The sequence below is a fragment of the Pseudomonadota bacterium genome (assembly GCA_038533575.1).
In the GTDB taxonomy this organism is placed as follows: domain Bacteria; phylum Pseudomonadota; class Alphaproteobacteria; order Rhodobacterales; family Rhodobacteraceae; genus Shimia_B.
Window position 1 is genome coordinate 1 of the sequence record JBCAYL010000002.1, and the last position, 55294, is coordinate 55294.

General features: G+C 63.3%; 58 protein-coding genes (1 of these 58 cut by a window edge). 17 read left to right on the forward strand and 41 right to left on the reverse strand.

Annotation, left to right across the window (positions count from 1 at the left end; all coding sequences use genetic code 11):
* The 4 genes from AAFM92_11960 to pip form a co-directional block, all read right to left on the reverse strand.
* A partial coding sequence (locus AAFM92_11960; GenBank protein MEL7301088.1) for an ABC transporter ATP-binding protein occupies nucleotides 1–1282 on the reverse strand: 1282 nt, incomplete at its 3' end.
* Between the two features lie 3 nt (nucleotides 1283–1285).
* Entirely contained in the window at nucleotides 1286–2485 is a 1200-nt protein-coding gene (locus tag AAFM92_11965; GenBank protein MEL7301089.1) for an ABC transporter permease, read from the reverse strand.
* Nucleotides 2482–3480, reverse strand: coding sequence for an ABC transporter permease (locus AAFM92_11970; GenBank protein ID MEL7301090.1), 999 nt, complete (start codon nucleotides 3478–3480; stop codon nucleotides 2482–2484). The genes AAFM92_11965 and AAFM92_11970 overlap by 4 nt, the downstream gene beginning before the upstream one ends.
* Nucleotides 3481–3576: 96 nt before the next feature.
* Nucleotides 3577–4566: a prolyl aminopeptidase gene (gene pip, locus AAFM92_11975; GenBank protein ID MEL7301091.1), complete on the reverse strand. Its 990-nt coding sequence runs from the start codon at nucleotides 4564–4566 to the stop codon at nucleotides 3577–3579.
* 65 nt (nucleotides 4567–4631) lie between these two features.
* Between pip and ubiG the strand changes: the two genes are divergently transcribed.
* Entirely contained in the window at nucleotides 4632–5375 is a 744-nt protein-coding gene (ubiG, locus tag AAFM92_11980; GenBank protein MEL7301092.1) for a bifunctional 2-polyprenyl-6-hydroxyphenol methylase/3-demethylubiquinol 3-O-methyltransferase UbiG, read from the forward strand.
* A 25-nt stretch (nucleotides 5376–5400) separates the two neighbouring features.
* Here the strand turns inward: ubiG and AAFM92_11985 are convergent, their stop codons facing one another.
* Genes AAFM92_11985 through AAFM92_12000 form a run of 4 tightly spaced genes read right to left on the reverse strand, consistent with a single transcriptional unit; the run spans nucleotide 5401 to nucleotide 7744 of the window.
* Nucleotides 5401–5868, reverse strand: a complete 468-nt coding sequence (locus AAFM92_11985) for a MarR family winged helix-turn-helix transcriptional regulator (GenBank protein ID MEL7301093.1) — start codon at nucleotides 5866–5868, stop codon at nucleotides 5401–5403.
* A gap of 9 nt (nucleotides 5869–5877) precedes the next feature.
* Complete coding sequence (locus AAFM92_11990; protein ID MEL7301094.1) at nucleotides 5878–6708, reverse strand: carbon-nitrogen hydrolase family protein; 831 nt, start codon at nucleotides 6706–6708, stop codon at nucleotides 5878–5880.
* A complete protein-coding gene (grxC, locus tag AAFM92_11995; GenBank protein ID MEL7301095.1) occupies nucleotides 6708–6965 on the reverse strand; it encodes a glutaredoxin 3 in 258 nt (85 codons plus the stop codon). The genes AAFM92_11990 and grxC overlap by 1 nt, the downstream gene beginning before the upstream one ends.
* Before the next feature lie 32 nt (nucleotides 6966–6997).
* Nucleotides 6998–7744, reverse strand: coding sequence for a double zinc ribbon domain-containing protein (locus AAFM92_12000; GenBank protein ID MEL7301096.1), 747 nt, complete (start codon nucleotides 7742–7744; stop codon nucleotides 6998–7000).
* Nucleotides 7745–7911: 167 nt separating this feature from the next.
* Between AAFM92_12000 and hemH the strand changes: the two genes are divergently transcribed.
* Nucleotides 7912–8985 (forward strand): ferrochelatase, encoded by a 1074-nt coding sequence (gene hemH / locus AAFM92_12005; protein MEL7301097.1) that lies wholly within the window; start codon nucleotides 7912–7914, stop codon nucleotides 8983–8985.
* 122 nt (nucleotides 8986–9107) lie between these two features.
* Here the strand turns inward: hemH and AAFM92_12010 are convergent, their stop codons facing one another.
* Both AAFM92_12010 and AAFM92_12015 read right to left on the reverse strand, forming a co-directional pair.
* On the reverse strand, nucleotides 9108–9296 hold the full coding sequence (locus AAFM92_12010) for a hypothetical protein (protein ID MEL7301098.1): 189 nt from the start codon (nucleotides 9294–9296) through the stop codon (nucleotides 9108–9110).
* Nucleotides 9297–9440: 144 nt separating this feature from the next.
* On the reverse strand, nucleotides 9441–10028 hold the full coding sequence (locus AAFM92_12015; GenBank protein MEL7301099.1) for a L,D-transpeptidase: 588 nt from the start codon (nucleotides 10026–10028) through the stop codon (nucleotides 9441–9443).
* Nucleotides 10029–10184: 156 nt separating this feature from the next.
* Between AAFM92_12015 and AAFM92_12020 the strand changes: the two genes are divergently transcribed.
* Nucleotides 10185–10721, forward strand: coding sequence for a CAP domain-containing protein (locus AAFM92_12020; protein MEL7301100.1), 537 nt, complete (start codon nucleotides 10185–10187; stop codon nucleotides 10719–10721).
* A gap of 10 nt (nucleotides 10722–10731) precedes the next feature.
* Here AAFM92_12020 and AAFM92_12025 read toward each other — a convergent pair whose 3' ends face one another.
* The 8 genes from AAFM92_12025 to AAFM92_12060 form a co-directional block, all read right to left on the reverse strand.
* On the reverse strand, nucleotides 10732–11223 hold the full coding sequence (locus tag AAFM92_12025; protein MEL7301101.1) for a L,D-transpeptidase family protein: 492 nt from the start codon (nucleotides 11221–11223) through the stop codon (nucleotides 10732–10734).
* Between the two features lie 66 nt (nucleotides 11224–11289).
* A complete protein-coding gene (locus AAFM92_12030; protein ID MEL7301102.1) occupies nucleotides 11290–12087 on the reverse strand; it encodes an ion transporter in 798 nt (265 codons plus the stop codon).
* Nucleotides 12088–12149: 62 nt separating this feature from the next.
* Nucleotides 12150–14006 (reverse strand): ABC transporter ATP-binding protein, encoded by a 1857-nt coding sequence (locus AAFM92_12035; GenBank protein MEL7301103.1) that lies wholly within the window; start codon nucleotides 14004–14006, stop codon nucleotides 12150–12152.
* Nucleotides 14003–15856 (reverse strand): ABC transporter ATP-binding protein, encoded by a 1854-nt coding sequence (locus AAFM92_12040; protein ID MEL7301104.1) that lies wholly within the window; start codon nucleotides 15854–15856, stop codon nucleotides 14003–14005. Before AAFM92_12040 ends, AAFM92_12035 begins: the two co-directional genes overlap by 4 nt.
* 44 nt (nucleotides 15857–15900) lie before the next feature.
* Complete coding sequence (locus AAFM92_12045) at nucleotides 15901–16479, reverse strand: LysE family translocator (protein ID MEL7301105.1); 579 nt, start codon at nucleotides 16477–16479, stop codon at nucleotides 15901–15903.
* Nucleotides 16476–17612, reverse strand: a complete 1137-nt coding sequence (locus AAFM92_12050) for a CCA tRNA nucleotidyltransferase (protein MEL7301106.1) — start codon at nucleotides 17610–17612, stop codon at nucleotides 16476–16478. The genes AAFM92_12045 and AAFM92_12050 overlap by 4 nt, the downstream gene beginning before the upstream one ends.
* On the reverse strand, nucleotides 17609–18208 hold the full coding sequence (locus AAFM92_12055) for a CoA pyrophosphatase (GenBank protein ID MEL7301107.1): 600 nt from the start codon (nucleotides 18206–18208) through the stop codon (nucleotides 17609–17611). Before AAFM92_12055 ends, AAFM92_12050 begins: the two co-directional genes overlap by 4 nt.
* Nucleotides 18198–19214 carry an Hsp33 family molecular chaperone HslO gene (locus tag AAFM92_12060; GenBank protein ID MEL7301108.1) on the reverse strand — a complete coding sequence of 339 codons (1017 nt, stop codon included), beginning with the start codon at nucleotides 19212–19214 and terminating at the stop codon, nucleotides 18198–18200. Before AAFM92_12060 ends, AAFM92_12055 begins: the two co-directional genes overlap by 11 nt.
* Nucleotides 19215–19299: 85 nt before the next feature.
* Here AAFM92_12060 and AAFM92_12065 point away from each other — a divergent pair, with 85 nt between their 5' ends.
* Nucleotides 19300–19776, forward strand: coding sequence for an NUDIX hydrolase (locus tag AAFM92_12065; protein ID MEL7301109.1), 477 nt, complete (start codon nucleotides 19300–19302; stop codon nucleotides 19774–19776).
* On the opposite strand, the gene AAFM92_12070 is transcribed toward AAFM92_12065, so the two are convergent.
* From AAFM92_12070 to AAFM92_12080, 3 genes are read right to left on the reverse strand one after another with little or no spacing between them, the layout of a single operon-like run.
* The gene (locus AAFM92_12070; GenBank protein ID MEL7301110.1) at nucleotides 19719–21002 is read right to left on the reverse strand and encodes a PP2C family protein-serine/threonine phosphatase; all 1284 of its coding nucleotides are present in this window, start codon (nucleotides 21000–21002) and stop codon (nucleotides 19719–19721) included. The genes AAFM92_12065 and AAFM92_12070 overlap by 58 nt on opposite strands.
* A gap of 54 nt (nucleotides 21003–21056) precedes the next feature.
* A complete protein-coding gene (gene ilvA, locus AAFM92_12075; GenBank protein ID MEL7301111.1) occupies nucleotides 21057–22304 on the reverse strand; it encodes a threonine ammonia-lyase IlvA in 1248 nt (415 codons plus the stop codon).
* A 40-nt stretch (nucleotides 22305–22344) separates the two neighbouring features.
* Nucleotides 22345–23133, reverse strand: a complete 789-nt coding sequence (locus AAFM92_12080; GenBank protein MEL7301112.1) for a hypothetical protein — start codon at nucleotides 23131–23133, stop codon at nucleotides 22345–22347.
* 117 nt (nucleotides 23134–23250) lie between these two features.
* On the opposite strand from AAFM92_12080, the gene AAFM92_12085 reads away from it, so the two are divergent.
* Nucleotides 23251–24483, forward strand: coding sequence for an argininosuccinate synthase (locus tag AAFM92_12085; protein ID MEL7301113.1), 1233 nt, complete (start codon nucleotides 23251–23253; stop codon nucleotides 24481–24483).
* 82 nt (nucleotides 24484–24565) lie between these two features.
* On the opposite strand, the gene AAFM92_12090 is transcribed toward AAFM92_12085, so the two are convergent.
* Nucleotides 24566–25264 (reverse strand): HAD family hydrolase, encoded by a 699-nt coding sequence (locus tag AAFM92_12090; GenBank protein ID MEL7301114.1) that lies wholly within the window; start codon nucleotides 25262–25264, stop codon nucleotides 24566–24568.
* Entirely contained in the window at nucleotides 25261–26157 is an 897-nt protein-coding gene (locus AAFM92_12095) for a D-amino acid aminotransferase (GenBank protein ID MEL7301115.1), read from the reverse strand. The genes AAFM92_12090 and AAFM92_12095 overlap by 4 nt, the downstream gene beginning before the upstream one ends.
* A gap of 126 nt (nucleotides 26158–26283) precedes the next feature.
* Here AAFM92_12095 and msrA point away from each other — a divergent pair, with 126 nt between their 5' ends.
* On the forward strand, nucleotides 26284–26949 hold the full coding sequence (gene msrA, locus AAFM92_12100) for a peptide-methionine (S)-S-oxide reductase MsrA (protein MEL7301116.1): 666 nt from the start codon (nucleotides 26284–26286) through the stop codon (nucleotides 26947–26949).
* A gap of 6 nt (nucleotides 26950–26955) precedes the next feature.
* Here msrA and AAFM92_12105 read toward each other — a convergent pair whose 3' ends face one another.
* Entirely contained in the window at nucleotides 26956–27837 is an 882-nt protein-coding gene (locus tag AAFM92_12105) for a ribokinase (GenBank protein ID MEL7301117.1), read from the reverse strand.
* Nucleotides 27838–27841: 4 nt separating this feature from the next.
* Nucleotides 27842–30097, reverse strand: coding sequence for an NADP-dependent malic enzyme (locus AAFM92_12110; protein ID MEL7301118.1), 2256 nt, complete (start codon nucleotides 30095–30097; stop codon nucleotides 27842–27844).
* Nucleotides 30098–30206: 109 nt separating this feature from the next.
* On the opposite strand from AAFM92_12110, the gene mutS reads away from it, so the two are divergent.
* Entirely contained in the window at nucleotides 30207–32831 is a 2625-nt protein-coding gene (gene mutS, locus AAFM92_12115; GenBank protein MEL7301119.1) for a DNA mismatch repair protein MutS, read from the forward strand.
* Between the two features lie 34 nt (nucleotides 32832–32865).
* On the opposite strand, the gene AAFM92_12120 is transcribed toward mutS, so the two are convergent.
* Together AAFM92_12120 and hrcA are read right to left on the reverse strand one after the other, a co-directional pair.
* On the reverse strand, nucleotides 32866–33444 hold the full coding sequence (locus AAFM92_12120; protein ID MEL7301120.1) for a nucleotide exchange factor GrpE: 579 nt from the start codon (nucleotides 33442–33444) through the stop codon (nucleotides 32866–32868).
* Nucleotides 33445–33453: 9 nt separating this feature from the next.
* Complete coding sequence (hrcA, locus tag AAFM92_12125; protein MEL7301121.1) at nucleotides 33454–34482, reverse strand: heat-inducible transcriptional repressor HrcA; 1029 nt, start codon at nucleotides 34480–34482, stop codon at nucleotides 33454–33456.
* 137 nt (nucleotides 34483–34619) lie between these two features.
* On the opposite strand from hrcA, the gene rph reads away from it, so the two are divergent.
* The 3 genes from rph to hemW are packed head-to-tail and all read left to right on the forward strand — an operon-like array spanning nucleotide 34620 to nucleotide 37080.
* Nucleotides 34620–35330 carry a ribonuclease PH gene (gene rph / locus AAFM92_12130; protein MEL7301122.1) on the forward strand — a complete coding sequence of 237 codons (711 nt, stop codon included), beginning with the start codon at nucleotides 34620–34622 and terminating at the stop codon, nucleotides 35328–35330.
* Between the two features lie 2 nt (nucleotides 35331–35332).
* A complete protein-coding gene (gene rdgB, locus AAFM92_12135) occupies nucleotides 35333–35947 on the forward strand; it encodes an RdgB/HAM1 family non-canonical purine NTP pyrophosphatase (protein MEL7301123.1) in 615 nt (204 codons plus the stop codon).
* Entirely contained in the window at nucleotides 35932–37080 is a 1149-nt protein-coding gene (gene hemW / locus AAFM92_12140; GenBank protein ID MEL7301124.1) for a radical SAM family heme chaperone HemW, read from the forward strand. The genes rdgB and hemW overlap by 16 nt, the downstream gene beginning before the upstream one ends.
* Here the strand turns inward: hemW and AAFM92_12145 are convergent.
* From AAFM92_12145 to rho, 6 genes are read right to left on the reverse strand one after another with little or no spacing between them, the layout of a single operon-like run.
* Entirely contained in the window at nucleotides 37077–37952 is an 876-nt protein-coding gene (locus AAFM92_12145) for a ParB/RepB/Spo0J family partition protein (GenBank protein MEL7301125.1), read from the reverse strand. The genes hemW and AAFM92_12145 overlap by 4 nt on opposite strands.
* Nucleotides 37939–38775, reverse strand: a complete 837-nt coding sequence (locus AAFM92_12150) for an AAA family ATPase (GenBank protein MEL7301126.1) — start codon at nucleotides 38773–38775, stop codon at nucleotides 37939–37941. The genes AAFM92_12145 and AAFM92_12150 overlap by 14 nt, the downstream gene beginning before the upstream one ends.
* Entirely contained in the window at nucleotides 38762–39364 is a 603-nt protein-coding gene (gene rsmG / locus AAFM92_12155) for a 16S rRNA (guanine(527)-N(7))-methyltransferase RsmG (protein MEL7301127.1), read from the reverse strand. Before rsmG ends, AAFM92_12150 begins: the two co-directional genes overlap by 14 nt.
* A complete protein-coding gene (mnmG, locus tag AAFM92_12160) occupies nucleotides 39354–41228 on the reverse strand; it encodes a tRNA uridine-5-carboxymethylaminomethyl(34) synthesis enzyme MnmG (protein MEL7301128.1) in 1875 nt (624 codons plus the stop codon). The genes rsmG and mnmG overlap by 11 nt, the downstream gene beginning before the upstream one ends.
* Before the next feature lie 2 nt (nucleotides 41229–41230).
* Nucleotides 41231–42526 carry a tRNA uridine-5-carboxymethylaminomethyl(34) synthesis GTPase MnmE gene (gene mnmE, locus AAFM92_12165; protein MEL7301129.1) on the reverse strand — a complete coding sequence of 432 codons (1296 nt, stop codon included), beginning with the start codon at nucleotides 42524–42526 and terminating at the stop codon, nucleotides 41231–41233.
* Nucleotides 42527–42531: 5 nt separating this feature from the next.
* A complete protein-coding gene (gene rho, locus AAFM92_12170; GenBank protein MEL7301130.1) occupies nucleotides 42532–43803 on the reverse strand; it encodes a transcription termination factor Rho in 1272 nt (423 codons plus the stop codon).
* A gap of 457 nt (nucleotides 43804–44260) precedes the next feature.
* On the opposite strand from rho, the gene AAFM92_12175 reads away from it, so the two are divergent.
* From AAFM92_12175 to dnaQ, 4 genes are read left to right on the forward strand one after another with little or no spacing between them, the layout of a single operon-like run.
* The gene (locus AAFM92_12175; protein ID MEL7301131.1) at nucleotides 44261–44869 is read left to right on the forward strand and encodes a Maf family protein; all 609 of its coding nucleotides are present in this window, start codon (nucleotides 44261–44263) and stop codon (nucleotides 44867–44869) included.
* Complete coding sequence (locus tag AAFM92_12180) at nucleotides 44866–45699, forward strand: shikimate dehydrogenase (GenBank protein MEL7301132.1); 834 nt, start codon at nucleotides 44866–44868, stop codon at nucleotides 45697–45699. Before AAFM92_12175 ends, AAFM92_12180 begins: the two co-directional genes overlap by 4 nt.
* Nucleotides 45696–46283, forward strand: a complete 588-nt coding sequence (gene coaE, locus AAFM92_12185; protein MEL7301133.1) for a dephospho-CoA kinase — start codon at nucleotides 45696–45698, stop codon at nucleotides 46281–46283. Before AAFM92_12180 ends, coaE begins: the two co-directional genes overlap by 4 nt.
* Nucleotides 46276–46953, forward strand: coding sequence for a DNA polymerase III subunit epsilon (gene dnaQ, locus AAFM92_12190; GenBank protein MEL7301134.1), 678 nt, complete (start codon nucleotides 46276–46278; stop codon nucleotides 46951–46953). Before coaE ends, dnaQ begins: the two co-directional genes overlap by 8 nt.
* 2 nt (nucleotides 46954–46955) lie before the next feature.
* On the opposite strand, the gene secB is transcribed toward dnaQ, so the two are convergent.
* Complete coding sequence (gene secB, locus AAFM92_12195; protein MEL7301135.1) at nucleotides 46956–47486, reverse strand: protein-export chaperone SecB; 531 nt, start codon at nucleotides 47484–47486, stop codon at nucleotides 46956–46958.
* 41 nt (nucleotides 47487–47527) lie between these two features.
* On the reverse strand, nucleotides 47528–47995 hold the full coding sequence (locus AAFM92_12200) for an FxsA family protein (GenBank protein MEL7301136.1): 468 nt from the start codon (nucleotides 47993–47995) through the stop codon (nucleotides 47528–47530).
* Between the two features lie 117 nt (nucleotides 47996–48112).
* Between AAFM92_12200 and AAFM92_12205 the strand changes: the two genes are divergently transcribed.
* Nucleotides 48113–48778, forward strand: coding sequence for a Tim44/TimA family putative adaptor protein (locus tag AAFM92_12205; protein MEL7301137.1), 666 nt, complete (start codon nucleotides 48113–48115; stop codon nucleotides 48776–48778).
* 390 nt (nucleotides 48779–49168) lie between these two features.
* The gene (locus tag AAFM92_12210) at nucleotides 49169–49438 is read left to right on the forward strand and encodes a Smr/MutS family protein (protein MEL7301138.1); all 270 of its coding nucleotides are present in this window, start codon (nucleotides 49169–49171) and stop codon (nucleotides 49436–49438) included.
* Here AAFM92_12210 and AAFM92_12215 read toward each other — a convergent pair.
* Genes AAFM92_12215 through hslV form a run of 4 tightly spaced genes read right to left on the reverse strand, consistent with a single transcriptional unit; the run spans nucleotide 49421 to nucleotide 53581 of the window.
* Nucleotides 49421–50638, reverse strand: a complete 1218-nt coding sequence (locus AAFM92_12215; protein MEL7301139.1) for an MFS transporter — start codon at nucleotides 50636–50638, stop codon at nucleotides 49421–49423. The genes AAFM92_12210 and AAFM92_12215 overlap by 18 nt on opposite strands.
* Before the next feature lie 39 nt (nucleotides 50639–50677).
* Nucleotides 50678–51976 (reverse strand): ATP-dependent protease ATPase subunit HslU, encoded by a 1299-nt coding sequence (hslU, locus tag AAFM92_12220; protein ID MEL7301140.1) that lies wholly within the window; start codon nucleotides 51974–51976, stop codon nucleotides 50678–50680.
* Nucleotides 51969–53033, reverse strand: a complete 1065-nt coding sequence (locus AAFM92_12225; GenBank protein ID MEL7301141.1) for a hypothetical protein — start codon at nucleotides 53031–53033, stop codon at nucleotides 51969–51971. Before AAFM92_12225 ends, hslU begins: the two co-directional genes overlap by 8 nt.
* Complete coding sequence (gene hslV / locus AAFM92_12230) at nucleotides 53030–53581, reverse strand: ATP-dependent protease subunit HslV (GenBank protein MEL7301142.1); 552 nt, start codon at nucleotides 53579–53581, stop codon at nucleotides 53030–53032. The genes AAFM92_12225 and hslV overlap by 4 nt, the downstream gene beginning before the upstream one ends.
* A gap of 227 nt (nucleotides 53582–53808) precedes the next feature.
* On the opposite strand from hslV, the gene AAFM92_12235 reads away from it, so the two are divergent.
* Entirely contained in the window at nucleotides 53809–54609 is an 801-nt protein-coding gene (locus tag AAFM92_12235) for a phosphotransferase (protein ID MEL7301143.1), read from the forward strand.
* On the opposite strand, the gene trxA is transcribed toward AAFM92_12235, so the two are convergent.
* Entirely contained in the window at nucleotides 54606–54926 is a 321-nt protein-coding gene (gene trxA, locus AAFM92_12240; GenBank protein MEL7301144.1) for a thioredoxin, read from the reverse strand. The two genes, AAFM92_12235 and trxA, sit on opposite strands and share 4 nt — an antisense overlap.
* Nucleotides 54927–54985: 59 nt before the next feature.
* Nucleotides 54986–55294, reverse strand: the 3' portion of a protein-coding gene (gene addA, locus AAFM92_12245; GenBank protein MEL7301145.1) for a double-strand break repair helicase AddA. 3000 nt of this gene lie beyond the right edge of the window; 309 of the gene's 3309 nt are visible here — the last part of the coding sequence; its start codon lies off the right edge, out of view — the gene reads right to left on this strand; the stop codon is at nucleotides 54986–54988.

Here is a 55294-nt window from a genome sequence, read left to right on the forward strand (position 1 = left end):
GCTCGATCAGCTCGTGGCCGAGGGGATCCTCAAGTTGCTGGCCAAGTTGCAGGATGAGCTCAAGCTCGATCTGGTCGAGCAACTCCTCGACGCGCTTGCGCCGTGCCGCACCCTTCAGACCGAGATAGAATTCCACCGGCCGCCCGATGATCTCTCCGATCGTCTTGCGCGGGTTGAGGGCCGTGTCGGCCATCTGGTAGATCATCTGCGCCTGGCGAAGCTGGTCCTTGCCGCGCTTGCGGTAATCGGCGGGCATGGGCGCGCCGTCGAACTCGATGACGCCGGATTTCGGCGGCAGAAGGCCGGTGATGCAGCGCGCGGTCGTGGATTTGCCGGAGCCCGATTCGCCCACCACGGCCACCGTGCGGCCCTCGTGGATGTCGAAGCTCACATCGTGGAGCACCGTGACCGTGCCATAGGCCGCCGTCACGTTCTGGACCGAGATGACCGGCGTCGCATCGGCCGCCGGCGCGGGCTTTTGCGGGCGCTGGAAGCTGCGGACGGCCCAGAGCGACTTCGTGTAGTCCTCCTTGGGCGCGCTGAGCATGGTGCGCGTATCAGCCTCCTCGACCTCGTCGCCCTTGAGCAGAACTTTGATCTTGTCGGCCATCTGCGCCACCACGGCCAGATCGTGGGTGATGTAGATTGCGGCCGTGTCGAACTGCTCCACGATGTCGCGAATGGAGGCCAGCACCTCGATCTGCGTGGTCACGTCGAGCGCCGTCGTGGGCTCGTCGAAGATGATGAGATCGGGCCGGCAGGACATGGCCATGGCCGTCATCGCGCGCTGCAGCTGCCCGCCCGAGACCTGGTGCGGATAGCGAAAGCCGATCTCGTCCGGGTTGGGAAGCCGGAGCTTGCGATAGAGCTCCATCCCGTCCTTCTCGCTCTCGGATTTCGACATCACGCGGTGCTGCGTGGGGCCCTCAGTATGCTGGTCGAGGATCCGGTGCGCCGGGTTGAACGACGCCGCCGCCGACTGCGCCACGTAGGCAATGCGCTTGCCGAGGAGGGCGCGCTTCTTCGCGGCGGAGGCGGTGACGAGATCGATCCCGTCGAATTCCACGGTGCCGCCGGAAATGCGGCAACCGTCTCGCGTGAAGCCCATGGAGGCGAGGCCCACTGTGGATTTCCCCGCGCCCGATTCGCCGATGAGGCCGAGCACCTCGCCCTTGTTGAGGTCGAGATCGACGCCGTTGACGATCTGCGTCCAGGTCTCGTCGGAGCGGCCCTCGATGGTGAGGCCGCGGACCTTCAGCAGCTGTTCGTTGGATTGCGCCACCGGCTACTCCTTCAGCCCCGAAGACTTGTAGAGCATCCAGTCCACCACGAAGTTCACCGCCACCGTCAGGAGCGCAATGGCGCCCGCGGCGAGGAGCGGCGCCGTGGCCACCTGCGGCGCGAAGGCCGCGAAGTTGATGAACTGTGCGAGATCGCGGACCATCGTGCCCCAGTCCGCCAGCGGCGGCTGGATGCCCACGCCAAGGAAGCTCAGCGAGGCGATGGTGAGAAAGACAAAGCAGAAGCGCAGCCCAAATTCGGCCAATAGCGGCGCCGTGGCATTAGGAAGGATCTCCTTGAAGATCAGGTAGCTCAGCCCCTCGCCCCGAAGCTTGGCCGCCTCGATATAGTCCATCACCACGATGTTGAGCCCCACCGCCCGCGCCAGACGGAAGACGCGCGTAGAATCGATCACCGCGATGATGATGACCATAAAATACGTCCGGTTGATGCCGAACTCGTTGGCCCAGACCGTGGCAATCGTCATCAGGAGCAGCGCGAAGATCAGCGCCGGGATCGCCATGAGGACATCCACCGCGCGGCTGATCACCTGGTCGAGCCAGCCTTGCAGCACTGCCGCGAGGAACCCGAGCGAGCCCCCGATGAAGAACGCCAGCAGCGTCGTCACGAAGGCGATGCCCACCGTGTTCTGCGCGCCGTAGATGAGACGAGAAAGGATATCGCGCCCGATCTGGTCGGTGCCGAGGGGGAATTCCGGATCGCCGCCCACGGCCGGGTTGCCCCCGGGCACGACATTGGCGCTGGCGAGCACCTCCTCCTGCCCGTAGGGAGCGATCACGCCCGCGAAGATCGACACGATGGCGTAGATCAGGATCATCAGGATCCCGAAGGCCGCCGTCACAGGCATGGTCCGAAAGAGCTTCTTGGTGCCTTCTGTGCCTACGTGCCGCCCGAGAAGCCGGAAAAGCCACGCCGCCACCGCGAAGATCACGAAGCCATGGACGGCGTTGCGAAAGAAGAAATAGCTGTCCACCGGCGTCCGCTCCGCCGTGAGCGCGAGGTAGTAGGTGTAAAGCAGGTAGAGGATGATCAGCGCGCCGATCACGTAGCCCCACGCCACGCTCAGACCCATGTCGCGCCAGCGTGGCGCGTTGCCCGTCACTTGCTGCGCCGCCAGCCGCCCGGCCCAGGCCAGCGGGATCGCGGCCAGCATGACCGCGATGATCAGAAGCCAGCCGCTCATTTCGGGTGCCTCAGTCGTGGATTGGAGATGATGCTCAGGATGTCGGCCATCAGGTTGAGCAGGATGTACGCCGCCGCGAAGATGAGGCAGCAGGCCTGCACCACAGGGATGTCCCGGTTCTTCACGCTATCGACGAAGAGCTGCCCGATGCCGGGATAGACAAAGACGACCTCGACGACCACGACGCCCGTGATCAGGTAGGCGAGGTTAAGCGCGATCACGTTGATGATAGGCGCCAGCGCATTGGGAAGCGCATGGCGCACGATCACCCGCATGGGCCGCATCCCCTTGAGCCGCGCCATCTCGATATAGGGCGAGGCGAGCAGGTTGATGATCGCGGCCCGCGTCATGCGCATCATGTGCGCGGTCACCACGAGCGTCAGCGTGAGAGCGGGCAGAAGCGTCGCGTTGAGCCGCTGCCCGAAGGTCATGTCCGTGTTCACCACCGAAAGCGAGGGCAGCATCGGGTTCATCACCGCGAGGACGAGGATGAGCACGTAGGCGAGGAAGAATTCTGGCGAGGAGATCGACGTCAGCGTGGAGATGTTGGCCACGCGGTCGAAGATCGAATTCCGGAAGAGCGCCGCGAGCACCCCGATCGTGAGTGAGAGCGGCACCGCGATGGCAGCCGTCACGCCCGCGAGGAACATGGTGTTCTGGAAGCGGGGGCCGAGCATCTCGGCCACGGTGCCCAGGCCGGTGCCCGCCGCGCCGCCTGCGAATTCGGCGAACTGCGCCTGGCTATAGGCCGTGCCGAAATCGAGCCGCACGGCATCCACGAGCCACGTCAGGTAGCGCTCGAGATAGGGTCTGTTCAGGCCCAGATCTTCGCGAAACGCCGTCACCGCCTCCGGCGTCGCGCCCTGGCCGAGAATGGCCTGAGCGAAATCCCCCGGAAGGGCATTCACCGACACGAAGATGACGATTGAAACGACAAACAGCGTCAGCACCCCGAGTGCCAATCGCTGCAGGATGATGGTTCCTACAGACCCCAAATCCCAGATTTTCCCTGCGAATTATTGTTGGCGCCAACGATAACGGCTGCGAGGCGTCTGTAAAGCACTCTGTGAGAGCCGGGCAGGCAGGCAGGCTCAGAGCTCCAGCGCCTCCGGAGACAGCGCGTAGCGATCCATCACCTGCACGAGCGCCGCCGAGATCCCGGGCTCCGAGAGCGCGTGCCCCGCGCGCGGGATCATCTGGAGCTTGCCCTTGGGCCAGGCCGCCGCGAGCGCATGGGCCGCGCTTGGCGGGCAGATCATATCATAGCGTCCCTGCACGATGTGGCCGGGGATGTGGACCAGCTTGTCCATCCGGTTGAGGATCTGCTGGTCCTCGCTCAGGAAGCCCAGGTTCTTGAAGTAATGATTTTCCAGCCGGGCAAAGGCGCGGGCATATTCCGCGGGGCTTTCACCCGTGGCGCCATCCGAGGCCATGGAGGCCAGCGCATTTTCCCAGGCCGACCAGGCCCGGGCAAAGCGGGTCTCGAGCATGACATCGCCCGAGAAGAGCCGCCGGTTGTAGGCCTCGATGAAATCGTCGCGCTCATCCTCCGGGATGAGCCGGGTGAACTTCTCCCAGACATCCGGCCAGAATTTCCCCGCGCCGCCGCCGTAGAACCAGTCGAGCTCCGCCTGCGTCATCAGGAAGACCCCGCGCAGCACGAGCGCCGCGGCGCGCACCGGGTGGGTTTGGGCGTAGATCAGCGAGAGCGTCGCGCCCCAGGAGCCGCCGAAGACGATCCAGCGATTGATGCCGAGTGTCTCCCGGATCAGCTCGATATCCTGCACGAGGTGCCACGTGGTATTGGCCTCCACGCTCGCATGGGGCCGCGAGCGCCCGCAGCCGCGCTGATCGAAGAGCACCACGCGATATTTGGATGGATCGAAATACCGCCGCATGGCGGGGCTGCACCCGCCGCCCGGCCCACCATGGAGGACGACAACGGGAATCCCGTCGGGCTTGCCGCATTGCTCGACATAGACACGGTGACCATCACCCACGTCCAGCACGCGCTGGTCGAAGGGGTCACGGGGCGGGTAGAGGTATTGCACCGCGCGCTTATGGCCTGCCTCTTTGTCCATCATCACCCTATATAGCGCGCAAAGGCCCGAAGGCCTGCACACCAAAGAGACGAACGGAGCACGGAATGCAAGCGAGCCCCAGCACGGTCGATGCCGGAGAAATCGCAAAATTCGAGGCGATTGCCGCCGATTGGTGGGACCTCGAGGGCATGTTCAAGCCGCTGCACATGCTCAATCCAACGCGGCTCGACTACATTACCGGCCAGATCGCGGCGGAATACGGCCGGGATCTGAGGGAAGCGCGCCCCTTCGACGGGCTGCGCATTCTCGATATCGGCTGCGGTGGCGGGCTTCTCTGCGAGCCGATGGCGCGACTGGGGGCCGAGGTCGTGGGCGCGGACGCCGCTGAAAAGAACATCGCCGTGGCCCGCATCCATGCCGAGCAGACCGGGCTCGAGATCGATTACCGCCCCACCACTGCCGAGAGCCTCGCCGCGGCGGGCGAGGCCTTCGATGTCGTCCTCAACATGGAAGTCATCGAGCACGTGGCTGATCCGCAGGCCTTCCTCGATGCCTGCGCCGCCCTCGTGCGGCCCGGCGGGCTCCACCTCTGCTCGACGCTCAACAGGACGCGAAAGAGCTACGCGCTCGCGATCATCGGGGCCGAGCACATCATGAAGTGGCTACCCAAGGGCACCCATGACTGGAGCAAGTTCGTCACGCCCGAAGAGCTTTTCGAGATGCTGGAGGACGCGGGGCTCGCACCCGTGGACCGCACCGGTATGGTCTTCGATCCCCTGCGCTGGAGCTGGTCGCTCTCGGCCACGGACCTCTCGGTGAACTACATCACGACGGCCCGGAAAGGCTGAAAAGCCGGATCGCCAAGCCCCTGAGCTAGGCGCGAGGCGCGACTGTCTCTTCCTCGGCTTCCGTGAGGCCGCGGCGCATCTCCCGCAGCACTGGCAGGAGCCTGCGCACTTCCTCGGTGCCAGCATGGCCCACCGCCTCGCTGATGATGGGCCCGATGGCCGACATGGCGCTGTCGCGCGCCGCACGGCCCGCGGGGCTGATCGCCACCATCTTGCGCCGTGCATCCTCCCAATCGGGGCGGATATGGACGAAACCCGCCCATTCGAGCCGCGCGAGCGTGTTCGTCATCGCGCCCCGCGTGACGTGGAATGTCTTGGCCAACTGCGCGGGCGTCCGCTCTCCTTGCGCGCGCGCCAGATGATTGAGAACGGAGAAGTGGCTGAGCTCCATCCCCTTGGGCAGCGCCTTCGTCACGCGGTTGCGCACCATCTGGTCGATCACGAGGATCTCGGAGAAGACGGCCACGGGAAGCGGATCGGTCTTGGTCGACATGCACGTAGGCTAAGGCCCGTGGAACGTCCTGTCATGGGTGAGCGCCGCGATTTTACGACGCGCGGCGGCAACCTGCCCCAGGTCCAGATCGACGAAAGCGAGGCCGGGCGCCTCACCCATGTCGAGGAGCACCTCGCCCCAGGGGGCTACCGCCAGGCCATGCCCGTGAGTGGCGCGGGGGCCGGATTTGCTCTCGCCATGCACGCCCGTCTGCGCAGGCGCGAGGACAAACGCGCCCGTTTCGATGGCTCGCGCGCGCAATAACACCTCCCAATGGGCACGGCCCGTGGGCCGCGAAAACGCGGACGGGACCGTGAGGATATCCGCCCCCGCCTGCGCCAGTGCGCGGTAAAGATGGGGAAAGCGCAAATCATAGCAGATACTCAGCCCGACCTTGCCCCACGGCGTCTCGGGCAGAACGGCTTCCATGCCCGGGCGATAGGCGGCGCTCTCGGTGTAGGTTTCTTCCGCGCTGAGCGCGACGTCGAACATGTGGATCTTGTCGTAGCGCGCCTGCACCACGCCGACGGCGTCGATGAGGAAGGAGCGGTTCGCGAGGCGGCCTTCAGGATCGCCGGATTTCAGCGCGAGCGAGCCGATGAGGACCCAGAGCCCGTGTTCCGCCGCCGCCTCCTGCACCGCCCTCAGGGTCGGGTCGTCGGCCTCTTCGTGCAGAAGCGCATCCTGTTCGGCCCTTGGCGCGCCGAGGCAATTCGACACTTCGGGCGTGAGCAGCATATCCGCGCCGCCCGCCTTGGCCTCCGCCACCGCCGCCACCATCGCCGCGGTGTTGGCGGCGACATCGGGCGTCGAGGTCATCTGCAGAAGCGCGGCGCGCATCAGCCCTTTAGCAGAGCGTCGAGCTTGCCCCGGGTCTCGAGGTCGTAGAGATCATCGCAGCCGCCCACATGGGTCTCGCCCACGAAGATCTGCGGCACCGTGCGCCCGCCATTGGCGCGCTGCATCATCTCCGCGCGCTTCTCAGGCTCACGGCCCACATCGATCTCGGTGAAGCTCACGCCCTTGGAGCTGAGCAGGCGCTTGGCGGAGTGGCAGAAGCCGCAAAGCTTCGTGGTGTAGATTTCGACGGGTTGCATGGGCAGAGTCCTTGTCCTCTTTGCCCCTGCATCTAGAGCGCCCGCGCGGCCCGCGCTAGTGTCAGGACGTCCACCCGCCGCGCGCCGGCTTCGTGCGCGGCCTCGGCAGCCGCGGTTAGCGTGGCGCCGGAGGTCATCACGTCATCAATCAGGAGCACGGCACGCCCCACCAGAGAGCGACCCTTCGAAGCCGGGCGGATCGCGTCGGCGAGGATCTCGTAGCGGCTCGCATAGCTCTGCTTGTGAAGCGCGCGCGTGCGCCGCACGCGGCGAAGCGCATCGAGCGAAGTGGGCCGCTCCACCTCTCGCCCCACGGCCCGCGCGAGAAGCGCGGCCTGATTGTAGCGGCGCTGGAGCAAGCGCGTCCAATGGAGCGGCACGGGGACAAGAACCGTATCCTCGAAGATCACATCGCACGCACGCCCCGCCATCCAGTGCCCCGCGGCGCGGAAGATGTCGGCCCGCTCCTGGCGCTTCAGCGTCATCACGAGTTGCCGCGCGCGCCCGTCATAGGCCAGCGCCGCGCGTCCCTTTTCCCAGGCGCGGGGCGCCTTCAGGCATTCATCGCAGAGCGCCACTTCGCCGGGCTCGCCGCCGGGAAGCGGTGCGGCGCAGCCGTCGCAGGTCACACCGTGAAGAAAAGGCGTGTCTCGCCAGCAGGCCCCGCAAAGCGCGAAATCGCGCTCCACGGCCGCGCCGCAGCCGATGCACTGCGACGGGTAGATGAGCTTGAGCGCGCGCTGGGCCAGAAGCATGCAGGACCCCCCGAGGGGCACCATGGCGGCGCCATGGTTAACGAAGCCTTACCGCCTCGGAGAATTCTCCCGTTGCGACAGGGCGATGCCGCCCTAGATTTTTATGCTATGCTGCGGCAATTACGGCAGCGCCATCCATTGACCCGCGGAGCGGTCCAGATACGTCCGCCTAGATCAAGCGACAGCGAAAGATGAAAATGTTCGACGCCAAAGCGCAAGACGACGTAGCCCGCTGCCCCGTCCACGCGCCCGCAGACCACCCGCTCGTGAAGCCCGCGAAGGTCGGCATCTTGCTGGCCAATCTCGGCACGCCGGACAATTACGATTACTGGTCCATGCGCCGCTACCTGGGCGAGTTTCTCAGCGACAAGCGCGTCATCGACTACAGCCCCTGGATCTGGCAGCCCCTCCTGCAGCTCGTGATCCTGACGAAGCGGCCTTTCTCCTCGGGCGAGGCCTATAAATCGATCTGGAACGAAGAGCAGGGCGAAAGCCCGCTCATGACGATCACCAAGGACCAAACCGCCAAGATCAAGGCGGAGATGGAAGCGGAGTATGGCGGCCAGGTGATGGTCGATTTCTGCATGCGCTACGGCAATCCCTCCACCAAGTCGAAGGTGCGCGAGATGGTGGAAGCGGGCTGTCAGAAGATCCTCTTCTTCCCGCTCTACCCGCATTACGCTGGCGCCACATCGGCCACCGCCTGCGATCAGTTCTTCCGCGTGCTCATGCAGGAGAAATGGCAGCCCATCGCGCGGGTGGTGGAGCCCTATTACGAGCACCCGATGTATATCGACGCGCTCGCGCAATCCATCGAACGCGCCCATGCCAAGATGGAGACGCGGCCCGATATCCTCGTCTGCTCCTATCATGGGGTGCCGAAGCGCTACCTCATGGAGGGCGATCCTTACCACTGCCAGTGCCAAAAGACGACGCGCCTCCTCAAGGAGCGGCTCGGTTGGGATGACACCGATATCGTGACCACGTTCCAGAGCCGCTTCGGCCCCGAGGAATGGCTTAAGCCTTACACGGTCGAGGAGGTCGCGCGGCTGGCGGAGCAAGGCAAGAAGAACATCGCCGTCTGCGCGCCGGCCTTCTCAGCGGACTGCATCGAGACGCTCGAGGAGATCAACGAGGAGATCGCGGAGAGCTTTGAGGAAGCGGGGGGTGAGCACTTCACCTACATCCCCTGCCTCAACGACGACGCCGCCCACATTTCCGCGCTGAGCGAGATCATCCGCACCAACTTGAAGGGCTGGGTCTAGCGCCAGCTATAGAGCGCCGGGCATGGGCCGTTGGGCCTGGCCGGCGAAAGCCACCGCACTTTATGGCCCAACGAAAAAGGGCGGCGCTTTCGGCGCCGCCCTTTTCGATTATTCAACGTCGCTTATGCGGACGCTGCTGCTGCGATGAGCGCAATCAGGATGAGGGGGATGATGAGCCCGTTGGAGGAGCCACCGGTCTCTTCCACGGTTTCGATCACCACCTCGGGCTCCATCATGGGCTCTTCCATGCCACCTGCCGAAGCAAAGGATGCGAAGCCGGAAAGGGCAGCAGCGAGAACGAGTTTCTTCATAATTTCCTCCAGTAAACGTGTGGGATCGCAAGGTTCTAGGCGAGCACACGTATCAGACTTACCTCGTAACTCTGGATAAACAGCAAAACCACTGGAATGCAAAGCCTTCCTGCGGCGGCTTATCGGCGGATCACCGCAATGTCGTCAAATAAGCAACACCTGCGCGCCATTGTCCACGAGAGCGAAAAGTTCAGCGATATGTTCATTGTAGAGGCCGATGCAGCCATTGGATGACCGCCGCCCGATCTTGCGCGTGTCGTGGGTCCCGTGGATGCGATAGTAGGTCCAGCTGAGATAGAGCGCGTGGGTGCCGAGCGGGTTGTCGGGGCCCGGCCCGACGAATTCCGGCCATTCCGGATTGCGCTGCCGCATGGCGGGCGTTGGCCGCCAGGATGGGCCTTCCACCTTGCGGATCACACTTGTGCGGCCCCGGCGTGTGAGATCCTCGCTCAGCGGAACCGAGGTCGGGTAAAGCTTGTAGATCGCCTGGTCCTCGGACCAGTAATGCAAGGCCCGGCTCTCGAGATCCACGAGAATGGCGCCGCCCCGCGTGCTGTCGAAATAGGGGCGCCAATCGAGCGTGCGGAAGCTCGAGATATTGCGCTTGTTGGCCCCGGCCACATCGCTCTCGAATTCCGTCGTATCCGCCGCATTCTGGCCCAGCGCGGGCGCGGCGAGAAGCGCGGTGCTCCCGGCGAGAAAACTCCGGCGGGCGAACCTGTCTTGTGTCATCACTGCCTCCGTGATCGATTTTGCGGAGTTTTATGGCCTCTATGACGCAGTCGCAAATCAAACAGGCGTTAACCCGCTCGCATGGGCCGGAGTTGATTTGAAGGGCGGCAACCCGCCGCTTAAGACAGTGGCGGAATCTTGCGGAGAACCACTTTCATGCTCGACCGCCGTCTCGTTCTTCTCGGTCTGCCCGCGCTTTTGGCCGCCTGTGGCGGTGGGGGCCCCGTCCCCGTGGACGCCAACGGCAATCCGCTCCGCCGCGTCTACCGCATCCGCGACGCGGAGATGGGCGATATCCAGTTTCGCATGCTCGACGGCGTCAACGCTCTGCGCTCGGCGCGCGGGGCGGGCGCGGTGCAGCTCAATGCGGAGCTCAACGCCGCCGCCGCCACCCATTCCCGCGACATGGCCGTGCAGAACAGGCCTTGGCATTTCGGGTCCGACGGCTCCTCGCCCGTAGATCGCCTTGCCCGCGTGGGCTATAACGGCACCCTCATCGGCGAGACAATCTCCGAGACCTTCGAGACCGAGCTCGAAACGCTTGCGGCATGGATGCAGGCCGCCAATACCCGCAATGTCATCCTCGACCCGCGCGCCCGCGATCTCGGCTTCTTCGGGTTTCAGGAGCAGAACGGCAAGATCTGGTGGACCCTCGTCCTCGCCACCCCCGCCGCATCGCTCGAGGTGGCGTAAACCGCCCGCCTCAGGGGTAGATGCTGATCGGCGTACCCACGTTCACCATCGCGTAGATGTCCTCCATCTCGCGATTGCTCACGGCGAGGCACCCCCAGGTCCAGTCCGGCTGCCCGCGGAACCGCCGCGGCGTGCCATGGATGAAGATGTCTCCCCCCGGACTTTCGCCCATGGCCTCCGCAAAGGCACGGTCCGCCTCGTTAGGATAGGAAATCCCGATCGAGAGGTGGAAGTCCGAATTCGGGTTCTTCCGGTCGATCATGTAGAGGCCTTCGGGTGTTTTCCCGTCGCCGCTGATCTCCTTGTGCCCCTCGGGCGCAAAGCCCAGCTCGAAATCGTAGCTGGCGAGGATCTGGTCATTGTGGAGCAGCACCAGCTTCCGCTGCTCCTTGAAGGCCATCACATGCGTCACCTCCGGGCCGTCATAGCTCCGGAACTTGGACGCACAGCCCGACAGCGCCAGCACGGCGCAAAGCATGAGTGAGGTAAAGACTGCCCGCATGGTTCTGCTGCTCGTTGTTTTGCGCCACCCTAGCGCAAAAGCGCCCCGGCAGGCGACACGAAGCCGTTATTTTTCGCTCAGTTTCCGTTCAATTTCGCCGAGCCGGGTCAGCACCTCGTCCCGGTAGCTGTCGGTGGCCTCGTTGGCCTCCGCGGCATGGGCGTCCTGCATGGAATTCACGATGAGACCGACGAGCAGGTTCACCACCGCGAATGTCGTTACCATGATGAAGGGCACGAAAAAGGCCCAGGCCATCGGATAGACCTCAAGCACCGGGCGCACGATCCCCATGGACCAGCTCTCCAGCGTCATGATCTGGAAGAGTGTGTAGAGCGAGCGCCCCAGCGTGCCGAACCAAGCGTCGAACTGCATCGCCTGCTCGGGCGTGCAGGCCGGGCAGCCGAGGCCAAAGAGCTTCGTGGCCATGACCGCGCCGATATAGAACATCATGCCCATGAGCAGAAAGACTGAGCCCATGCCCGGCAGCGCGCTCACGAAGCCCTCCACCACGCGGCGGAGCTGCGGCGCCACAGAGATGAGGCGCAAGACGCGCAGGATGCGCAGCGCGCGCAGCACGGAAAGGCCCCCGGTCGTCGGCACAAGCGCGATCCCGACGACGGCGAGATCGAAGAGGTTCCACCCCGAACGGAAGAACTTACCGCGATAGGCGAAGAGCTTGAGCGCGATCTCGGCGGTGAAAATGGCAAGGCAGGCGCGGTCCAGCGCGAGGATGAGATCGCCCGCCGCCGCCATGATCGGCTGCGACGTCTCCAGCCCGAGGATGATCGCGTTGAAGATGATGACGCCCATGATGACATTCGTCACCAGGGGCCGCTCGAGCCATGTCTGGAGTGTCGCTTGCATCGTCCTGCCCTGTCGTCTTGGCGCTCAGATGCGTGCGCCGCCGGGCCACGTCAACTGCGGGCCTACTCCGCGGCCTCGCTGTAGCCCAAAAATCCGCCGGATTGCCTATTCCAGTAGCGGGCATAAAGCCCGCCCTGCCCGAGAAGCTCGTGGTGAGTGCCTTCCTCCACGATTCTGCCAGCTTCCATGACCACGATGCGGTCCATGTTGGCGAGCGTGGATAGACGGTGCGCGATGGCGAGCACGGTCTTGCCCTCCATGACCCGCTCGAGCGCCTCCTGGATCTCGGCCTCGACCTCGCTGTCGAGCGCGCTCGTGGCCTCGTCGAGCACCAGGACCGGGGCATCCTTCAGGATCGCGCGGGCGAGCGCGATGCGCTGCCTCTGTCCGCCGGAGAGCTTCACGCCGCGCTCGCCCAGATGCGCGTCATAGCCCTTGCGACCTTTCCCGTCTTCCAGCGTCTGGATGAAGTCGTGGGCGCTGGCCTTCTCGGAGGCCGCGATGAGCTCGGCCTCGGTGGCGTCGGGACGGCCGTAGAGGATGTTGTCCCGCGCGGACCGGTTGAACATGGCGGTATCCTGCGTGACCATCGCGATGTGGCGACGCAGGCTCTCTTGGGTCACCTCGCTCACGTCTTGTCCGTCCACCCGCACGCGGCCTGTCTCGGCGTCATAAAGCCGGAGCAGCATCGCCACGAGGGTGGACTTCCCCGCACCGGACGCGCCCACGACGCCGACTTTCTCGCCCGGCTTAAGCGCGAGCGAGAGCCCACGGACACCGCCGGGGCCTCCGTCATACGTGTAGGTCAGATTTTCGAAGCCGATCGCTCCCGCACCGGGGCGGAAGACCGGCGCGCCCGGCGCATCGGTGACGCTGTGGGGCGGCGTCAGCGTTTTGATGCCGTCCTCGATCTCGCCGAGGTTGGCGTAGAGCCCCATGAGCGCGAAGCTCACCCAGCCGGTCATCTGGCTGAGCCGGATGGAGATGACACCCGCGGCCGCGATATCGCCTGCGCTGGCCGCGCCCGCGGTCCAGAGCCATATGGCGGAGCTGATGAGCACCACCGGCAGGATACCCGCCACCGACATGAGCGCGAGGCGGAACAAGGCACTGATCTTGCCAAACTCGATGGCCGAGACGCGGTAGGCCCCCATAGCGCCCAGCGCCGCTTCGTCCTCATGCTCGGAATTGGCAAAGAGCTTCACTGTCTTGATGTTGCCCACCGTGTCGACGATCTGCCCGCTGACGTTCGCGCGCTTGGCCGCGCGGTCCTTTGAGCGCGTGCGGATGCGCGGCATGAACCAGGCGATGAGCTTCAGGTAGCCCGCGAACCATACGATCACGATCAGCGCCACCGTCCAGTCGATGGTGAACAGGAGGAGGATCGAGCCCACGACAGAGGCCGCGGCAAAGGCCACGACGCTGATGAGTTCCACCAGCACATCCGTCACCGCGCGGCCCGTCTGCATCTGCTTCTGCGCGATGCGGCCTGCGAAATCGTCGTCGAAAAACTCGGTGGAATGGCCCAGCACCCAACGGTGCAGCCGCGACTGCACGAGCATGTTCACGTTGGGCTGGATCATGATGGAGTTGAGCGCCGCCGACGCGCCGAAGGCGATGGGGCGGATGACGAGGAAGAACCCGAGGAAGGCCACGAGGAGGAGCGTGTTGGCGTCGAACCACGTGGCGGGGTCCGCATCGGTCGAATCGACGATCGCGCCAAGGATGATCGCGCTCACCACCTCCGAGGTGCCCGCTGCCGCCGAGACGGCAAAGGCCAGCCAGAACATCGGCCACGCGCCCCTGAGGCACCAGCGCAGGAACGCCATCAGCGTCTGTGGCGGGGCGCCGTCGGCAGGCTCGAACGGCTTGATCCAGCCGCTCAGCGACCGGGCAAAGCTTTCGAAATAGGCTGTCATTCAGCAGCGACCTCGGTGTCGTCGGTGAGGATGAACCCGCCCGATTGGCGCGCCCAGAAGCCTGCATATAGCGCGCCTTGCGCCAAAAGCTCGGCATGGGTGCCGTCCTCGGCGATGCGGCCTTCGTCGAGGACGATGATCCTGTCCATCTGAGCGATGGTCGAAAGGCGGTGCGCGATGGCGATGACGGTCTTGCCGTCCATCATGCCGGTGAGCGTGTCCTGGATCGCGGCCTCCACCTCGCTGTCGAGCGCGCTTGTCGCCTCGTCGAGGACGAGGATCGGGGCGTTCTTCAGGATGACGCGCGCCAGCGCGATCCGCTGCCGCTGCCCGCCAGAGAGCTTCACGCCCCGCTCGCCCACATGGGCGTCATAGCCCTGCCGCCCGTTCGGATCCTCGAGATCATCGATGAATTTGTCCGCCGCGGCCCGTGCCGCCGCCCGGCGCATGTCCTCCTCCGAGGCCGTGGGATCGCCATAGAGGATATTGTCCCGCACCGAGCGATGGAGGAGCGAGCTGTCCTGCTGCACCATCCCGATCTGGCGGCGCAGGCTCGTCTGCGTGACCGCGCGGATATCCTGCCCATCGATCAAAATGCGCCCGCCCTCGGCGTCGTAGAATCGCAAAAGCAGCTTCACGAGGGTCGATTTTCCGGCGCCTGAGCGGCCCACGACGCCCACCTTCTGCCCCGCCGCGATCGTCAGGTCGATCTTGTCGAGGCCGCCCTTGTCGCGGCCGTAGTGGTGCGTCAGGCCCTCGAGCTCGATCTTGCCCTCGGTGAGATTGAGCTCCGTCGCATCCGGCGCATCGAGGAGCGCGATGGGCTGCGCGATCGTCTCCATCCCCTCGCGGATGATCCCGATATTCTGGAAGAACGAGGTCAGCGCCCACATGATCCAGCCGGTCATGGCATTGAGCCGGAGCACCAGCGTCGACGCCGCCGCGACGACGCCCACCGTGGCAGACCCGGACGTCCAGAGCATCAGCGCCCAGCCGATCACCGCCACGATGAGAAGACCGTTCAGAAAGGTCAGCATCGCGTCCATGATCGTGTAGATACGCATCTCTTTCTGGAAGGTGCGCCGGGCCTCCTCGATGACCTCGCGAGCATATTCCTCCTCGCTTGCGTGATGCGCGAAGAGCTTCACGGAATGTATGTTGGTGTAGCTGTCGACGACCCGGCCCGTGACCGCCGAGCGCGCATCAGAAGCCGCCTGCGAGGCCGGCGTCACCCGCTTGATCGTCCACTGCACGAGCCAGCCGTAGAGAAAGAGCCACGCCAGGAGCGGCAGCATGAGCCGCGGATCGGTGGTGGACATCAGGATCACGGCGCCCACGAAATAGGCCAGGCTGTAGGTGATCGCGTCAAACGCCTGAAAGGTCGCCTCCCCCACGGCCGGCGGCGTCTGCATGATCCGGTTGGCGATGCGGCCCGCGAAATCGTTCTCGAACCAGCCCACCGATTGCCGAAGCACGTGGCGATGGGCCCGCCAGCGCACGGTGGTGCCCACATTGGGCATGATCGCGTTGTTGAGGATGAGCACGTCGAGCGTCTGCACGAGGGGCCGGAAGACGAGGATGAAGACGGTCACGAGGGCAAGCTCGAGCCCGTGCACGCTCCAAAACGTCGCTGCCTCTGTGGTGACGAGGTCGTCCACGAGAAGACCGAGGTAGAAGATCAGCCAAAGCTCCACCGCCGCCACAACGACGGAGAGGATCACGGAATAGACGAAGAGGCCTTTGAACGCACGCAGATAGCCCCACAGAAACGGCACAAGCCGCGCGGGTGGGCGATCCTCGGGCGTGTAGGGCCCATAGGGATCGTTGAGATTTTCGAAGAACCGGAACACGGGGGGCGCCTCATCGAGTCGTGCCCACCATAGGCTCCCTTACGTCACAGGAAAACCAAGCCCGCCGAAATCGCCAGGAGCACGGCCATTCCCCGCATGAAGATGGTGAAAGCGAGAGGCGTCTTCAGGAGGTAGGTGAGGAGCGACCCTGCGAAGCTCCAGAACAGGCAAACGCCGAGATTGATGCCCGAGAACGCCGTACCGAGCAGCCAGGCGGAGAGGAGCGGGCTCGCCCCCTCGGTATAGGCGGTGGCAGCCACGGCGACGGCCCAGATCTTCGGATTGACCCATTGAAAGAGCACCGCCTCGAGGAAGGTAAAGGGGCGGTCCCGCGCCTCCTCCCGAGGCTTGGCCTGCGCCGTCCAGAGCTTCCAAGCCATGAAGAGGATCCAGGCCGAAGCCACGACTTGAAGCACTAGCTTGAGCTGCGGCATTGCCGCGAGCAGCGCCCCGATGCCAAATCCGGTGAGCCCCGCCGTGATCCCCACCCCCACCGCCACGCCAAGCACATGAGGCAGCGTGGGGCGAAAACCGAACCGCGCGCCCGAGGCGGTGAGAAGGATGACGTTCGGCCCGGGCGAAAAGAGCCCCGCGAAGACGAAGACGTAGAGCGGGGCGATCATAAGCGGGCCAAGAGCTCCGCCTTTGTGGCGGTGAAGTCGGAGGCGATCCAAGCCGTTTTCAGCTCTGTTAGAGCCTGTCCGATGGCCGGTCCTTCAAGATCTGCGGGCAGGTCTGCGGCCTTCACGGGGAACTCCGCCGCAGCGCCGGTCTCTGCGGCGCGGAGATCGCCGGGCTCGAGCGAGCGTTCCAGCGCCGCTGCCCGGAGCGCGAGCCCGCGCAGCGCCGTCTCCGACCCGAACGCGTGACCGAGCGCCCCGGCGGGCTCCGTGCCCTCCATCATGTCGCGGTAGGTCGCGAGGCAACGCGCCTCCGCCTTGCTCAGACGCAGCCCCGTCGCATCACCGCCCAGCGCCGCGAGCCGCGCCATGGCGTCGATCTCCGCGACAGGATCGAGATGGATCGAGGGGCCGAGGAGCTTTGCGCTGGCACCGAGCAGAACGCGCGAAAGGAGGCCCGCCTGTTCCAGCGCCCCGACCGCGGGCGCGGGATCGGGCGCGGAGAGGAGCTTCACCATCTCCGCCGTCACCCGCTCGGCGGAGAGCGTCGCGAGGCCGTCCCCATGGGCCGCGCAGGCTGCGAGGCCTTCCGCGTCGAGCTCCGTCCCATACCACGCAAAGAAGCGGAAAAAGCGCAGGATGCGGAGGTAATCCTCCCGTATCCGCGCCTCCGCGTCGCCGATGAAGCGGAAGCGGCGCTGGGCGAGATCGCCAAGCCCAGCCACCGGATCGCGCACGGCACCCGTGGCATCGGCATAGAGCGCGTTCATCGTGAAATCCCGACGCCTTGCATCCTCCTCCAGCGTCTCAGCGAAGGCCACGACGGCATGGCGGCCATCCGTCTCCACGTCGCGGCGGAAGGTGGTGATCTCGAAGGGCTGGCCGCAGTGGATGAGCGTCACCGTCCCGTGGTCGATCCCCGTGGGCACGGCACGCATCCCCGCGGCCTTCGCGAGCGCCATGACGCGCTCGGGCCGTGCATCTGTTGAGATATCGAGATCGGTGACCGGCGCGCCGAGGAGCGCGTTGCGCACGCAGCCGCCCACGAACCACGCTTCGTGCCCCGCATCGGTGAGAAGCGCGCAGACCTCCTGCGCCTCCACATCGCTTAGCCATGGGCCGTCCACCCGCGTCACGGCGCGAAGCGATCCGCGAAGCCGCGCAGCATCCGCGCGGTCGCGCCCCAGATGTAATAGGGCCCGTAGGGAACGGCGTAGTAGCGGCGGATGGCCCCCTGCCACATGCGGCCTTCAATGACGTAGGAAGCCGGGTCCGCCACGTGCGCGAGCGGCACGTGAAATACCTCCGCTACCTCGCCGTCGCTCGGGTAGAAGTCCTGCGGCGTCTTGAGGAGCCCGACCTGAGGCGCGATGGTGAAGCTAGTGACGGTCTCGTGCGCGGGCAGCATGCCGAGCGGCTCTATTCCACCCGGATTTGCCCCGATCTCCTCGGCGGCCTCGCGGGTCGCGCAGGCCCAGGCATCGGCATCGCTCTCCTCCAGCTTGCCGCCAGGAAAGGAGATTTGACCGGGATGATGCTTGAGCTCAGAGGAGCGCTTCGTCAGCACCAGCTCGAGCCCGTGGGACCCAGGCACGAGCAGCATGAGCACCGCCGCCGCGCGCAATTTGCGCCCCGGTGGGAGGCTCACTTCGTTGAGATCAAAATCGGACGAGACCCCCGCGGGCGCACGAAGCGCCGCGCGGACCTCGTCAAGCGTCGGGTTAATCACCATGTCCCGCGGCCCGCGGGGCTTCTCCGGCCTCACCGGCCTCGAACCCGAGCGTGGCCGGGTCAAAGCTGTAATGGGCGCCGCAGAACTGGCAATCGGCGGTGACGGTCCCGTCCTCCCGCGTCATGTGCGCGATGTCCTTTTGTGAGTAGATCGAGAGGCTCTGGCGCACGCGCTCCTCGGAACACGTGCAGCCGAACTCCACCGCCTGCGCGTCAAAGACCCGGGGCGCCTCCTCGTGAAAAAGCCGCGTCAGAAGCTCCGACGGCTGCACCGACGGGCCCACGAGCTCCAGCTCCTCCACCGTGTCGAGGAGGATGTTGGCGCGGTTCCAGTTTTCCGCCTCGTCGCCGTCAAGGATGTCTTCGGCCTCAAGGAGCCCCGCCTCACCGGACCCGCCCCCCTGCACGAAGGGCGAGGCCTTGGGCATGTGCTGCAGCATCACGCCACCCGCACGCCACGCCTCATCAGAGCCCGGCGCCAACGAGCGGCCGTAGGCCAAGGCGAAGCGCGTGGGAATCTGCTCGGACTGAGCGAAATAGGTCTGCGCGCAGCTCGTCAGCGAGCCCCCGGCGATGGGCGTGATCCCCTGGTAGGGTTGCATGCCTTTGCCCTGGTCGATCAGGATCGCGAAATACCCCTTCCCGATCTGGCTGAAAGGATCGGCGGTGAGATCGAGACGCTCCTCGTCAAAGCTCGCCCAGGCGCGAATGCGCGCGGGCTGCCCTTCCTTGGCAGGCGCATAGTAATCGGTGGCGATGAGGCGCGCGGGCCCGTCGCCGCGCACCTGCAGCGAAAGCTTCCAGCGGAGCTTCATTGTCTGCCCGATCATGGCCGTGAGCAGCGCCATCTCGGCCACCAGCGCCTCGATGGGCGCGGGATAGTCGTGCTGCGCCAGGACATCATCAAGAAGCCCGTCGAGCCGCGCCACGCGGCCCCGGATGTCGGAGCGGTCCAGTTGGAACGGGAGGACAGTGTCATCCCAGGCGATTTGTGCAGCCAGTGTCATGATTGGCCTCCTGCCTTGCGGCCTTGGAGTTCGGATATCGCGCCGATATAGGCACCACAACCCGTGAGCCAAGGGAATAGCCGCCATGCGCCGCTTTGGACGCCCGCCCGAAAAAGACCGCCGCTACACGCTGCGCCCCGGCGCCTACGCGATCCTCGCACGCGGCGACGAGATGCTGGTGACGCATCAGATGGCGCCTTGGCCCGAATTCCAGCTTCCCGGCGGCGGCATCGATGCGGGCGAGCATGCCGTCCCTGCGCTCATGCGCGAATGCCTCGAGGAGACGGGCTGGACGATCACCCGGCCCCGCCGCCTCGGCGCGTTCCGCCGTTTCACCTACATGCCCGAATACGATCTCTGGGCCGAGAAGCTCTGCGCGATCTATCTTGCGCGGCCGGCTCGCGCCATGGGCCCGCCGCGCGAAGTCGGGCACAGCGCCGTCTGGATGCCTGCCGAGGTGGCCGCCGAGGAGCTCGCCGTGCCTGGCGACAGGCATTTCGTGGCTCAGGTCTTCGGGCTCCCACGGCGCTCGAGGAGAAGCGCGCTCACATCGTCCTGGTAAAAGCCACCATCGCCCAGCGCCTGCCCCAGTTCCCAAAGCATCGCCTCGAGAAAGGCCGACCCGCGCATGGCATGAAATTTCTCCACCATCGCGATGAGACGGTCATCGCCGAAAAGGCTGCCATCGGAGAGCACCGCGTCGGCGAACCCGTCTGAGTGGACGAACAAGCGCTCCCCCGGCGCGAGCGTGAGCGCCGTGTTCTCGTAGTAGGCGCCGGGGATGAGCCCCACCGGAAGCCCGCCCTCGCCCACCAGCCGGACCCGCCCCCGCGTGTCTTGCACCGCCGGGTGCGGATGACCCGCCTGCGCAAAGACGATCTCGCCGGTGGCGGGGCACACGTGGCCGAGAAGCAGCGTGAAGTAATGGTCGGTGGCGAGGTCTTCCGTGACGCGCTCGTTGAGCTCGGTGATCGTGTCTTCGGGCGAGCGCGGTGCCCATCCGCCCGCACCATCCTCCCTTAGCGCGAGGTTCTGGCGCGGGCTGTTCGCCGGAAAGTAACCCGCGAGGCGTGCCGTGAGCAGCGCTGAGGAAATACCGTGCCCCGAAACGTCGAGCGCAAAGAAGCCGTAAGCGTCAGCGTTGATGGGGAAATGCCCCACGAGATCACCGCCCACATGGGCCGCCGATCGCAAGATCGTGCTGAGCTCCATGTCGCCGAAATCGACCCTACGTCGGCCTAAAAGCGCTTGTTGCAGCTGCCGTGCGGCGATGAGGTCGCCCTCGATCCCGTCGAGCCGCGCCTGAAGGCTCCCGATCTGGTCAAGCACGTCTGCCTCCCGCCGCAGGGCCGCCGCGCGGCCCATCCTGCGCCGCTGAAGCAGCGCGAGGATCCCCTCCAGCGCGGCGTCGGTGGCAGAGTGAGGGAGCACCGCGTCGGCCCCGGCCTTGATCGCCGCGGGCCCATCCTTTTCCGCGTCTATCAGCGCCACGAGGAAGGGTCGCGACAGGGGCGGCAGCGCCTGCCGCGTCTCGTCAGCGAGCCAGGCCAGCATCGTAACGCCGGGGTCGGGTCCGGGCGCCCATTCCACGAGGCAGGCATCCCAGGGCGGGCCCTCGCGGATGACCTGCCGCGCCACCGCCGGGCTTGTCCGTGTGACATCGACCCCGCGGGCGCGCACGCTTGCCTCCAGCTCTGCCGCGCCCGCCCCGAGCATCAATGCGCGCAAAGGCGCGGGCACCGCCCCGGCGGCGCTTTCCCTTCCGTCGGCACGCGTCACTCGTCTCACCCGGATATCCTCGCGGGCGTTCCCTAGACCGGCAGCCGTTAAGGGCGCGTGAAATCAGATGACGAAGTTGGCCAGCGTCTCATTGTCGGTGATGTCGTCATAGACGAAGCCGCCCTCTTCCATGTCGCGGAACAGGCGGTCGAAATTGGCCGGGTCCTTCGTCTCGATGCCGATGAGGACCGAGCCGAAATTCCGCGCCGATTTCTTCAGGTATTCGAAGCGCGCGATGTCGTCGTCTGGTCCGAGCATGCCGAGGAAGTCCTTCAGCGCGCCAGGGCGCTGGGGCATCCGCAAGATCATGTATTTCTTGAGGCCCTGGTACTTCTGCGCGCGCTCCTTGACCTCCGGCAGGCGCTCGAAGTCGAAATTCCCGCCCGAGGTGATGCAGACCACCGTCTTTCCGCTGATATCCTCGGCGAGCTCGGGAAGCACGTCGATCGCAAGCGCGCCGGCAGGCTCGAGCACGATCCCCTCGATGTTGAGCATTTCCATGATCGTCCCGCAGATGCGATTCTCCGGCGCGAGCAGCACGTCACGCGGCGCAGTCTCCGACAGTGCCTCGAAAGTGCGGGCGCCGATCCGGGCCACTGCCGCGCCATCGACGAAGGTATCGACGGCATTGAGCGTCACCGGCTCACCGGCCTTCACCGCCGCCGTGAGGCTCGCCCCACCCTGGGGCTCCACGAAGACGAGCCGCGTGGCCGCACCCGTGGCATCCATGTATTTCTGCGCCCCCGACGACAGCCCCCCGCCGCCCACCGGCAGCACCATGATGTCGGGCGCCTGGCCCAGCTGATCGAGGATCTCCATCGTCACCGTCGCCTGCCCCTCGATCACGTCCGGGTCGTCGAAGGGTGACAGGAAGTGCCCGCCTTCCTCCGCGCAATAGGCCTGCGCCGCGCGAAGACAGTCATCGAAGTAGTCGCCGACGAGCTTAACCTCCACGAAGGCACCGCCGAACATGCGTGTCTTGTCGATCTTCTGCTGTGGCGTAGTGACGGGCATGAAGATCACGCCCTTCTTTTCCAGCGATTGGCAATTGTAGGCCACGCCCTGCGCGTGATTGCCCGCCGATGCACAGACGAAGAGCCCCTGCTCCGGGTTTGCCGCCAGCGCCTTCGTCATCGCGTTGAACGCGCCGCGGAGCTTGTAGCTCCGAACCGGGCTCAGATCCTCGCGCTTAAGATAAATGTCGGCGCCGAACTTCGTGCTCAGATGCTCGTTCTTCTGCAGCGGCGTCGGCTCGAACAGAGCGCGCATCTCGCCAGCCGCCCGGCGCACGGTATCGGGAAAATCGGTCATGGAGCGCTCAGTGCCCGAGCGCTCCACCGCCTGCAAGGGATCAGGTAAGCTCACGGCCTTCGACGGCGACGCCGTAAACAGTGGTCAGGGCGCTGAAGCCAAGGATGGTCACGAACCAGCTCCCCGCGATGGAGATGAGAAACCCGAGGATCGGAATGAGGCCGAGGAACGCCACGACGATCTGGATGCCGATGACGACGGCCACGTAGCAGAGCCCGAACCAGAAGATCGTCCCGGAATGCGACTGCGTCTCGCGCCACGCCTCGCCGATGCCCATCTCCTTGGCCACCGCCGCTGCAGGCAGGACCGAGGACAGGCGGAAGGAAATCCAGAGAAACACCGGCACCAGCACCAGCAATGCCGCGGCGCCCAGGATGACGCCCGCGCCCTCGCCCGCACCGGAGGCCACCATGCCCACGATAAAGATCGGTAGTAGCGCGATCAGGAAGTAGACGAAGGAAAGCAGGATAAGCTTGCCCACGTAGCTGCGGATCTCTTCCCCGCGAAAGGGCGGCATCCAGCTCTGCGGGTATTCCTCCAAGAGCACGAAGCGATGCCAGGAAATCGCCACCCACGACATGAAGACAATGGCGATGCCAAAGACGACAAGACCGAGCAGGACCGCACCGAAACCAACCCCCGCTCCGGGAGAAGCAGCCTGCGCGGAGGGGTCGAACATCCCAGCCCCGCCGATCGCCAAAAAGCCGCCGCCGCCCACCACGATGATCGCGAGATACATCAAGAGAAGCGGGACGACGCTCACACGCGCGGCGTTGCCCAGGTTGGCCCAAAGCATGCGCAAGGCATGGGACATCATCGAAACAGCCATCGCAGGCCTCCGTCATTCAAATCGTTCGGGATGCGAACCCGCGCGCAGCCTAGCCCGCTTGTGACCCTCGCGAAAACGGGCTAACGCGCCGCAGCAATCAATTCCCAGGGGTGTTTCATGTCTGCACCAAAGCTCACGCCGAAGAAGGTCGTTCTCGCCTATTCCGGGGGGCTCGACACGTCGATCATCCTGAAATGGCTGCAGACGGAATATGGCTGCGAGGTCGTCACCTTCACCGCCGATCTCGGCCAGGGGGAGGAGCTCGAGCCCGCCCGCGCCAAGGCGGAGATGATGGGCGCGAGCGCTGTCTACATCGAGGACCTGCGCGAGGAATTCGTGCGCGATTTCGTCTTCCCGATGTTCCGCGCCAATGCGCTCTACGAAGGGCTCTACCTGCTCGGCACCTCCATCGCGCGCCCGCTGATCTCCAAGCGGCTCGTCGAGATCGCCGCCGCCGAGGGCGCCGATGCGGTGGCCCACGGTGCGACCGGAAAGGGCAATGACCAGGTCCGCTTTGAGCTCGCCGCTTATGCTTTGAACCCTGACATCAAGGTCATCGCGCCCTGGCGGGAATGGGACCTGACCTCCCGGACGAAGCTCATCGACTTCGCCGAAAAGAACCAGATCCCCATCGCCAAGGACAAGCGGGGCGAGGCGCCATTTTCGGTGGATGCGAACCTCCTGCACACCTCCTCCGAGGGCAAGGTGCTCGAAAACCCCGCCGACGAGGCGCCGGACTACGTGCTCCAGCGGATCACCCGGCCCGAAGACGCGCCCGACGCGCCCGAGACGGTGGAGATCACCTTCGAACGGGGCGATGCCGTGGCGGTCAATGGCGAGGCCATGTCGCCTGCATCGACCCTAACACGCCTGAATGCGCTCGGTGCCAAGCACGGCATCGGCATCCTCGACCTCGTCGAGAACCGCTTCGTCGGCATGAAGAGCCGCGGCATCTACGAGACGCCCGGCGGCACGATCCTGCTCGAGGCCCATCGCGGGATAGAGCAGATCACGCTCGACTCCGGCGCGGGTCACCTGAAGGACTCGATCATGCCGCGCTACGCGGAGCTCATCTATAACGGCTTCTGGTTCAGCCCGGAGCGGGAGATGCTGCAGGCCCTCATCGACAAGAGCCAGGAGCATGTTTCGGGCACTGTCCGGCTCAAGCTCTACAAGGGCCAGGCCTCCGTCGTCGCCCGCTGGTCCGATCATTCGCTCTATTCAGAGGCGCACGTGACCTTCGAGGAGGATGCCGGCGCCTATAACCAGGAAGACGCCAAGGGCTTCATCCAGCTCAACGCGCTGCGCCTCAAGCTCCTCGCCGCCCGGGATCGTCGGCTGAAAAAGTAGGCTCCGGCCTCTCTTCCGCAAACGAGCGTTTTGCCCTGTTTTGTACAAGGCGAAACGCGCGCTTTCACGTTTTGTACGTTTTTCAGGGCCGGAGCGCGCGGGCCTTCATGGCGTCGTAAAGCGCTGTCGCCTCCCCCACCACCGTGGCATAGGCGTCGGGCACGTCGGGCACCGGACCCTCCGCCGCGTCGAAGCCGGTGGAGCGGTGGACAGCGTCATACCAATGGGGCGCCCAGGCGCCGTCAAAGGTCTTCGGACCGGCGGGCCAGCTGAGCATGGCGTTGTGGAAGGGGAGTGACAGCGCATCGCAAAGCGCGCCCAGCGCTGCGCGGGGATGGGCGCGGATGTCGGCGCTGTCGATGATGACCGGAGCGGGCAACAAGGCCACGACGCGCGCCAGCGTCGTGAAGCCCAGGTCGTCCGCCGTGGGCGCTTCGCGCTTCCGCAGGTAGCTTGCCAAGACGCGCGCGGGGTGGCGGAGCAGCACGACATGCCGCGCCTCCTCCAGCCAGTCCATCGGGAAGCCCGGCAGCATGTGATGCGGCATGTGCTTTTCGTATTGATGCGGGGTGTCGAAGTCCCGTAGCCCCGCCATCACGCGGGACGGGTCGCATTCCATAGACGCCATCGTCTCTGCCGCCATGGGGTGGTCGATGCCGCTATGTTTCAGGAACGCGCCGTAGAACGGTTCATCCACAGCGTTCATGTCCGCGCGGTTGCCGAACGAATACATCATCGCCGTCGACAGGTTGCGCGGGCCCGACCAGACCGCGACCCTCATGCGGCGACGAGCGCCTTGTAGAGATCGCGGAGCCGCTGCGTCACCGGCCCCATCTCACCGCTCCCGATCTTGCGGCCATCGATTTCGGACACTGGGGTCTGCGCGCCAAACGTGCCGGTGAGGAATGCCTCATCGGCGGAATAGGTATCGACGAGGGAGAAGTTGCGCTCGAAACACGGAATGCCGTTCGCGTGGCAAAGGTCGATGACCTTCTGCCGGGTGATCCCGTTCATGCAGTAATCCCCGGTTGAGGTCCAAACCTCCCCGGATTTGACGATGAAGAAGTTGCAGGCATTCGTGGTGTTCACGAAGCCATGGACATCGAGCATGAGCGCCTCGTCGGCCCCCGCCTTCTCCGCGGCGATGCAGGCGAGGATGCAGTTGAGCTTCGAGTGCGAGTTGAGCTTGGGATCCTGCGTCATGGGCAGCCCGCGCATATGCGGCACGGTGGCAAGCCGGATAGGGCGCGGGATCTTGGGGCGCGAATGCTCCATGATGATGACCATGGTGGGGCCCGAGACGCTGAGCGCCGGATGCTGGAAGGGCCGCATCTTCACGCCCCGCGTCACCATGAGCCGTGCATGGGCATCGCTGTGCATGTCGTTGGCGTCCCGCGTGGCCTCCAGCGCCTTTAACATTCCCGCCCGGTCGAGCGGCAGCGCGAGATCGATCGCCTTCGCCGCTTCTTCGAGCCGCGCCAGATGCTCGTCCACGAAGGCCCAGCGCCCGTCATAGAGCCGGAGCCCTTCCCAGACGCCGTCGCCCAGCATGAAGCCACTGTCATAGACGCTGATTTTCGCATCCTGCCGGGGGAGAAGCGCGCCATCGACATAGATCAGGATCGCCTCGTTTCGGGCGTCATCCTCGGCTTGATGGGTCGTCACGGGCTCCATGGGGTGGAGCATTTGCCAAGAGGATCAATCTTTTCAAGCAGTAACTAGGGCGTGACCTCCCGCGCCCGTGAATTGGCTTTGAACGTGCATGTCGTCACACACCTCTCCAACGACAGGAGACACGACATGCTGAACCCGATCCACCAGCCCCGCCCGTTCCTCACGGCCATGGCCATTGCCGCGGCCATCGTTGTCCAGTGCACCGGCAAGGCCGAGGCGCGCGACATCCAGACCGTGACCGTGGCAGGCGGCTGCTTCTGGTGCGTGGAAAGCGATTTCGAAAGCGTGCGCGGCGTAAGCGAGGCCGTGAGCGGTTTCACCGGCGGGACCGTCGCCAACCCGACCTACAAGCAGGTCTCAGCCGGCGGCACCGGGCACTATGAAGCGGTGGAAATCACGTACGACGCGGATGTCGTCTCGCTCGAGAACCTGCTCAGCGCCTTCATGCGCTCCGTCGATCCCACCGATGCAGGCGGGCAGTTCTGCGACCGTGGGCCGAGCTACCGCACCGCACTCTTCTACAGCTCCGCCGCCGAGAAGGCGGCCATGGAAGCCGCGGTGGCGGATGCCGAGGCCGCGCTCGGGCGCAACGTCGTCACCCCCGTCCTGCCGCTCGGCGCCTTCTACGCGGCCGATGAATACCATCAGGATTACTACCTCGATCAGGACATCATCCTCACGCGCTTCGGCCCCCGTTCGAAGGCGGAGGCCTACAAGCGCTACCGCGCGGCATGCGGCCGGGATGATGGCGTGCGGGCGCTCTGGGGCTCCGCGGCCCCCTTCGCGAGCTGATCGACCCTACGGCGCCGCGTGTTCCGCGCGGAAAGCCTCCACCTCAGCGCGGCTCGGGATGGCATCAGCCGTCCCGGGCCGTGTGACCTTCAAGGCCGCCGCCGCGCTCGCCAAGGTGAGGGCTGATTGCGTGTCGAGATCGGCATCGAGCGCAGCCACGAAATATCCAAGGAACGTATCGCCCGCGCCCGTCGTATCGCGCGCGGTGACCTTGAGCGCATCGGCATGGATAACCTCGCGCCCGGCGATGTAATCCGCACCCTCCGCGCCGCGCGTGACCACGACGCCCTGCACCGGAAGCTCTGCCAAGGCCGTGCCGAACGCCTCCTCCAATTGCCGGGCTTCGAGATCGTTGACCACGATCACATCGGTGAACTCGAGCACCGAGCGCACGGCCTCGGCATCGAAAGGCGCGGCGGAGTAGATGACCTGCATCCCAGCCCGTTGCGCCAGCCGCGCGGCTTCCACCTGCATGGAGGCTTCGTTCTGCAGAATGAGCCGGTCTCCCGCCTCTGCTTTCTTGAAGGCATCGCTGACCATCGCCTTTGTGATGGCCCGGTTCGCGCCCGGATAGATGACGATCGCGTTTTCCCCGTCCGAGGCGACATTGATGATCGCGTGGGCTGTGGGGACATCGACGGTGCTGATGTGGCGGGTGTCCACGCCGAGGCTCTGCATACGCGCGATGGCCCATGCACCATCCTCGCCAACGGCCCCAATATGCACGACCTCAGCCCCGGCGCGCGCCGCGGCCACGCTCTGGTTCGCGCCCTTCCCGCCGAGGCCCACGCGATGGTTGGAACCCTCCAGCGTCTCCCCCGGCGCTGGGATGTGCGGCACGTCGTAGAAGTGGTCCGCGTTGATCGAACCCACGCAAAATACAGTCACGTTTTCACCGGATGTTGCAGGCCGCGATGATGGCCATGGTCAGGATATCATTTGCCGTTGAGACAGTGGAGCAAAGCTGCACCGGTTTGTCGATGCCCGTGAGGATGGGCCCGATGACCGTGGCACCGGCCATCTCCTGCAGCAGCTTTACCGAGATCGAGGCCGAATGCCTCGCGGGCACGACGAGCACATTGGCCGGCCCCGTGAGGCGGCTGAACGGGTACTGCGCCTGCGCTTGCGCGTTGAGCGCCACATCCACCGTCATCTCGCCCTCGAATTCGAAATCGACGCCGCGTGCTTCGAGAACCGCAGGCGCGCGGTGCATCTTCTCGGCGCGCTCGGAGACGGGATAGCCGAAGGTCGAGAAGCTCACGAACGCCACGCGCGGCTCGAGCCCCAGCGCCCGGGCGACGCTCGCGCCCCGCTCCGCGATGTCGGCGAGATCGGTCTCATCCGGCCATTCATGCACGAGGGTGTCGGCCACCAGTACGATGCGACCGCGATTTAGGAGCGCGGTCACACCCACTGCGCCATCATGGGGCCCGGCATCGAAGACGTGATTTATGAGCTCGAGGATGTGCGCACTCTTCCGCGTTGCGCCCGTCACGACCCCGTCCGCATGGCCATGGGCGAGCATGAGCGATGCAAAGACATGCCTGTCACGTGCGGCAAGCCGGTGAATATCCGCGCGATCATGCCCTTTGCGCTGAAGCCGCTGGTAGAGAAAATCCTTGTAGGCATCGAGGTGTTCGGTGTTGGCGGCATTCATGATTTCGATCTCGCCCAGCGCATCACCGAGACCGAGCGCTTCGAGATCGGCCTTCGCCTCGGCTTCTCGCGCGATCACCACGGCTTGCCCCAGACCCTGCCGCTGGTAGGCCACGGCCGCGCGGAGCACGCGGGGATCGTCACCCTCGGCAAAGATCATCCGGGCCTGCGCGGCCTGCGCCCTGTCATTGATGCCGGAGAGGATCGACGCCGTCGGATCCATGCGCGCGCGCAGTGTCTTCTCGTAGGCTGCCATGTCGACGATGGGGCGACGCGCCACGGCCGTATCCATGCCTGCCTTCGCGACGGCCGGCGGGATCCTGTGGATCAGACGGGGATCGAAAGGCGTGGGGATGATGTAGTCGCGCCCGAAGGACAACTCGCGCCCATAGGCCATGCCCACCTCATCGGGCACATCCTCGCGCGCGAGCTTGGCGAGCGCGCGGGCGCAGGCGATCTTCATTTCGTCATTGATCGCGCGGGCGTGGATATCGAGCGCGCCGCGGAAGAGGTAGGGAAAGCCCAGGACGTTGTTCACCTGGTTTGGGTAGTCGCTGCGCCCAGTGGCGACGATGGCATCCGAGCGGATGGCCTGCGCCTCTTCCGGGGTGATCTCCGGATCCGGGTTCGCCATGGCGAAGATGACGGGATCCTGCGCCATGCTTTCCACCATCGCGGGCGTCACCGCGCCTTTCACCGAGACCCCGATGAAGACGTCGGCCCCCACCATCGCCTCCTCGAGCGTGCGCAGATCGGTCTTCACGGCATGGCCGGATTTCCACTGGTTCATGCCCTCGGTGCGCCCCTGGTAGATGACACCTTTGGTATCGCAGCAGATGCAATTCTCCGGGCGCGCCCCCATGGATTTCAACAATTCGATACAGGCGATCCCTGCCGCGCCAGCACCGTTGAGCACGATGGTCACATCTTCGATCTTCTTCCCCGAGAGATGGAGTGCGTTGATGAGGCCCGCCGCGCAGATCACCGCTGTCCCATGTTGGTCATCGTGGAAGACCGGGATATCCATCTGCTCTTTGAGCGTCTGCTCGATGATGAAGCATTCAGGCGCCTTGATATCCTCGAGGTTGATCCCGCCGAAAGAAGGCCCGAGCAGGCGCACGGCATTGACGAAGGCATCGACATCCTCGGTATCGAGCTCGAGATCGATGGAGTTCACGTCCGCGAACCGCTTGAAGAGAACGGACTTGCCCTCCATCACGGGCTTTGATCCCAGCGCCCCGAGATTGCCGAGCCCAAGGACCGCGGTCCCGTTGGAGATCACGGCCACGAGGTTGCCCTTGTTGGTATAGTCGTATGCCGTCTCGGGGTTCTCGGCGATGGCGAGGCACGGATGCGCCACACCCGGCGAATAGGCCAAGGACAGATCGCGCTGGGTCGCCATGGGGACGGTGGCCTGCACTTCGAACTTTCCCGGCGCGGGCTCCATGTGAAATGCCAGCGCGTCCTCTGCCGTGACCTTCGTCTTGGCCATGCAATCCTCCCGTTTTTTGCCATGAGTACCGGGCGTTTCGAGGGCAGACAACAAGCGGGGTCTTTTAGCCCCCGCGCGGCAGGGCTACGGTGCGCGAAAGGGGCAAGGCATGGGCAGCAACACCGCCGCGACGCCGATGATGGCGCAGTATCTGGAGATCAAGGAAGCGTATCCAGACGCGCTCCTTTTCTATCGGATGGGCGATTTCTACGAGCTGTTTTTCGATGATGCCGTGGCGGCGGCGGCGGCGCTCGACATCTCGCTCACGAAGCGCGGCAAGCACCTCGGCGAAGAGATACCGATGTGCGGTGTCCCCGTGCACGCGGCAGAAGGATATTTGCACACGCTGATCCGGAAGGGCTTCCGAGTGGCCGTGGGAGAACAGCTTGAAAGCCCCGAGGAGGCCAAGAAGCGCGGCTCGAAATCCGTCGTGAAGCGGGGCGTGGTCCGGCTCGTCACGCCCGGCACGCTGACCGAGGAGAGCCTCCTTGAGGCGCGGAGCAACAATTTCCTCGCCGCCTTCGCCATGGTGCGCGATGACGGCGCCCTCGCATGGGTCGACATCTCCACGGGGGCGCTCCGGGTCAGCCCCTGCCCCCGGGTGAAGCTCGGACCCATGCTAGCGCGCACAGGTCCCTCGGAGGTGCTCTTGAGCGAGGCGGCGTTTGCCGAGCTTTCGCCCATCGTGCAAGAGATGAACGCCACCGCGACCGAGATGGTGCGCGGCGCCTTCGACAGCGACCAGGCGGATGCGCTGTGCCACCGAATATTCGGCGTGGCCTCGCTCGATGTCTTTGCCAGCTTCACCCGCGCCGAGAAGGGCGCGCTCGGGGCGCTGCTCAACTATCTTGAGCTCACGCAGAAAGGTAAGCTGCCCACCTTGCGCGCGCCGATCCGTGAGCTTGAGACCCAAAGCGTGGAAATCGATGCCGCCACCCGGGCGAGCCTCGAGCTGACACGCTCCATGACCGGCGGGCGCGCGGGGTCGCTTCTGGCCACGATTGACCGGACGCTCACGGCCCCCGGGGCGCGCATGCTCATGCAGCGCGTCACCTCGCCGTCGCGAGACCTCGAGCTGATCAGAACGCGGCTCGACGAGACAGAAGCGCTTATGGACGACGCGATGCTCCGCGAGGATCTCCGCGCCGCCCTGCGAAACGTTCCCGACCTCGATCGCGCGCTCTCCCGGCTCGCGCTGGAGCGCGGTGGGCCGCGGGATCTTTCCATGGTGGCGCGGGGGATCGGCGCAGCAGAGCGTGCGGCCGCGCTCCTCGCGGAAAAGGCCGACATCCTCTCCGTCCATGCAGCGCCGCTGACGGCCCTCGGTGCGTTGAGCACGATGCTCGAGGATGCGCTCGTCGCCGAGCCACCGCTTCTTGCGCGCGAGGGCGGGTTTGTCGCCACGGGCCACGACGCGGCGCTCGATGAGCTACGCGTCCTGCGGGACGAAGGGCGCGGTTTCATCGCTTCGCTGCAGGCAAAATACGCGGAGCTGACGGGCGTCGGGTCCCTGAAGGTGAAGTACAACAACGTTCTGGGATACTTCATCGAGACGACGGCGACCCACGCCGAGAAGATGCTCGGTGCTCCGCTCACCGAGACCTTCATTCACAGACAGACAACCGCCAACGCCGTCCGCTTCACGACGGTGGAGCTGTCGGAGCTCGAAACGAAGATCCTGAATGCGGGACAGGACGCGATCACGATCGAGCTGCGCATCTTCGGCATGCTACGAGAAGCCGTCTGCGCGGAAGCCGAAAAGCTCACCGCGCTGTCAGATGCCCTCGCGGCGCTCGATATCGCAGCGGCTCAGGCCGACCTGGCCCAGCGCCTGAACTGGGCACGGCCCGAACTCACAGCTGGCCAGGACTTTCACATCGAAGCCGGGCGGCACCCCGTTGTGGAGGCCGCGCTCGACGCGCAGGCACAAAGCTTCGTCGCGAACGATTGCGATCTGAGCGATGCGCATGTGTGGCTCCTCACCGGGCCGAATATGGCAGGTAAATCGACATTTCTCAGACAAAATGCGCTAATTGCGCTTCTCGCGCAGATAGGCAGCTACGTCCCTGCCGCGCGGGCCCGCATCGGCATCGTGAGCCAGATTTTCAGCCGTGTCGGAGCCTCAGACGACCTGGCGCGCGGTCGCTCGACTTTCATGGTCGAGATGGTGGAAACAGCGGCGATCCTGAATCAGGCCGATGAACGCGCGCTCGTCATCCTTGACGAGATCGGACGCGGGACGAGCACGTATGACGGTCTCTCCATTGCATGGGCCGCGCTCGAGCATCTGCACGATGTGAACGGATGCCGCGCGCTCTTCGCGACGCATTACCACGAGATGACCGCCCTCTCCGGCAAGCTGGACCGCGTGGAGAACGCGACCGTAACCGTGAAGGAGCACGGAGGGGATGTCGTCTTCCTCCATGAGGTGCGGAAGGGTACGGCGGATCGCAGTTATGGCGTGCAGGTCGCGAAGCTTGCGGGACTGCCGCCGAGCGTCATCGACCGGGCGCGGGTGGTCCTCGAGGCCCTCGAGAAGGGAGAACGCGAAGGCGGTGGCACGCGTGCAGCTCTCATCGACGACCTGCCCCTTTTCGCGGCCTCGGCCGCGCCACCCCCGGCGCACTTGCAAGGGTCAGAGGTTGAGGCACGTCTGTCTGATATTCACCCGGACGACCTGTCCGCAAAGGCTGCGCTCGATCTTCTCTATGAGCTCAAGTCTCTCATGAAGTGAACCCGCCCCGGGTCAGGCCCGGGGCAATAGCGACTTAGCTCGCAACCATGGACGACACGCCGACCTGCGCCGGGCGCAGCAGGCGGTCGTAGAGCATGAAGCCTTCGGCGGCGACCTGGATGATATCGCCAGCCTTCGTTCCAGGCACAGGTGCCTCGAACATCGCCTGATGATGCTGCGGATCGAACTTGTCGCCGACCTCCGGGGAGATCGGCTCGATGCCATGCTTCTTGAAGGTGTTCACCAGCTCGCGCATCGTCAGCTCCACGCCTTCGAGCAGCGCCTTGTTGGCATCGCCCTCGGCTTCGGCCGCAGCGGTGAGCGCGCGCTTCATGTTGTCGTAGACCGGCAGCAAATCACGGGCGAGCTTCGAGCCGCCGTAATTCTCTGCCTCGCGCCGGTCGCGGTCTGACCGCTTCCGCGCGTTCTCGGCATCCGCGAGCGCGCGCATGAATTTGTCATGGAGCGAGTCGCGCTCTGCCTTCAGCGCCTCGAGCTCGTCGGCCTCACCTACCGCTTCCTCAGCGGCGGCTTCGACGATGTCTTCCTCGATCTCGCCGGTGGCCTCGTCGATGTCGTCAAGAAAATCGTCCAGGCTGTCTTTCTTGGCCATGTCTTTCCCTCACCCGCGGTTCGCGAGCGCACGGCCCACGAGATCCGCTGTGTAATTCACAATGGGCACGATGCGCCCGTAGTTGAGACGCGTGGGCCCGATGACGCCCACGGCGCCAATCACCTTACGATCCGCGTTCATATAAGGAGAGACCACCAAAGAGGAACCCGAAAGTGAAAAGAGTTTGTTCTCCGAGCCGATGAAAATCCGCACACCCTGCCCCTCTTCCGCGAGGTCGAGGAACTGCGCGATATCGCGCTTTCGCTCCAGATCGTCGAAGAGCGTCTTGATCCGGGCGAGATCGGTTTCGTCACCGTCGGTGAGGAGGTTGGATCGCCCGCGCACCATGAGCCGCTCGTGCCGCGAGCCTTCGTTTTCCCAAACGGCGACCCCCTTTTCCACGAGGGAGTGAGCGAGCGTGTCGATCTCCTGCCGACGGGCCGCCATTTCTGTGGTGACGACGCTTTGAAGATCGCTGAGCGTGCGTCCCTGGGCCACGGCATTCAGGAAGTTGGCGGCTTCGCGCATGGAGCTCGGCGTCTGCCCGGGCGGTGGTGTGAAGACGCGATTCTCCACCTCGCCGTCCGAAAAGACGAGGACGACGAGCGCGCGGTCCGGCGCGAGCGAGACGAACTCTATATGCTTGATAGGCGCTTCCTGCTTGGGCGCGAGCACGAGACTTGCGCCCTGCGTCATGCCGGAGAGAGCGCCGCCGATCCGCTCGAGAATGGCGGGCACGTCGCCCGTTTCACCGAGAGTCGCGTCGAGCTGTGTGCGATCATCGACACCGAGCTGACCCACCTCGAGAATCCCGTCGACGAAAAGACGCAGCCCGAGCTCCGTTGGGATGCGCCCCGCGGATACGTGAGGCGCGTGCAAGAGGCCCATGAACTCGAGGTCCTGCATGACATTACGGATGGTGGCCGCGCTGACCTTCTCTGAAAGGAACCGCGTGAGCGTGCGCGAGCCCATCGGCTCGCCCGTGCTCAGGTAGCCTTCCACCACGCGGCGAAAGACCTCCCGTGTGCGGTCGTTCATGTCAGAGAAAAGAGCGTCGCGGTCCTGCATGGTGGGCCTGTTTGAGCGGCGCGGTGCGAAAGGCTCGGAGGGTTGCGTTTCCGCGATGCGCAAGATTTAGACGAGACTTAAGCGCGAGACGTTGAAAGGAAAAGATCATGAGACCATCGGGCCGGGCAACAAACGAGCTGCGCCCCGTGAGCTTCGAGATCGAGGCCACCAAGCATGCCGAGGGAAGCTGCCTGATCAAGATGGGCGACACGCATGTCCTCTGCACGGCGTCTCTCGAAGAACGCGTCCCGCCGTTTCTCAAGAATTCCGGTCTCGGATGGGTCACGGCGGAATACGGGATGTTGCCGCGCGCGACACACACGCGCATGCGGCGCGAGGCCAAGAACGGCCAAGGCGGGCGCACGCAGGAGATCCAGCGCTTGATCGGGCGATCCCTCCGCGCGGGCGTCGACCGCGTGGCGCTGGGCGAGCGTCAGATCACCGTGGATTGCGATGTCTTGCAGGCTGATGGCGGCACGCGGTGCGCCTCGATCACGGGCGCCTGGGTCGCGCTCCGCCTCGCCGTCAACAAGCTGATGAAAGCGGGAGATGTCACCAGCGACCCGCTCGTTGATCCGATCGCGGCGGTGAGCTGCGGGATCTATGCGGGCCAGCCTGTGCTCGACCTGGACTATGCGGAAGACAGCGAAGCCGGCGTTGACGGGAACTTCGTGCTCACGGGCTCCGGCAAGATGGTGGAGCTGCAAATGTCCGCAGAAGGGGCAACGTTTTCCCGCGCTCAGATGGATGAGCTTCTGGATCTCGCCTCTCAAGGCGTAAACGCTCTCGTCGCCGCACAGATGGCTGCGGTGGGCTAAGCATGGCGCGGATGCTGACCGAGCGAAAGATCGTGCTGGCGTCTCACAATGCGGGCAAATTGCGCGAGATCTCCGATCTGCTCGGGCCGTATGGCCTCGAGGTGGTGTCAGCCGGGGATCTGGGCCTGCCCGAGCCCGAGGAGACAGAGACGACCTTTGCGGGCAACGCGCGAATCAAGGCGCACGCCGCGGCGGGGGCATCAGGTCTACCGGCCTTGTCCGACGATAGCGGGCTCATGGTGGATGCACTCGACGGCGCGCCGGGCGTTTACACGGCGGATTGGGCCGAAACAGAGACCGGTCGCGACTTCGCCATGGCCATGGGTAAGGTCAAGGACGAGCTCGACAAGAAAGGGGCTGTGAAGCCCTGGACTGCCGCCTTCAACTGTACATTGTGCGTGGCTTGGCCCGACGGCGAAGACCGGATCTTTGAAGGCAGCGTTGCTGGCACCTTGACCTGGCCCCCGCGCGGAGACTACGGGTTCGGCTTCGACCCCATGTTCATCCCCACCGGCCATGAGCGCACATTTTCGGAGATGCCTTACGAAGAGAAGGCACCGATCAGCCATCGCGCCGTGGCCTTCGACCTCCTCGTTTCGGCATGCTTGACGCGTTAACACCGACCTTCGGGCTCTACATTCATTGGCCGTTCTGCGCGGCCAAGTGCCCTTACTGCGATTTCAACTCGCATATCTCGCGCAGCGTGGATCACAGCCGCTGGGCCCACGCCATGCGAGCGGAGATAGCTCGCTTGGGACGCGAAACGGAGGGGCGGGTCCTTCAGACGATCTTTTTTGGCGGCGGGACGCCGAGCCTCATGCCGCCGGAACTCGTGGCCTCGTTGATCGACACCGCCGCCGCCACCTGGCCCATGGCAAACGATGTCGAAATCACTCTGGAAGCCAATCCGACTTCGATAGACAGCCGCAATTTCAGCGGGTTTCGCACCGCGGGCGTGAACCGCGTTTCGCTCGGGGTGCAAGCGCTTGATGACGAGGATCTCAAGAATCTCGGACGCTGGCACAGTGCAGTTGATGCTCTTCAAGCACTTGATATATCACAGAAAAACTTCGACCGCGTCAGTATCGACCTGATATACGCCCGGCAAGGACAGAGTCCCAAAGCCTGGGAAAGCGAACTCAGACGCGCGATCGCGCTCGGAACGAGCCACCTGTCGCTCTATCAGCTCACGATCGAACCAGGCACCGTCTTTGCCAAGCAATTCTCTCGGGGAAAGCTACCCGGCCTCCCGGACGAGGACCGCGCAATGGATCTCTGGGACGTGACGCAGTCCCTCTGCGAGGCGGCGGGCCTTCCAGCATACGAAACATCCAACCACGCACGCCCCGGCGAAGAAGCGAGGCACAACCTGATCTACTGGTCAGGCGGCGATTGGACAGCGCTGGGGCCCGGCGCCCATGGACGGCTTACCATTGATGGGCTCCGCTACGCGTTTGAGACCGAGCGAATGCCCCATTTGTGGTTGGACAGGGTCGAAACGTCGGGGAATGGTGAGCTTGGGCGCGAGGCCCTCAGCACAGATGAGATCATCGATGAACGCGTACTCATGGGGCTTCGCATGCGAGACGGTATCTCGCTCGAAGCTCTTTCGGATCTGGGCTGGGCGCCGCCCTCGACAGCGATGACGGAGCTGGAGGACCTTGGCTATGTCCAAGCTGACCAAAGGCTGAAGGTCACGCCGGCTGGTCGACCCCTTCTCAATGCCATCATCGAGAAGCTGATGACCTAGCCTCCCAGAAGGCGACATAGGTCGTCGAGTTGGTCGAGGTCCTTGTACCGAATGCTGAGCGTGCCGCCGTCATTGCCAGGCGCATGATCGAGGCTTACCCGCATACCAAGCGTCGCTGAAAGGTCTCCTTCGAGAGCCTTCGTATCTGCATCCTTTTCGAACTTGCCTCGAGCCGTCGCCGCCGCTTTCTTCGGTTTCTTCACGAGCTTTTCGGCCTCTCGCACGGACAGGCCTTTCCGCACGATCTCAGCCGCCAGAGCTGACGCATTGCTGGACGTAATAATCGCCCTTGCATGGCCTGCGGAGAGCTTTCCAGCGGACAGCATGGCCTGAACATCCTCTGGAAGGCTCAATAGTCTCAATGCGTTAGCGATATATGACCGGCTTTTTCCCAGGGCGCTGGCCATTTGCTCCTGTGTGCGGTCAAACCGATCCATGAGCTGCTGGAAGCCTTGCGCCTCTTCCATGGCGTTGAGATCAGCGCGCTGGATATTCTCGATGATCGCGACCTCAAGCACTTCCGTGTCGCTGAAGCTGCGGATGACGATTGGCACGGCGTGAAGCTTTGCGCGCTGCGCGGCGCGCCAACGGCGTTCACCGGCTACAATCTCGAATGCTCCCTCAATGCTCGGATGCGGACGCACCACCAAAGGTTGGATAATGCCCTTCTCGGAGATCGAGGCTGTCAGCTCTTCGAGATCGGCTTCAGCAAAGACACGCCGCGGTTGGTCAGGATTGGGATGGACGAGCTCGATGGGCGCCTCGGTGACCGCGTCCTGCTGAGCAGTTTTGGCTGACTCTTGCGCGGGCTCCACATCCGCCATGAGCGCTGAAAGGCCCCGGCCGAGCCCTCGCTTTCTATCCTGTGCCATGTGTCGCCTCTTTCTTCGCGCTCTTGGTGTGTCTTGAGAGCACCTCTCGCGCCAATGCGAGATAAGCCTCCGCTCCCTTGGACGTTGGATCGTATTGCAGCACCGGCATCGCGAAGGATGGAGCCTCGCTCAGCCGCACATTGCGTGGCACGATCGTATTGAAGACCAGATCTCCAAGGTTCTCACGCGCATCGGCCTCCACCTGTTGCGAGAGATTATTGCGCCGATCGAACATAGTGAGGACGACGCCCTCGATCCTCAGCCTGGGATTGGCGGTGGTACGGATTTCGCGGATCGTCAACATGAGCTGTGAGAGGCCTTCCAACGCGAAAAACTCGCTCTGGAGAGGGATGAGGACGCTGTCAGCCGCAACCATCGCGTTCACGGTCAAGAGATTCAGAGATGGCGGGCAATCAATGAGGATGTAGTCGTACCGCGACGTCGCCTGCAGGATTTGCAGGGCGTCGGCCAAGAGATGGGACCGTTTCTCGGTCGAAATGAGCTCGATATCAGCTGAGCTGAGATCGACCGTACTTGGAACGAGATCGAGGTTTTCCACCTCGCTTTTCCAAATGACCTCTTCGACGGGTATATCTTCCAGCAAGACATCATAGGCTGTCGCCGTCCGATCCTCCGGCAAGAGACCGAGACCCGTGGATGCATTTCCCTGCGGATCGAGATCGATGAGCAGTACGCGCCGGCCTTCCTGTGCCAAGGCGGCGCCGAGATTGATCGTCGTGGTCGTCTTTCCGACGCCGCCTTTCTGATTGGAAATAGCGACGACACGCGCACGAGGCGTGAGGAGTGGGTCAGAGGCGGACAAGGTGCTCGACTTCTAGAATTGTTGCGGTTTGATCTGTTTGGCTTCGATGGGCCGTGGAGGAAAAAGACCACGTCTGGCGCGCATCGACCAGTTCATTTTCCAGGTTTGCGCCCTTCATGAAAAGGCAACGCGCCTCTTTAGCCAGATGGCGCTCAGCATAGCCAAACAGCTTCGTGCACGGGGCGAGAGCACGCGCCATGCAAAGGTCCGCATTCTGGGCGGGGGCCTCTTCAATGCGGGAGGTTATGACCTCTGCATTCAATCCGTATGTTCTGATGGCCGTGCGGAGAAACTCTGATTTGCGTCGATCGCTCTCGATGAGGGTAAAGTAGCGCGATGCATGATCTTCGCGCGTGACGATTGCGAGCGGAATGGCGGGGAGGCCGCCGCCGCTGCCGAGGTCCACGATCGACGTCGACGATCCAAGAAAAGGGAGCAGTTGAACACTGTCCTCGATGTGGCGCGACCAAGCGGCATCTACCGTGTTTCGACTGATCAGGTTGATCGTGGCATTCCATTTCAGGAGGAGCGCTTCAAAGCCTTTGAGCGTGGCTTTTGTTTCACGTGAAACATCCACGTCAGCTGGCACGTCGGATATCGCTCTTCAGCCTGGCAAGAAGCAGAAGCGTCGCCGCGGGTGTCATCCCCTCAATCCGGCCTGCTTGCGCGAGTGTCTCCGGGCGAACGAAGCTCAGCTTTGCTCGCAACTCAGAGGACAGCCCGTCAACGGCCTCGAAGTCAAAGTCCGGCGGGAAGGCCCAGTTTGCATCTCGTTTCAGGACCTCGATATCGCGCTTTTGGCGTTCAATGTAGCTGTGATACAAGGCCTGCCGAGCGAGTTGAGCTCGGGTGTCTGCGTCAACCGCTTCCAAATCGCTGGACAATGGAACGAGGTCCTCGAACGTCACACCCGGAAACGCCAGGAGCTCTATCCCGTCGCGTCTCTGGCCATCTTCCTTGACTTCAATTCCTAGCGCTCGCGCTTCTTTGGGCGTCACGGAGATTGCGGTGAGCATATGCTCCGCGGCATTCAAGGCACCCAGTTTCTCTGAGAACGCAGTCCATTGATCCTCACCGATGAGCGATATGTCACGACCAATCGGTGTAAGGCGTTGATCCGCATTATCTGCGCGTAAGGCCAGCCTGTACTCCGCCCGACTGGTGAACATACGATAGGGCTCCGTGACGCCCTTTGTCGTCAGATCATCGATCATCACGCCGATATATGCGTCGGAGCGGCCGAGGATGAGACCCTCGCGGTCTTGCGCACGGCACATCGCGTTCACGCCTGCGATCAGGCCCTGAGCCGCGGCCTCCTCATAGCCTGTCGTCCCATTAATCTGACCCGCGAGGAAAAGGCCGGGTATCTGCGGCAGTTCGAGGGTACTTCCGAGGCCGCGCGGATCGATGAAATCATATTCTATCGCGTAGCCAGGCTGCAGGATCTCCGCTTTCTCTAGCCCGAAGATGGACCGGACATAGGAGAGCTGAACATCGCTGGGCAGGGATGTTGAAATGCCGTTGGGATACACGGTGTGATCTTTCAGGCCTTCGGGCTCCAAGAAGACCTGATGCGCATCCTTGTCCGCGAAGCGCACGACCTTGTCCTCGATGGAGGGGCAGTATCTCGGCCCGGTGCCTTCGATATTCCCGCCATACATCGCAGAGCGCGCTAGATTTTCACGAATGATGTCGTGTGTTTGCGCATTCGTGTGTGTGATCCCGCAGGAAATCTGTGGCACGGCCACCTCCCGCGTGGAGAGCGAAAAGAAGGTGGGATCGTCGTCTCCGGGCTGTGTTTCAAGCTTTTCCCACGCGATGGTCCGACCATCCAAACGCGGGGGCGTGCCTGTCTTGAGGCGCCCGGTGCGCAAGCCTAAATCCCTCAGGCGACTGGCCAGTCGTGTGACGGAGGCTTCGCCCATGCGCCCCCCGCTCAGGTTTTCATGCCCAATATGGATGACGCCGCCGAGAAAGGTGCCTGTTGTCAGCACGACGGAACGACAGCTCACCTCTGATCCGTTTCCCAATACGACGCCCGAAACCGCGCCATCCGCTTGCAGCAAGTCCACCACTTCTGCCTCGATGATGGTGACATTCGGGTATGCGTTCAGGGCGGCCTGAATCGCGCCACGATACAGCGACCGATCGGACTGCGCTCGTGGGCCCTGCACAGCAGGCCCTTTTCGCCGGTTGAGCAGGCGAAACTGGATACCAGATGCATCCGCTGCTTTTCCCATGAGGCCGCCGAGCGCATCGATCTCTCGAACGATGTGTCCTTTGCCGAGCCCTCCAATCGCTGGGTTGCAGGACATCACGCCGATCTTGGAAGCGTCCAAGGTCACAAGCGCAACTGGCCCTCCCATGCGCGCGGCAGCCGCAGCGGCTTCGCTACCTGCGTGCCCTCCACCTACGACGACGACATCGAACTCCGATTGTTTCACGTGAAACACTCCTACTTCCCGATGCAAAACGAGGAAAAGACCTGTCCGAGAACCTCCTCCACATCCACCTTCCCCAGGATGGCGTCAAGCTCTCGCACGGCAGCGCGCAGTTCTTCGGCAACAATCTCCTCAGGGGCATGTGCCGCCAATGCGCTCAGCGCAGCATTCAGGAAATCCTGGCAGGCTTTCAATCGCTCCTCCTGACGACGCGATGCCATCGGCCCGGACCTGTTCGCCTTTTCTTTCAATCGGTCGGAGATCTCTGCCATGAGCTCCGGCATACCGGCACCGGTCTTGGCTGAGATAGCTCCGATTGCCTCCGTCAGATCTTCCTTGGTTTCCCGAACGACATCACCCAGCTTCCTGATCTCGTCATCCGGCTGCTCTCCGGGATTACAAAGGAAAAGTCGAAGATCAGCAGCACGGGCGCGGGCATACGCCCTGCCTACGCCGGCGCTTTCGATGGTGTCTTCGGTGTCCCGTAGACCAGCGGTGTCCAGAAACGTCACCAGATGCCCGCCCAACGAGACGCGCGCCTCGATTACATCTCGCGTTGTACCAGCAATGTCAGACACAAGCGCCGTGTCCCTTTGTGTTATCGCATTGATAAGAGTGGATTTTCCAACGTTCGGCGGGCCAACGATCGCGACTTCGAATCCTCTTTGCACAGCCCGCGCGGCACCCGCGCCATCGATCAGCTGCCTTACGAGAAATTCCACAGCTTCAATCTTGGCCCGCATTGCCTCGTCGAGACCATCTGGAAGCTCTTCATCCGAAAAATCGATCTGTGCTTCACTCAAGGACAAAGCTTCAACCAGGCTCTGACGCAGGTCCTGAAATTTCTTGCTCAGATCGCCCGCAAAGACGCTTTGCGCGCGACTGAGCTGTGCCTCTGTCTCTGCTTCGATGAGCTCTGCAAGGCCTTCAACTTGAACAAGATCCAATCGACCGTTCTCAAACGCGCGGCGCGTGAAGTCCCCGGCTTCAGCGGGCCGGAGTCCGGGCAAGCTTGCGAGTTCGCCAAGAAGCTTGTCCACCACGGCCAAGCTTCCATGCGTGTGGAATTCAACCACTGGTTCACCGGTGAAACTACCGCCTGCCTCGAAACTCAGGACGAGCGCTTCGTCGATGACCTCGCCTTCCAGGCTTCGAACGCGACGCAAGCCTGCTGTTCGTGGCCTCGGCAGCGATCCCACCAGCCTCTCAGAGACTGTGAACGCCTCCGGTCCGGACACGCGGATAATCGCCACGCCAGCACGCCCCGGCGCCGTCGCCAGGGCGAAGATGGTCGACGCAGCGCTCGACATACCCGTCAGGTGTTCATGGAATCGAAGAACTCGGAGTTCGTCTTCGTTTGCTTCAGCTTGGAAATGAGGAACTCGATCGCATCAGTGGTCCCCATCGGATTTAGGATGCGACGGAGGACGTAGGTCTTCTGGAGATCGATCTTGTCGACGAGAAGATCCTCTTTCCGCGTGCCGCTTTTCAGGATGTCCATCGCCGGGAACACGCGCTTGTCGGCCACTTTCCGGTCAAGCACGATCTCCGAGTTACCCGTCCCCTTGAACTCTTCGAAGATCACTTCGTCCATGCGGGACCCGGTATCGATCAGCGCTGTCGCGATGATCGTGAGCGATCCGCCTTCTTCAATGTTCCGCGCGGCACCAAAGAAACGCTTCGGGCGCTGCAGCGCATTGGCATCAACACCGCCGGTCAGGACCTTGCCGGATGAGGGCACCGTCGTATTGAAGGCACGGCCAAGGCGCGTAATCGAGTCGAGCAAGATAACCACGTCGCGCTTGTGCTCCACGAGGCGCTTGGCCTTTTCGATCACCATCTCCGACACGGCGACGTGCCGCGTGGCCGGCTCATCGAATGTGGACGAGACCACCTCACCCTTCACGCTCCGCTGCATGTCCGTAACTTCTTCAGGACGCTCGTCGATGAGCAAGACGATCAGGTAGCATTCCGGATGGTTGCGCTCGATGGATGTCGCGATGTTCTGAAGGAGGACAGTCTTACCCGTCCGCGGCGGTGCCACGATCAGGGATCGCTGCCCTTTTCCGATGGGTGCGACGAGGTCGATGATACGCGCGGACCGATCCTTGGTCGTCGGATCGTCGATCTCCATGGTGAGCCGCTCATCGGGATAAAGCGGTGTCAGGTTGTCGAAGTTGATCTTGTGCCGCGCCCGTGCCGGATCTTCGAAATTGATCTTCGTCACCGAAGTCATCGCGAAATAGCGCTCGTTGTCTCCCGGCGCCTGGATCACGCCCTCAATGGTGTCGCCCGTTCGCATGGAAAACTGCCGGATCATATCGGGAGAGACATAGATGTCGTCCGGACCTGGCAGATAGTTTGCTTCGGGGCTGCGCAGGAAGCCAAAGCCATCTTGCAGGACTTCGAGAACGCCATCACCCGAAACTTCCCAGCCCTCTTCAGCACGCTCTTTGAGGATCTGGAACATCATCTCACCCTTGCGCATGGTGGATGCGTTCTCGATCTCGAGCTCTTCAGCCATGGACAGAAGGTCCTTTGGGCTCTTCGCCTTCAGGTCAGCAAGGTTCAGCCGCTCAGCGGTCATCGCATGTCTCCGGTGCACGGCCTAAGGGCGGTGCGCATTTATACTCTGTGAAGGTGCTGTCCCAGAACAGGGCGCAATGTGCGCGTAGGCCTTTCCCGTTTCTGAGTCAATCCGATGGAAGTTCGTCAGTCGGGGCCAGCCAGACATAAAAAAAGAATTATAAGAAAGAAGGTTGTTGTTTGTTTATGGGGCGCGAGAATCTGTGGATCAAAGGTTGTCCTCAAGCTTGCAAACAGGGCTCAAAGAACGCGAGTGAATATTTATCAAATTAAATCAAGATTTTAAAACTAAACACCGGTGAGCTAAGCGTCGAGGCTCGTCCTGTCCACAAGTCCTGATTTTCCTTTTCCACGTGTGGGAAAAAGTCCTGGCGATGGGGACGTTACGGCTGTGTTTCCACGTCTCGCCGTGTGCGGTCGCTTGTCCTCATTTTCCTCCGATGTCTATCCTCCGCGCCATGCACGAACCTATCCACAGCTCTTTCTTGCATCTCGCGTCGGGGTCGGCGGTTCGCCAAAGACTGCTGAGAGCCTCCGGGCTGGACATCACGGCGCGGGCGGTCTCGGTCGATGAAGAGAAGATCAAGCAGGATGCACAGGCCAGTGGTCTGAGCTTCCCTGAGATGGCGATTGAACTCGCACGTCGCAAGGCCGCCGCTGCGGAGCAGACTGCACGCTTCGTTCTGGGGTGCGATCAACTGCTCGATGTTGAAGGTAGGCTGATCTCCAAAGTGGAGACGCGTGAAGCCGCGGCCGAGGTCTTGCAATCTCTACAAGGCCGGACGCATCGCTTGCTCTCCGCCGCGGTCGTCTTCGCGGCAGGTCGCGAGGTCTGGTCTGCGGTGACAGAGGCCAGGCTTTCGATGCATGCGCTGAATGCCGAAGATATCGACGGATATCTCTCGGCCACATGGCCCGAGGTTGGCAATTCGGTGGGCTGCTATCATCTTGAAGGCCGCGGCGTACGGCTCTTTTCACGGATCCAGGGGGATTACTTCACGATCCTCGGCTTGCCGCTGCTCGAGTTATTGAGTTTTCTGCGCGCTGAGGGAGGGCTCCGGCCATGACGCATGCGAATATGCCGTTGGCCGGCGTTGTGGGTGATCCCATCGCGCATTCGAAATCTCCAAAGCTCTTTGCGCACTGGCTGCAGACGATGAACCTGCCGGGACAATACGTGCCGCTGCCGGTCAAGACAGAAGACTTCGAAGAGGTCGTGCGCGCCCTGCCACGCATGGGCTTCAAGGGCGTGAACATCACGATACCACATAAGTTGGCCGCGCTTTCGATTGCCGAGAAGAAGAGCGATCGGGCCGTGATGATCGGCGCAGCAAACACGCTCATTTTCCGATCCGACGGTCTTATTCACGCCGACAATACGGATGGATACGGTTTCCTCGCGAACTTACGTGCCGCGGCGCCGTCCTGGGAACCGAAAGCGGGACCAGCGGCTGTCCTTGGGGCCGGTGGCGCAGCACGGGCGGTGCTCAATGCCCTTCTCGACAGCGGCGTGGAGAAAATCCTTTTGACCAATAGGACAAAGGGAAAGGCGGAGACGCTTCGCACTGATTTCGGTTCGCGTATCGAGGTCGTTGATTGGGTCGATGCCGGGGCTGCCGTGGAGGATGCGAAGACGATCGTGAACACGACGTCACTCGGAATGGTCGGCCAGCCCGATCTTCGCGTGCCACTTGATGGTCTCGCAGCTGGAGACGTTGTTTCTGACCTCGTCTATGCACCTTTGGAGACAGATCTCATCAAAGCAGCGCGGGCGGCGGGGTGCGTGGCAGTGGATGGGCTTGGAATGCTCCTGCATCAGGCCGTGCCAGGATTTGAGCGGTGGTTTGGCGCGCGGCCAGAAGTCACCAACGCCACGCGGCTCGCTGTACTTGGATGAGTTACTTGCTCGCCCTCACCGGCTCCATCGGCATGGGAAAAAGCACCGCCGCCGGCATTTTCACACAGCATGGAGTCCCAGTATGGGATGCGGACGCGGCTGTCCATGATCTTTATTTACCGGGCGCGGCGGGTACGAAGGTGGTCGAAGCGTTGGTGCCAACCGCCGTTGGTGCGGCTGGCGTCGATCGCGCCGCGCTTCGTGAAGAAATGAAGGCGGACGAGACGCTTCTTCCCCGCCTCCAAGAACATATCCACCCGCTCGTGGCAGCCGACAGGGCTGACTTCATTGCACAGAGAGACGAGGCGGTTCTGGCCTTTGACATCCCCCTCGTCTTTGAGCTTGGCAACGAAGGTGACTTCGACGGCGTCGCCGTCGTCACAACGGAGGAAAGCTTGCAGCGTCAGCGCGTCCTGGCCAGAGAAGGGATGACGGCCGAGACCCTCGAGTTTATCCTCTCCAAACAGCTTTCCGACGCTGAAAAACGGAAGAAGGCAGACTTCTTGATCGACAGCACTTCCCTCGCCACAGCGGAACGGGATATCAAAGCAATCCTCGCCAAGATTGGAGCTCCTGATGCGTGAGATCGTACTCGATACGGAAACCACCGGCCTTGATCCAAACGAAGGTCACAGGGTTGTCGAGATCGGCGCGGTCGAGCTCCATAATCACGTGCCGACAGGGCGAACCTACCATCAATACATTGACCCGCTCCGGTCGATGCCCAAGGAAGCCTTCGACGTCCACGGGCTGGGTGACGACTTCCTGCGTGGCAAGCCGGTGTTTGCGGATATTGCCGAGGCGTTTCTGACATTCATCGGCGATGCGAAGCTTGTGATCCACAACGCCTCATTCGACATGAAATTCCTCAACGCCGAGCTTGGCTGGTTGGATCGCAAAGCCATTCCAGCGGACCAGGCCATCGACACGCTTGCCATCGCCAAGAAGAAGTTTCCCGGCTCTCCAGCCTCATTGGATGCGCTCTGCCGCCGTTTCAACATCGACAACTCAGCGCGGACGCTGCACGGCGCGCTTCTCGATTCAGAGATCCTGGCGGAAGTGTATTTGCAGCTCATCGGCGGCAAGCAGCCGGACTTCAATCTCGCCTCGCAAACAAGCCAGGCTGCCACGAGTACTGAGCCGGCTTGGCGACCTGCGCCTCGGCAAAAACAACTGGCGCCCCGCCTCACAGAAGCGGAGCGCCTTGCGCATCAACGGTTTATCGAAAGCCTGTCGGGCGACACGCTCTGGTAGGGTCAGGCGTTGCCTGCCGCCTCGCCAGATGCTTTCTGCGCTTCCATACGCCGCTTGATCTCGTTTCGGTAAAGGCCAACGAAATCAATGTTTTCGAGATTCAGAGGCGGGAAGCCACCATCCCGGGTGATGTCGCTGACGACGCGCCGCAGGAACGGGAAGAGCAGGCGCGGGCATTCGATGAGCAGGAAGGCATGCATCTGCTCTTGCGGTACGCCCTCAATGTGGAAGAGGCCCGCGTAATCGAGCTCGAGGACGAACAGGGTCTCGCCGCTGTCCTTGGCCTTGGACGTGACCGTCAGCTTGATGATCGTCTCGTATTGATTGTCGCCACCGCGCTTGCGTCCATCAAGCGCGACTTGGACGGCCACTTCAGGCTTCGCATCCGGTTGCGCGCCTTTCTGGGCAAGGACATTCTCGAAGGAGAGATCCCGCACGTATTGTGCCAACGCGCGCACGTTCACATTCGGTTGCTTCTGTTGATCACCGGCTGCAGTGGCTGCAGGGGCGTCTTGCGCTCCATTCTCGGCCATTATTTTCGCTCCAAAGCTGTTTGAGCGCGTCTAACAAGGGCTCAATGGCGCGTCCACCCGGAAGACCCGGGCTGTTCGGGCGTGTCTTCGCCGACATCGCGGAACTCACCTTCGATGATCGTGTCCCGCGGCCTCTGCGGCCCTTGCTGGTTCGCGCGATGGATGATGACCCTCTTTCGAACACGGGCGATGACGACCTGACGAATGCCCGGGATGAGCAAAGCAAACCCGACCGCATCCGTGAAAAAACCGGGTGTTAACAGCAAGGCAGCCGAGATCAGGATCATCGCGCCGTGGGCCAGAGGCTCCGTCGGATCATCGAATTCGTTGAGCGACTTTTGCAGCTTACCAATGGCCGCGAAGCCTTGTTGCCTGACAAGGAGCGTTCCAATTGCGGCGGTGAGCACGACGATGCCGAGCGTCGGCCAAAGGCCGATGAAGCCGCCAACTTCTATGAAAAGGCCGATTTCGATGAGCGGGACAGCCAGAAACGCAACAAACAGCCACATGTGCGGCACTCCTTTCTGATCACGCCTCAGGACAGGTGCCGTGCGGTGGACTTGTACTGCTGCGACCCCTACATAAGCATCTGCTAAGAGCTTTGCCATTGCGCCTGAGGTCCCTCTATGAATTCGCCCATCATCCAGTTGCTTGTGCTTGCTGGAATTGCTGTCTTCCTCATCCTGCGCCTGCGATCCGTCCTCGGGACGCGTGACGGCTTTGAGCAAGACGTGAGCCGTGGCGACAGCTCCGCGCGGGATCGTGCCGCGGCGCGCGATTTCGAGGTCATCGAGGGCGGCCCAGACCGAGACATCACCGATCACGTCGATGAAGACGGTCCGGCCGCGGAAGCGTTCAAGCAGATGAAGCGGGTCGAGCCCGGCTTTTCGCTTTCCGAGTTCATTCAAGGTGGCGGGCAGGCCTATGAGATGATCCTCATGGCCTACGAAAACGGCGATCTTGGCGGTGTGCGAGATTTCATCGACGCGGATATCTATTCGGCCTTCGCCGAGAGCATCGAGGCGCGTCGCGATCAAGGCATATCGATCGATGCGGAGTTCATCGGGCTGCGCGAAGTCTCCGTCGACGAGGCGACCTTTGATGAGGCGAGCCAGGAAGCGGAAATCACCCTTCGGTTCGTGGGCGAATTGAGCTCGACCGTGCGCGACAAGGAGGGCGAGATCATGGAGGCGGAGTCGAGCCCCATGAAACGCACCCGCGACAGCTGGACGTTTGCGCGCCGGATGGGTGGAGACGATCCAAACTGGATGCTTGTCGCCACCGGAGGCTGACCCGATCTTCCGCTGCGGTCCCTTCCACCGCCTTTCTGCGGTCCCTCCTCATTTGGCAATCTGGAACCTGGCTTGTGAGGTGGTGCGATGACCCGCAAGCGCAAGCTTCGCCCGGACGAGCAGGAGCTCTGGTCCCGGGTGGCATCGACGGCGTCACCTCTGGATCCCAAGCGCGCGGAAAAATCCGCCCTGGTTCTCCCAAGCGCAAAGCCACCTGAGCCGAAGCGCGCGGGCCCCGCACCCATACAGAGTTTCGAGATCGGGCAAAAAGCTCCGTGCCAAAGCAGGATTCCTGAGCCTCGCAAGCCAGCGCCGATGATGGATGCAAAGGCCTTTCGCAAGCTCAAACGGGGGAAGCTGAGACCCGAAGCACGGATCGATTTGCATGGCATGACGGTGGATCGGGCGCACCCTGCACTCCTGCGATTCATCATCGGCTCCCACGCGAAGGGCTTGCGCCTTGTCCTCGTGATCACCGGCAAAGGCGAAGGTCCCGGCCCCAGCGGCCCTCTTCCCTACCAACGCGGTATTCTCAGGCGGCAGGTGCCGTCTTGGCTCTCTCAGGCACCACTTGGCTCACTCATCCTTCAGACTGCGCCTGCCGACCGACGGCACGGCGGAGAGGGCGCGCTCTACGTCTATCTACGTCGGCAGAGGTAGGCGCGCCCGGTTGCGCGCCAGTCCGACCCAGAGAATAGCGCCCGCGCCTAGGAAAAAGACACTGATACACCAGAATTGCAGCTCGATCCCAATTCCTGCCGTGATGAGCGCCCCGGTGACCCCCGGCCCGACAGCCGATCCTAAAACCATGATCGCCGAGGACGCTGCCTTGATCGAACCGAGGTGCTGGGTGCCGTAGTACTCGCTGAAGAATGATGCAGGCGCGTTGGCCTGGATGCCGGCCCCGACGGCGCAGATCATGAGACCGACGAGCGCCATGCCGAGGCTCGGCGCATAGGCGAGTGTGGCGAAGCCGAGCGCCCAAGGCAGTGGCCAGAATGCCATCACGCTGCTGCTGCCGCGTTTGTCGATCATTGCGCCCGAGGCGAATGTGGACGCGATCGCCACGGCGATGAAGCCCGGGAAGAGAGCCGTATAGGCCGCGAGCTCCCAGCCTTTGACTTCGACGAAATGCACTTGCTGGAAAAAAAGCGCCGTCCCCCAGGCCGGAGGGGCCAGAAGCATCGGCACGGCAAGCCAGAAGAGGGAATGGCGCAACATGTCAGCCCGGCTCCAATGGTGGCCATCCATGCCCGTGACTTGAGAGTCCGTTGCGACGGATTGCGGGGTGCGCTCGAACTTCAGAAGCCATGTGAGCACTGGGATTGCCGCGAGGCAGAGCATGGCGGCGAGCATCCAGCTTTGGCGCCAGGTGATCACTGCCAGAAGGGAAACGAAGATGAACGGCAGCGCGGCGTTCCCCAAGGAAAACCCTAGGGACGCGATCGAAAGGGCCGTGCCGCGAGAGGCTGCAAACCATCGCGCCATGGAGACGATCGCGAGCTGAGATGTCATCCCCTGGCCGAAAAAGCGCAGGGCGAAGATGACGATCACGAGGCCCAAGGCTGTGCTGTTGATCGCCATACCCATGCAGGCGAGCGCAAGGCCGGGAAGGACGAAGAGCAGCAAAGCACGGGCGCGAAACCGGTCGGTGAGAACGCCGGCAAAAATCATGACGGCTGCCGAGGCCATGGTCGCGACCATGTAAAGCAGACCCCAGCCGGCATCTGTCAGGCCCACCTCGTCCATGATTTGCCCGGCGAAGAGCGAGATGAAGTAGGTCTGCCCCCAGGACGATGAGAACGTCAGCAAGAAGCCTGCGCCCAAGAAGGCCGCGTTTTCTTTGATGAAGCGGAGCATTGGCCCGGCGTACGCTCTCGAGGACGCCAGCGCCAGACGTCAGAGCATGTAGCGGCTCACATCCATGCTCTTGGTCAGCTCGCCGAGGTTGTCGTTCACGAACTGATCGTCGACGGTAATCTCGACGCCCGACTTGTCAGGTGCGGTGAAACTCAGCTCTTCGAAGACGCGCTCCATGACGGTGTAGAGCCGCCGCGCTCCGATGTTCTCGACGTGCTCGTTCACATCGGCGGCGACTTTTGCGAGGGCGGCAATGCCCTCCTCGGTAAAGCTTACGCTCACGTCCTCCGTGCCCATGAGCGCCGTGTATTGGCGGGTCAGTGCATTGTCTGTCTCTGTGAGAATCCGGACGAAATCGGCCTCGGTCAGAGGGCGTAACTCCACACGGATCGGAAGCCGTCCCTGCAGCTCTGGGAGCAAGTCGGATGGTTTGGCCACGTGGAAGGCACCGGAGGCGATGAAGAGGATGTGGTCCGTCTTCACCGGGCCGTGCTTCGTCGAGACCGTGGTGCCTTCTATGAGCGGCAAGAGATCGCGCTGCACGCCCTCGCGGCTGACTTCCCCGCCGCGCTCGCCCTTTGCGGCGACCTTGTCGATCTCGTCGAGGAAGACGATCCCGTTCTGCTCCACCGCTTCGATGGCCCGCGATTTGACTGTTTCGTCGTCGAGAAGCTTGTCGGCTTCCTCCCCGATCAGGATCTCGTAGCTTTCGGCGACGGTCATCTCCTTGCGCACCGTCCGTTGAAATGCCTTCCCGAACATCGCGCCCAGATCCATCATCTGCCCTGCTCCCGGCTGTCCGGGGATCTCGAAGCCGCCCATTGGATTTGACGTGTCCTGCAGCTCGAGCGAGATTTTCTTGTCGTCGAGCTCCCCTGCCTTGAGCTTCTTCCGGAACATATCGCGGGTCTGTTCTCGTGCGCCTTCGCCGGCGATAGCCTCGATGACGCGGTCCTCGGCGGCTTGGTGCGCGCGTGTCTTCACATCCTCGCGCATGTGCTCGCGGGTCATGGTGATGGCGCCCTCCAAGAGGTCGCGAACGATCTGTTCCACATCCCGGCCGACATACCCCACCTCGGTGAACTTGGTGGCCTCCACCTTCAGAAACGGAGCGCGCGCGAGCTTTGCAAGCCGGCGGCTGATCTCGGTTTTGCCAACGCCCGTCGGGCCGATCATCAGGATGTTCTTCGGATAGACCTCGTCGCGCAGGTCGTCAGGCAGCTGTTTTCTCCGCCAGCGGTTGCGAAGGGCCACGGCGACAGCGCGTTTTGCGTCCTTCTGGCCGATGATGAAGCGGTCAAGCTCGCTCACGATTTCACGGGGAGTGAGGTCAGTCATGGATCACCGATGGAGGTAAGCGTTTCAAAGGAAGGACGGGCTTCAGGGTCTTGAGCAACTTGGCTCTGATGCGCGCCCAGAAGGCGCCTAGGAAGACGAGGACAAGCCCGAGGGTGAGAACGGTCCAAGCACCGCCATCGCCGTCGAAAACGACCCATGCCAGAGCCACCGAATACCCAACGGCCGCGATCAGGAAGGATCGCCTGTCGATGATGATGGCCACGATGGCAAAGAGCATCAGCGTCACGAAAAGGAGTGCGTTGGCACCGCCATCGAGGAGTGTCAGGGCGACCGTGTTCACGAGCGCAGGCGCGGCCACGACATGCAGCCAGAAGCCGTTCGCCGCCCGCCGGGTGACGCGGTGCGGGTCCGACATGTCGAAGGTCATCGCCAAAGCAAAGACCACGACGCCCAAGGCAAGGGTGATCCATGCGAAAGGACCACCGGCGGAAAGCAGGAAAAGATCGCTGATGTCCCTCGGGGATCCCGCCTGATCAGCAGCAAGAACGAGAGCGACGATGAACGCGCCGATCGCCACGAGCGCCAGGGCGAAGGGGACCTTGAAGCGCAGCCAGTGGACAAGGAGAGCCACCGTCGTCAGCGCCAGTGGCACCGGAAGGCTCGAGAAATCCTCTTGGGCGACCATGAAAGGCTGAGCGAACCATGCCGTAAAGCCAACAGAGGCATTACCGGCCCAAAGGAGGGAGAGCGCGATGGCCGGAGCCACCATGCGCCGTTTGCGAATGAAGTATTCTGACAGAGCCCAGGTCAGGAGCGCCCCAAGGACCGTCACCGGGATGACCCGCTCGATCCAGCCTCCAAGGGCCGAGGCCACGTAGAGGCCCGCGACAGCGGCATAGCCGGTGGCGAGGATGCCGAGGCCGACGACGATGAAGATCTCGTTGAAGCCTTTGAAAAGCTCGAAGGGCTCGTCACCCTCGGCCAAGTTCTCCCGCGCGCCGCGTCTGGCGTCCGCGAGCGATGCAAGCGAAGCCGCCTGGCTCTCTGTCACGATCCCTGCCGAAACCGCGGCACACAGGTCGTCGCGTTCGATCACAGGCTCTCCACCGTGAGGTTGCCGTTGGTATAGACGCAAATGTCTGCGGCGATGGCCATGGCCTCGCGCGCGATAGTTTCAGCGTCCTTGTCTGTGTCCATGAGCGCCCGGCCTGCGGCGAGCGCATAATTCCCGCCGGAGCCGATCGCGGTCACGTCATGCTCGGGCTCGAGCACGTCTCCGGCACCCGTGATGACGAAGAGATCCGTGCCGTCGGAGACGATCAACATGGCCTCGAGCTTTTGGAGGTACTTGTCCGTCCGCCAGTCTTTGGCCAATTCCACCGCGGCGCGCGCCAGTTGCCCTGGGGTGCCTTCGAGCTTTGTCTCGAGCCGCTCGAGAAGTGTGAAGGCATCTGCCGTGGAGCCCGCAAATCCCGCGATGATATCCGTGCCACCCGGTGAAAGCCGCCGCACCTTTCGCGCAGTCCCCTTGATGACCGTATCGCCGAGGCTCACCTGACCGTCGCCGGCGATGACGACCTTGCCACCCTTGCGCACACCGATGATCGTCGTGCCGTGCCACCCGGGGCTTTTCTTGTCATTCATTGAGCAATTTCCCTTTGGGCGGTATATCATGCCGGTGAAAGCGATTGACAACCCGACAGATGTTTCGAGCCAGATCGACCCCGTTGGAGGCTAGGCTTTGGCCGCGCCTGGCCGAAGACGCTGGGTTGGACCCAAACGACTTCACGCCTGACAAGAAATGGGCCCATCGCGGGCAGAGACGATACTCCCTCGTTTCCCTGTACCGGGGCAAAGCGGGGCGTGATGTCGTGCTCAAGGCTGATCTCCAGGATGTCACGGCAGGAGAATTCGAGAAGCTCGTGACCACCCAATCCGCCGCGTCTGACGAGATGCGCGTCAACAACCGCGTGCCAGGCGTTCTCTCGGTCCACGTGAGCGACAGAGCCTTTCTCATGGACGCTGTGAAGGGAGATCAGCTCCACCACCTTGTGGAAGAAGCCGAGGACCATCTCGCCCTCCTCCAGCGCGCCGGTGCGTGGATCGACGCTTTCCATAGGGCCGGGCTGGAAGAACAAAGGATCTTCCGCCCCGGCTTCAATTCCAAGCGCCTGAAAGACCTCCATGAGCAGGTGCAGAGCGGCCTTCTCAAGGTCACGGACGAGGAAGATTATCTAAGCGCTCTCGATCAGGTACTGGAAGTACTCCCCGACTTCGCGGGCAGACCGACGCAAGTCGCTTGGCAGCACGGGGACCTGAACCTTCACAACCTGCTCATGGACGGTGATGAGATGTGGGGAATTGATTTCACGAAGGTCGACCCCGTCCCCATCGGATATGACGTGGCTCGGTTTCTGCTCCACTACAGCGCCTTGCTCGCGGATCACGGGCAGCTGGAGCCCGGTTGGCCAGCTCCGCCCGCTGCTGTCGAGGCCTTCTTCAAGGGCTACCAGCTCGCGACTTTTGACGATCCGTCTATCCAGGCAATTCTGCGCGTGAAAATCCTCAATGACTGGGCGCGCTACCCAGAGAGCCGCCTCAAAATGAAAACGCGGCAGCGCTTCCGGTTCGAGCGCTACCGCGACATTCTCAGGTCATTGATGGCGGTTTAGATGCTGTCTTCGATCCAGCCCTGAAGAGCCGATTTTGGCGCAGCGCCCGCGCGGTTGGACACGACCTCGCCGTCCTTGAACATGAAGAGCGCCGGGATGCCACGGACGCCCAGCTGTGCGGCGGTGTTCGGGTTGGAGTCCACGTCGACCTTCACGACCTTCACTTTGCCAGCCATCTCTTCGGAAAGCTCTTCGAGCGCGGGCCCGATTTGCTTGCAGGGGCCACACCACTCGGCCCAAAAGTCCACGACAACCGGCACGTCCGACTGGCGGACCTCGGCGTCAAATGTTGCATCGGTGGCAGCGACGGTCGCCATGGCAGCTCTCCTAAGCGCTAAATCTAGAAACGCGAAAGTATGAATGGCCCGGGCCGTCGTCAACCCGATGCGGCACGCGCGAGCGCTGCGTGCACATGGTGTGTGGACAATGGCATGAGTGTGCGCGTTTCCGTCCAGAGGATCGCCGTCTCGACACGCTTGTCAGGAAAGATCTTCTCCAAGGCGGACGCGTAGGCACCAAGCTGCCTCAAGATGCCTTCCGGCACGTCGGCGGCATGCTCGGGGACGACGCGGTTCGATTTGAAATCCACGGTGAGCACGTGATCCTGCTTGATCACCAACCTGTCGATGCTTCCGCGCAGGGTCTGGCCCGGGAAGGTCGGTAGCTGCGCCGTCACGTCGACCTC

Excerpts from the sequence above, each read along its gene's own strand:
- AAFM92_11965 (MEL7301089.1), bottom strand. The coding sequence starts at position 2,485 with ATGAGCGGCTGGCTTCTGATCATCGCGGTCATGCTGGCCGCGATCCCG.
- pip (MEL7301091.1), bottom strand. The coding sequence starts at position 4,566 with ATGGACAAAGAGGCAGGCCATAAGCGCGCGGTGCAATACCTCTACCCG.
- ubiG (MEL7301092.1), top strand. The coding sequence starts at position 4,632 with ATGCAAGCGAGCCCCAGCACGGTCGATGCCGGAGAAATCGCAAAATTC.
- AAFM92_11985 (MEL7301093.1), bottom strand. The coding sequence starts at position 5,868 with ATGTCGACCAAGACCGATCCGCTTCCCGTGGCCGTCTTCTCCGAGATC.
- AAFM92_11990 (MEL7301094.1), bottom strand. The coding sequence starts at position 6,708 with ATGCGCGCCGCGCTTCTGCAGATGACCTCGACGCCCGATGTCGCCGCC.
- grxC (MEL7301095.1), bottom strand. The coding sequence starts at position 6,965 with ATGCAACCCGTCGAAATCTACACCACGAAGCTTTGCGGCTTCTGCCAC.
- AAFM92_12000 (MEL7301096.1), bottom strand. The coding sequence starts at position 7,744 with ATGGTGCCCCTCGGGGGGTCCTGCATGCTTCTGGCCCAGCGCGCGCTC.
- hemH (MEL7301097.1), top strand. The coding sequence starts at position 7,912 with ATGAAAATGTTCGACGCCAAAGCGCAAGACGACGTAGCCCGCTGCCCC.
- AAFM92_12010 (MEL7301098.1), bottom strand. The coding sequence starts at position 9,296 with ATGAAGAAACTCGTTCTCGCTGCTGCCCTTTCCGGCTTCGCATCCTTT.
- AAFM92_12015 (MEL7301099.1), bottom strand. The coding sequence starts at position 10,028 with ATGACACAAGACAGGTTCGCCCGCCGGAGTTTTCTCGCCGGGAGCACC.
- AAFM92_12020 (MEL7301100.1), top strand. The coding sequence starts at position 10,185 with ATGCTCGACCGCCGTCTCGTTCTTCTCGGTCTGCCCGCGCTTTTGGCC.
- AAFM92_12025 (MEL7301101.1), bottom strand. The coding sequence starts at position 11,223 with ATGCGGGCAGTCTTTACCTCACTCATGCTTTGCGCCGTGCTGGCGCTG.
- AAFM92_12030 (MEL7301102.1), bottom strand. The coding sequence starts at position 12,087 with ATGCAAGCGACACTCCAGACATGGCTCGAGCGGCCCCTGGTGACGAAT.
- AAFM92_12035 (MEL7301103.1), bottom strand. The coding sequence starts at position 14,006 with ATGACAGCCTATTTCGAAAGCTTTGCCCGGTCGCTGAGCGGCTGGATC.
- AAFM92_12045 (MEL7301105.1), bottom strand. The coding sequence starts at position 16,479 with ATGATCGCCCCGCTCTACGTCTTCGTCTTCGCGGGGCTCTTTTCGCCC.
- AAFM92_12055 (MEL7301107.1), bottom strand. The coding sequence starts at position 18,208 with ATGGTGATTAACCCGACGCTTGACGAGGTCCGCGCGGCGCTTCGTGCG.
- AAFM92_12060 (MEL7301108.1), bottom strand. The coding sequence starts at position 19,214 with ATGACACTGGCTGCACAAATCGCCTGGGATGACACTGTCCTCCCGTTC.
- AAFM92_12065 (MEL7301109.1), top strand. The coding sequence starts at position 19,300 with ATGCGCCGCTTTGGACGCCCGCCCGAAAAAGACCGCCGCTACACGCTG.
- ilvA (MEL7301111.1), bottom strand. The coding sequence starts at position 22,304 with ATGACCGATTTTCCCGATACCGTGCGCCGGGCGGCTGGCGAGATGCGC.
- AAFM92_12080 (MEL7301112.1), bottom strand. The coding sequence starts at position 23,133 with ATGGCTGTTTCGATGATGTCCCATGCCTTGCGCATGCTTTGGGCCAAC.
- AAFM92_12085 (MEL7301113.1), top strand. The coding sequence starts at position 23,251 with ATGTCTGCACCAAAGCTCACGCCGAAGAAGGTCGTTCTCGCCTATTCC.
- AAFM92_12090 (MEL7301114.1), bottom strand. The coding sequence starts at position 25,264 with ATGAGGGTCGCGGTCTGGTCGGGCCCGCGCAACCTGTCGACGGCGATG.
- AAFM92_12095 (MEL7301115.1), bottom strand. The coding sequence starts at position 26,157 with ATGGAGCCCGTGACGACCCATCAAGCCGAGGATGACGCCCGAAACGAG.
- msrA (MEL7301116.1), top strand. The coding sequence starts at position 26,284 with ATGCTGAACCCGATCCACCAGCCCCGCCCGTTCCTCACGGCCATGGCC.
- AAFM92_12110 (MEL7301118.1), bottom strand. The coding sequence starts at position 30,097 with ATGGCCAAGACGAAGGTCACGGCAGAGGACGCGCTGGCATTTCACATG.
- mutS (MEL7301119.1), top strand. The coding sequence starts at position 30,207 with ATGGGCAGCAACACCGCCGCGACGCCGATGATGGCGCAGTATCTGGAG.
- AAFM92_12120 (MEL7301120.1), bottom strand. The coding sequence starts at position 33,444 with ATGGCCAAGAAAGACAGCCTGGACGATTTTCTTGACGACATCGACGAG.
- hrcA (MEL7301121.1), bottom strand. The coding sequence starts at position 34,482 with ATGAACGACCGCACACGGGAGGTCTTTCGCCGCGTGGTGGAAGGCTAC.
- rph (MEL7301122.1), top strand. The coding sequence starts at position 34,620 with ATGAGACCATCGGGCCGGGCAACAAACGAGCTGCGCCCCGTGAGCTTC.
- rdgB (MEL7301123.1), top strand. The coding sequence starts at position 35,333 with ATGGCGCGGATGCTGACCGAGCGAAAGATCGTGCTGGCGTCTCACAAT.
- hemW (MEL7301124.1), top strand. The coding sequence starts at position 35,932 with ATGCTTGACGCGTTAACACCGACCTTCGGGCTCTACATTCATTGGCCG.
- AAFM92_12145 (MEL7301125.1), bottom strand. The coding sequence starts at position 37,952 with ATGGCACAGGATAGAAAGCGAGGGCTCGGCCGGGGCCTTTCAGCGCTC.
- mnmE (MEL7301129.1), bottom strand. The coding sequence starts at position 42,526 with ATGTCGAGCGCTGCGTCGACCATCTTCGCCCTGGCGACGGCGCCGGGG.
- rho (MEL7301130.1), bottom strand. The coding sequence starts at position 43,803 with ATGACCGCTGAGCGGCTGAACCTTGCTGACCTGAAGGCGAAGAGCCCA.
- AAFM92_12175 (MEL7301131.1), top strand. The coding sequence starts at position 44,261 with ATGCACGAACCTATCCACAGCTCTTTCTTGCATCTCGCGTCGGGGTCG.
- AAFM92_12180 (MEL7301132.1), top strand. The coding sequence starts at position 44,866 with ATGACGCATGCGAATATGCCGTTGGCCGGCGTTGTGGGTGATCCCATC.
- coaE (MEL7301133.1), top strand. The coding sequence starts at position 45,696 with ATGAGTTACTTGCTCGCCCTCACCGGCTCCATCGGCATGGGAAAAAGC.
- dnaQ (MEL7301134.1), top strand. The coding sequence starts at position 46,276 with ATGCGTGAGATCGTACTCGATACGGAAACCACCGGCCTTGATCCAAAC.
- secB (MEL7301135.1), bottom strand. The coding sequence starts at position 47,486 with ATGGCCGAGAATGGAGCGCAAGACGCCCCTGCAGCCACTGCAGCCGGT.
- AAFM92_12200 (MEL7301136.1), bottom strand. The coding sequence starts at position 47,995 with ATGTGGCTGTTTGTTGCGTTTCTGGCTGTCCCGCTCATCGAAATCGGC.
- AAFM92_12205 (MEL7301137.1), top strand. The coding sequence starts at position 48,113 with ATGAATTCGCCCATCATCCAGTTGCTTGTGCTTGCTGGAATTGCTGTC.
- AAFM92_12210 (MEL7301138.1), top strand. The coding sequence starts at position 49,169 with ATGACGGTGGATCGGGCGCACCCTGCACTCCTGCGATTCATCATCGGC.
- AAFM92_12215 (MEL7301139.1), bottom strand. The coding sequence starts at position 50,638 with ATGCTCCGCTTCATCAAAGAAAACGCGGCCTTCTTGGGCGCAGGCTTC.
- hslU (MEL7301140.1), bottom strand. The coding sequence starts at position 51,976 with ATGACTGACCTCACTCCCCGTGAAATCGTGAGCGAGCTTGACCGCTTC.
- hslV (MEL7301142.1), bottom strand. The coding sequence starts at position 53,581 with ATGAATGACAAGAAAAGCCCCGGGTGGCACGGCACGACGATCATCGGT.
- trxA (MEL7301144.1), bottom strand. The coding sequence starts at position 54,926 with ATGGCGACCGTCGCTGCCACCGATGCAACATTTGACGCCGAGGTCCGC.